40 protein-coding genes and 6 pseudogenes are annotated in these 43,407 nt (G+C 68.7%); 23 read left to right on the forward strand and 23 right to left on the reverse strand.

What is annotated here, in order from left to right:
• Positions 1-412: 412 nt before the first annotated feature.
• Positions 413-907, forward strand: coding sequence for a hypothetical protein (locus ACIRPU_RS41430; RefSeq protein ID WP_403877520.1), 495 nt, complete (start codon positions 413-415; stop codon positions 905-907).
• Between the two features lie 371 nt (positions 908-1,278).
• Here the strand turns inward: ACIRPU_RS41430 and ACIRPU_RS41435 are convergent, their stop codons facing one another.
• Both ACIRPU_RS41435 and ACIRPU_RS41440 read right to left on the reverse strand, forming a co-directional pair.
• A complete protein-coding gene (locus ACIRPU_RS41435) occupies positions 1,279-1,821 on the reverse strand; it encodes a GNAT family N-acetyltransferase (protein WP_403877523.1) in 543 nt (180 codons plus the stop codon).
• 94 nt (positions 1,822-1,915) lie between these two features.
• Positions 1,916-3,212: pseudogene (locus ACIRPU_RS41440) on the reverse strand (NF041680 family putative transposase); the annotation flags it as partial.
• A gap of 705 nt (positions 3,213-3,917) precedes the next feature.
• On the opposite strand from ACIRPU_RS41440, the gene ACIRPU_RS41445 reads away from it, so the two are divergent.
• Positions 3,918-4,268 carry a hypothetical protein gene (locus tag ACIRPU_RS41445; protein ID WP_403877526.1) on the forward strand — a complete coding sequence of 117 codons (351 nt, stop codon included), beginning with the start codon at positions 3,918-3,920 and terminating at the stop codon, positions 4,266-4,268.
• 161 nt (positions 4,269-4,429) lie between these two features.
• Here the strand turns inward: ACIRPU_RS41445 and ACIRPU_RS41450 are convergent.
• The 6 genes and pseudogenes from ACIRPU_RS41450 to ACIRPU_RS41475 all read right to left on the reverse strand — a co-directional run.
• Positions 4,430-4,571: pseudogene (locus ACIRPU_RS41450) on the reverse strand (IS5/IS1182 family transposase); the annotation flags it as partial.
• A gap of 184 nt (positions 4,572-4,755) precedes the next feature.
• Positions 4,756-6,135 carry a sensor histidine kinase gene (locus ACIRPU_RS41455; protein WP_403877529.1) on the reverse strand — a complete coding sequence of 460 codons (1,380 nt, stop codon included), beginning with the start codon at positions 6,133-6,135 and terminating at the stop codon, positions 4,756-4,758.
• Complete coding sequence (locus ACIRPU_RS41460; RefSeq protein ID WP_403877532.1) at positions 6,132-6,809, reverse strand: response regulator transcription factor; 678 nt, start codon at positions 6,807-6,809, stop codon at positions 6,132-6,134. The genes ACIRPU_RS41455 and ACIRPU_RS41460 overlap by 4 nt, the downstream gene beginning before the upstream one ends.
• Positions 6,778-7,551 carry a phosphatase PAP2 family protein gene (locus ACIRPU_RS41465; RefSeq protein WP_403877535.1) on the reverse strand — a complete coding sequence of 258 codons (774 nt, stop codon included), beginning with the start codon at positions 7,549-7,551 and terminating at the stop codon, positions 6,778-6,780. Before ACIRPU_RS41465 ends, ACIRPU_RS41460 begins: the two co-directional genes overlap by 32 nt.
• Positions 7,548-8,156, reverse strand: a complete 609-nt coding sequence (locus tag ACIRPU_RS41470; RefSeq protein WP_403877538.1) for a phosphatase PAP2 family protein — start codon at positions 8,154-8,156, stop codon at positions 7,548-7,550. The genes ACIRPU_RS41465 and ACIRPU_RS41470 overlap by 4 nt, the downstream gene beginning before the upstream one ends.
• Positions 8,153-8,827 (reverse strand): DedA family protein, encoded by a 675-nt coding sequence (locus ACIRPU_RS41475; RefSeq protein ID WP_403877540.1) that lies wholly within the window; start codon positions 8,825-8,827, stop codon positions 8,153-8,155. The genes ACIRPU_RS41470 and ACIRPU_RS41475 overlap by 4 nt, the downstream gene beginning before the upstream one ends.
• A gap of 126 nt (positions 8,828-8,953) precedes the next feature.
• Between ACIRPU_RS41475 and ACIRPU_RS41480 the strand changes: the two genes are divergently transcribed.
• The 3 genes from ACIRPU_RS41480 (at position 8,954) to ACIRPU_RS41490 (ending at position 10,592) form a co-directional block, all read left to right on the forward strand.
• On the forward strand, positions 8,954-9,325 hold the full coding sequence (locus ACIRPU_RS41480; protein ID WP_403877543.1) for a BlaI/MecI/CopY family transcriptional regulator: 372 nt from the start codon (positions 8,954-8,956) through the stop codon (positions 9,323-9,325).
• On the forward strand, positions 9,322-10,251 hold the full coding sequence (locus tag ACIRPU_RS41485; RefSeq protein ID WP_403877546.1) for a M48 family metalloprotease: 930 nt from the start codon (positions 9,322-9,324) through the stop codon (positions 10,249-10,251). The genes ACIRPU_RS41480 and ACIRPU_RS41485 overlap by 4 nt, the downstream gene beginning before the upstream one ends.
• A gap of 125 nt (positions 10,252-10,376) precedes the next feature.
• The gene (locus tag ACIRPU_RS41490) at positions 10,377-10,592 is read left to right on the forward strand and encodes a hypothetical protein (RefSeq protein WP_403877549.1); all 216 of its coding nucleotides are present in this window, start codon (positions 10,377-10,379) and stop codon (positions 10,590-10,592) included.
• A gap of 159 nt (positions 10,593-10,751) precedes the next feature.
• Here ACIRPU_RS41490 and ACIRPU_RS41495 read toward each other — a convergent pair.
• Both ACIRPU_RS41495 and ACIRPU_RS41500 read right to left on the reverse strand, forming a co-directional pair.
• Positions 10,752-10,916, reverse strand: a pseudogene (locus ACIRPU_RS41495) (sodium-dependent transporter); the annotation flags it as partial.
• 91 nt (positions 10,917-11,007) lie between these two features.
• Positions 11,008-11,304, reverse strand: a pseudogene (locus tag ACIRPU_RS41500) (hypothetical protein); the annotation flags it as partial.
• A 91-nt stretch (positions 11,305-11,395) separates the two neighbouring features.
• On the opposite strand from ACIRPU_RS41500, the gene ACIRPU_RS41505 reads away from it, so the two are divergent.
• Positions 11,396-12,235: a hypothetical protein gene (locus ACIRPU_RS41505; protein WP_403877551.1), complete on the forward strand. Its 840-nt coding sequence runs from the start codon at positions 11,396-11,398 to the stop codon at positions 12,233-12,235.
• A 164-nt stretch (positions 12,236-12,399) separates the two neighbouring features.
• Positions 12,400-13,188, forward strand: coding sequence for an SDR family oxidoreductase (locus tag ACIRPU_RS41510; RefSeq protein WP_403877554.1), 789 nt, complete (start codon positions 12,400-12,402; stop codon positions 13,186-13,188).
• 13 nt (positions 13,189-13,201) lie between these two features.
• Here the strand turns inward: ACIRPU_RS41510 and ACIRPU_RS41515 are convergent.
• From ACIRPU_RS41515 to arr, 4 genes and pseudogenes are all read right to left on the reverse strand, one after another.
• Positions 13,202-13,469, reverse strand: a pseudogene (locus ACIRPU_RS41515) (IS256 family transposase); the annotation flags it as partial.
• 79 nt (positions 13,470-13,548) lie between these two features.
• Positions 13,549-14,148, reverse strand: coding sequence for a hypothetical protein (locus tag ACIRPU_RS41520; protein ID WP_403877556.1), 600 nt, complete (start codon positions 14,146-14,148; stop codon positions 13,549-13,551).
• A gap of 81 nt (positions 14,149-14,229) precedes the next feature.
• Positions 14,230-15,042 carry an IS5 family transposase gene (locus ACIRPU_RS41525; protein ID WP_403877559.1) on the reverse strand — a complete coding sequence of 271 codons (813 nt, stop codon included), beginning with the start codon at positions 15,040-15,042 and terminating at the stop codon, positions 14,230-14,232.
• Positions 15,043-15,117: 75 nt separating this feature from the next.
• Positions 15,118-15,528 carry an NAD(+)--rifampin ADP-ribosyltransferase gene (gene arr, locus ACIRPU_RS41530; protein ID WP_403877562.1) on the reverse strand — a complete coding sequence of 137 codons (411 nt, stop codon included), beginning with the start codon at positions 15,526-15,528 and terminating at the stop codon, positions 15,118-15,120.
• A gap of 423 nt (positions 15,529-15,951) precedes the next feature.
• Between arr and ACIRPU_RS41535 the strand changes: the two genes are divergently transcribed.
• From ACIRPU_RS41535 to ACIRPU_RS41565, 7 genes are all read left to right on the forward strand, one after another.
• Positions 15,952-16,116: a hypothetical protein gene (locus ACIRPU_RS41535; protein WP_403877565.1), complete on the forward strand. Its 165-nt coding sequence runs from the start codon at positions 15,952-15,954 to the stop codon at positions 16,114-16,116.
• Complete coding sequence (locus ACIRPU_RS41540; RefSeq protein ID WP_403877568.1) at positions 16,113-16,886, forward strand: hypothetical protein; 774 nt, start codon at positions 16,113-16,115, stop codon at positions 16,884-16,886. Before ACIRPU_RS41535 ends, ACIRPU_RS41540 begins: the two co-directional genes overlap by 4 nt.
• 144 nt (positions 16,887-17,030) lie before the next feature.
• The gene (locus ACIRPU_RS41545) at positions 17,031-17,171 is read left to right on the forward strand and encodes a hypothetical protein (RefSeq protein WP_403877570.1); all 141 of its coding nucleotides are present in this window, start codon (positions 17,031-17,033) and stop codon (positions 17,169-17,171) included.
• A gap of 1,217 nt (positions 17,172-18,388) precedes the next feature.
• Positions 18,389-18,724, forward strand: coding sequence for a hypothetical protein (locus ACIRPU_RS41550; protein WP_403877573.1), 336 nt, complete (start codon positions 18,389-18,391; stop codon positions 18,722-18,724).
• Between the two features lie 9 nt (positions 18,725-18,733).
• The gene (locus ACIRPU_RS41555; RefSeq protein ID WP_403877576.1) at positions 18,734-19,549 is read left to right on the forward strand and encodes a hypothetical protein; all 816 of its coding nucleotides are present in this window, start codon (positions 18,734-18,736) and stop codon (positions 19,547-19,549) included.
• Positions 19,550-19,553: 4 nt separating this feature from the next.
• Positions 19,554-21,593 carry a hypothetical protein gene (locus tag ACIRPU_RS41560; RefSeq protein ID WP_403877579.1) on the forward strand — a complete coding sequence of 680 codons (2,040 nt, stop codon included), beginning with the start codon at positions 19,554-19,556 and terminating at the stop codon, positions 21,591-21,593.
• 225 nt (positions 21,594-21,818) lie between these two features.
• Positions 21,819-22,658 carry a hypothetical protein gene (locus ACIRPU_RS41565; protein WP_403877582.1) on the forward strand — a complete coding sequence of 280 codons (840 nt, stop codon included), beginning with the start codon at positions 21,819-21,821 and terminating at the stop codon, positions 22,656-22,658.
• Here the strand turns inward: ACIRPU_RS41565 and ACIRPU_RS41570 are convergent.
• Entirely contained in the window at positions 22,640-23,038 is a 399-nt protein-coding gene (locus tag ACIRPU_RS41570; protein ID WP_403877584.1) for a hypothetical protein, read from the reverse strand. The genes ACIRPU_RS41565 and ACIRPU_RS41570 overlap by 19 nt on opposite strands.
• A gap of 508 nt (positions 23,039-23,546) precedes the next feature.
• Here ACIRPU_RS41570 and ACIRPU_RS41575 point away from each other — a divergent pair.
• Positions 23,547-24,094: pseudogene (locus tag ACIRPU_RS41575) on the forward strand (IS5 family transposase); the annotation flags it as partial.
• Here the strand turns inward: ACIRPU_RS41575 and ACIRPU_RS41580 are convergent.
• Complete coding sequence (locus ACIRPU_RS41580) at positions 24,079-24,489, reverse strand: VOC family protein (protein WP_403877587.1); 411 nt, start codon at positions 24,487-24,489, stop codon at positions 24,079-24,081. The pseudogene ACIRPU_RS41575 and the gene ACIRPU_RS41580 sit on opposite strands and share 16 nt — an antisense overlap.
• 132 nt (positions 24,490-24,621) lie before the next feature.
• Between ACIRPU_RS41580 and ACIRPU_RS41585 the strand changes: the two genes are divergently transcribed.
• On the forward strand, positions 24,622-25,227 hold the full coding sequence (locus tag ACIRPU_RS41585) for a TetR/AcrR family transcriptional regulator (RefSeq protein ID WP_403877590.1): 606 nt from the start codon (positions 24,622-24,624) through the stop codon (positions 25,225-25,227).
• A 150-nt stretch (positions 25,228-25,377) separates the two neighbouring features.
• On the opposite strand, the gene ACIRPU_RS41590 is transcribed toward ACIRPU_RS41585, so the two are convergent.
• Positions 25,378-26,298: an MBL fold metallo-hydrolase gene (locus ACIRPU_RS41590; RefSeq protein ID WP_403877593.1), complete on the reverse strand. Its 921-nt coding sequence runs from the start codon at positions 26,296-26,298 to the stop codon at positions 25,378-25,380.
• Between the two features lie 234 nt (positions 26,299-26,532).
• Between ACIRPU_RS41590 and ACIRPU_RS41595 the strand changes: the two genes are divergently transcribed.
• On the forward strand, positions 26,533-26,664 hold the full coding sequence (locus tag ACIRPU_RS41595) for a hypothetical protein (RefSeq protein ID WP_403877596.1): 132 nt from the start codon (positions 26,533-26,535) through the stop codon (positions 26,662-26,664).
• 27 nt (positions 26,665-26,691) lie between these two features.
• Here ACIRPU_RS41595 and ACIRPU_RS41600 read toward each other — a convergent pair whose 3' ends face one another.
• Positions 26,692-27,384, reverse strand: a complete 693-nt coding sequence (locus ACIRPU_RS41600; RefSeq protein WP_403877626.1) for a hypothetical protein — start codon at positions 27,382-27,384, stop codon at positions 26,692-26,694.
• A gap of 285 nt (positions 27,385-27,669) precedes the next feature.
• Between ACIRPU_RS41600 and ACIRPU_RS41605 the strand changes: the two genes are divergently transcribed.
• The gene (locus ACIRPU_RS41605) at positions 27,670-27,855 is read left to right on the forward strand and encodes a hypothetical protein (protein WP_403877599.1); all 186 of its coding nucleotides are present in this window, start codon (positions 27,670-27,672) and stop codon (positions 27,853-27,855) included.
• Between the two features lie 176 nt (positions 27,856-28,031).
• Complete coding sequence (locus ACIRPU_RS41610; RefSeq protein ID WP_403877602.1) at positions 28,032-29,468, forward strand: serine/threonine-protein kinase; 1,437 nt, start codon at positions 28,032-28,034, stop codon at positions 29,466-29,468.
• Positions 29,469-29,589: 121 nt separating this feature from the next.
• On the opposite strand, the gene ACIRPU_RS41615 is transcribed toward ACIRPU_RS41610, so the two are convergent.
• Positions 29,590-29,898: a hypothetical protein gene (locus ACIRPU_RS41615; protein WP_403877605.1), complete on the reverse strand. Its 309-nt coding sequence runs from the start codon at positions 29,896-29,898 to the stop codon at positions 29,590-29,592.
• A gap of 288 nt (positions 29,899-30,186) precedes the next feature.
• Here ACIRPU_RS41615 and ACIRPU_RS41620 point away from each other — a divergent pair, with 288 nt between their 5' ends.
• The gene (locus tag ACIRPU_RS41620; protein ID WP_403877608.1) at positions 30,187-31,092 is read left to right on the forward strand and encodes a hypothetical protein; all 906 of its coding nucleotides are present in this window, start codon (positions 30,187-30,189) and stop codon (positions 31,090-31,092) included.
• A 423-nt stretch (positions 31,093-31,515) separates the two neighbouring features.
• On the opposite strand, the gene ACIRPU_RS41625 is transcribed toward ACIRPU_RS41620, so the two are convergent.
• Positions 31,516-32,724 carry an Ig-like domain-containing protein gene (locus tag ACIRPU_RS41625; protein ID WP_403877629.1) on the reverse strand — a complete coding sequence of 403 codons (1,209 nt, stop codon included), beginning with the start codon at positions 32,722-32,724 and terminating at the stop codon, positions 31,516-31,518.
• 1,014 nt (positions 32,725-33,738) lie between these two features.
• Between ACIRPU_RS41625 and ACIRPU_RS41630 the strand changes: the two genes are divergently transcribed.
• Together ACIRPU_RS41630 and ACIRPU_RS41635 are read left to right on the forward strand one after the other, a co-directional pair.
• Positions 33,739-35,538 carry a substrate-binding domain-containing protein gene (locus ACIRPU_RS41630; protein WP_403877611.1) on the forward strand — a complete coding sequence of 600 codons (1,800 nt, stop codon included), beginning with the start codon at positions 33,739-33,741 and terminating at the stop codon, positions 35,536-35,538.
• A gap of 25 nt (positions 35,539-35,563) precedes the next feature.
• A complete protein-coding gene (locus tag ACIRPU_RS41635; protein WP_403877614.1) occupies positions 35,564-36,418 on the forward strand; it encodes a hypothetical protein in 855 nt (284 codons plus the stop codon).
• A 420-nt stretch (positions 36,419-36,838) separates the two neighbouring features.
• On the opposite strand, the gene ACIRPU_RS41640 is transcribed toward ACIRPU_RS41635, so the two are convergent.
• From ACIRPU_RS41640 to ACIRPU_RS41650, 3 genes are all read right to left on the reverse strand, one after another.
• Positions 36,839-37,885: an FtsX-like permease family protein gene (locus ACIRPU_RS41640; RefSeq protein WP_403877617.1), complete on the reverse strand. Its 1,047-nt coding sequence runs from the start codon at positions 37,883-37,885 to the stop codon at positions 36,839-36,841.
• A 298-nt stretch (positions 37,886-38,183) separates the two neighbouring features.
• Positions 38,184-39,242, reverse strand: coding sequence for a type III polyketide synthase (locus ACIRPU_RS41645; RefSeq protein ID WP_403877632.1), 1,059 nt, complete (start codon positions 39,240-39,242; stop codon positions 38,184-38,186).
• Positions 39,243-40,051: 809 nt separating this feature from the next.
• Positions 40,052-41,257: a cytochrome P450 gene (locus ACIRPU_RS41650; RefSeq protein WP_403877620.1), complete on the reverse strand. Its 1,206-nt coding sequence runs from the start codon at positions 41,255-41,257 to the stop codon at positions 40,052-40,054.
• Positions 41,258-42,132: 875 nt separating this feature from the next.
• On the opposite strand from ACIRPU_RS41650, the gene ACIRPU_RS41655 reads away from it, so the two are divergent.
• Positions 42,133-43,005 carry a universal stress protein gene (locus tag ACIRPU_RS41655; RefSeq protein ID WP_403877623.1) on the forward strand — a complete coding sequence of 291 codons (873 nt, stop codon included), beginning with the start codon at positions 42,133-42,135 and terminating at the stop codon, positions 43,003-43,005.
• The last annotated feature ends 402 nt before the right edge of the window (positions 43,006-43,407 follow it).

Genomic DNA, 43,407 nt, shown 5'->3' on the forward strand with positions numbered 1-43,407 from the left:
CCTCAACGCGTTCCAGATCGCCTTCGAGGGACGCCTGACCCCGAGCAACAACTGACCATCAACAACCAGGATCAGCCGTTAAATTGACACACCCCAGAATGTCGACCATTCAAGTGGCTGGGCGGCGAAGGGGAGACTTCCTACGTCAACTCAACACAAGGTGCGGCATGCAGCTGCTATGCATATTACGATAATGCATAAATATGTCTGCCGTGATGAGGGCTGATCTCCCTCGGATGTCATCTCCGGGCGCACACAGGCTCGGAGGAATGCCGCATTAGGGCCGGAAGGGGAGAGGGTGAACTTTTGGGGTGCTCGGGCCGCGTCGTTTGCGATGCCACTCGGGCTTGGCTTGTTGCTTGGCCTGGTAGGACCTACCGCTGAGCATTGGGGCGGCCGTCCAGGCGCGGCCGTGGGCGCCGTTTTCACCGGTGGGTGGCCGTGGGCCTGTTACGCGTTTCTTGTGGGTTATTTCCGGCGGTCTAAAATCGAATCGGTTGTTCTCGCGCCTCTGGGGCTGGCTACCGGTGTCGTGACCTACTACCTGACTAAGGGAAGCTTGGCCTCCCTGGACGGATTGGATTCCTCAGGTGCGGGATCATCTGGAATTGCCCTCTGGGGTGTGCTGGCATTCTTCTTCGGAGCACCCCTTGGGCTCCTGGGGAACCTCGCGCAGGTGCCGGGCATCGGCGGCCTGTTATTTCGGCTGCTTGTTCCCCTGGTGGCTTTTTATGAGACTTCCATGCGTCTGGAGATGGAGTCGCGCGGGCCGAGCCAGATCGTTCTGGGCACCTGGACCACCGTTCGGTTCACGGCTGTTGCCGTTGCTGTCGCTCTGGTGGGCCACACGGTCTGGGGTTGGTGGAGGTCTCGCCGTGTTCGTTCCGCCGGGGTGGGCGTTGGCTAGTGAGGTGTTTCAGCGTGGCCACTGATCGAGCGACAAGGTAACCGTCCGCAGCAGACAGGGCTCCCGTGCCGTTGAGGGAGGTGTTCGACGGCTCAACTCGCTCGCACAGGAGCCCTGTTGGTTTTCTGTCCTGCCGCACTCGACCTGTCCCGTGCCCGGGGCGAGTGGGTCACCACGCTCATCGTCCCCCGTGAGGGTGACCGCCGCTCCAAGCTCCCACCGCTCCAGCGCGCACTGGTCGGTCTGGTGACTCTACAAGGCCCGGCACCCGGTCGAGTGCGGCATAAGTCGCCTCAAGGGACATCGCGCCGTGGCCACCAGGTACGACAAACTCGCGGTCTGCTACGAGGCTACCGTCCTCGTTGCCGACATCAACGAGTGGTTGTGACGTACTGGTCCGACGACAACTCGAACACCCGGACTCGTCGACCGCCGGTGGGATTGACGGTCTCACGGACCGGACGCATCCCCAGTTTGGTCATGATCCGTTCGGAGGCGTCGTTGCCCACTTGAGTGATGCTGACGATCCGCTCCAGCCCACGTTCTTCGAATCCGAACCGTACAGCGGCCGCAGCAGCCTCGGTGGCCAAGCCCTGCCCCCAGTAGGAACGTCCCAGCCGCCAGCCGACCTCAACCGCCGGCAGTACCTCCGGTAAGAAGTCGGGCACCGAAAGGCCGGTGAACCCGGCCAACTCACCAGTGGACCGGATCTCCACAGCGAACAGGCCGAAGCCCTGTGACTCCCACTCACTCTCCCATGCCTGGATCCCGCCACGAGTCTGCTGCTCGTCACGAACGCTGCCGTCACGGATCCACCGCATGACCTCGGGGTCGGCATTGACGGCAGCCATGGGCGCAACGTCTTCCTCGCGCCAGCGACGCAGGATCAAACGGGGAGTCTCAAGCGTGACCATCCAATCATTCTGGATCACGAAATGGGCTCTCCGCTATCCTCACCAGGCACTTTCGATACACGCCCTACAGCTCAGCTTGTTTATAACCTTTGCGCTATTTGAGGCGGTTATGTTCGGCGATGGTCTCGGGTCGTCTGGCTGTCTTGCCTACGTCGTGGCGGGCGACTGGATGACTGTTCTTCGAGCCAGGTGGCCTGCCCGGTCCGGGTGTTGAGGGTTTCGGTGCACGGACTGGGCAGTGCAGGTGCGGGCGGAGGTTCCGAAACCCCCGCCGGTCCCGCGCCGGGGTGGAGGCGGGCCGGCTCGGCCGGTTTCTCCCAGGGACGCCGGAGATCGGCGGCAGCCTCGCGAGTGAGCCTGAGCTGGGTGTGGGCCGCGATCGCGAGCCACGTCCAGCGGTCCGCAGCCTCGGGCGTGCGAAGCTTCGGGCGGGTCCAGCTGAGGGTCTGTTTGATCATGCGGAAGGCGCGTTCCAGGTCGAAGCGGCGGAGGAACGCCTGCCGGCGCAGGTCGACGGCGCTGCTGGTCATGCCGGTCTTTGAGGACCACAGCCATAGCGGCAGCGGGTCCTGGCCGCCGGGCAGGTGGGTGACCTCCAGACGGATCAACGTGCCCTCGATCAGGGGGAGTTCGCCGGGGTGGTCGATTCAGGCTGAGCGGGTGGTGAGCCGGGGGGTGGATGCGGTCCCAGGCCGTCGCATGAGCGGTGCCGTACCGGTCGGGGACCTGCATGGTCTCCGCTTCGGGGGCCCCAGGTCTCGGGCTTGGCGAAGCGGAACTGTTTGCCGTGCTTCGGAGGTCGGCGGCCCTGGGGTATGAAAAGGCGTACTCCTTGGGAGAGGTGCCGGCCGTCGCATGACACGGTCCGACCGCATCCGTCCGAGGACCTCGACGGGCAACCCGGACAAGAGGTAGGCCATGCGCGGGGAGTCGTAGCCGGCGTCGAAGACGATCAGGAGGTCCGGATCCCCTGACTCCCACTGGACGCCCCCGATCAGGTCAGTCACCACCCGGCGGACCTGGCCAGCGGTGACCTCGGCGACGTCGTCATCAGGGCCGAGGCGGACCGCGTCCAGCAATTGACACCAGGAGGTGCGGCAGGTTTGCAGTGCGGCGACGAACGAGTATGGCCAGCCGGGAATGAACTGGTCACTGGAGCGTCCACTGCGTCCGTAGACGTGGCAGAAGAGCCGCTCCGGACTGCACGGAGCGTCCGGGCGCAGCCAGTTGGTGACGTCGACCGCGAGGACGATGCGGTCGTCGGCCTCCTTGGGTTGCGGCAGCACGGCCAGGGCGCGGCGAAGCGCGTCCGCGTCGATGCGGCCGCAGTTCAGCGCGTCATGCACCGCACAGTGACCACGGCGGTGCTCGGCCAGCAGCGTCAGGTTCACTCACCGCTGCGGCCTTCGTGTGAAACTGATTCCGTGGCGGAACGAAGGATCATACGAAGGCCGTCCGCTTGCCCGGCGAATCCCCGGACGAGCGAACCCGTTCGAGTGCCGTTCGGAGTCATGTCACCATGTTCGGCATGACGACGAACCGAAAGGTCCATGCCGCGTAGACGGCCAGGACACATCCGGGCCGGTACCTCCCGCCGCCACCGGACACCAGACGCAAATCCCGTCATCGACGGCCTGTCCTCGCATGCGCTGTCAGAGATCTACCGTCTCGAGCGCACCCGGAATTATCTGCAGCCAGGCGACGTCAGCGTCGCTGTGCGCTTGTGGAAGGACTACGTCCGTCGTCCCGAGCGTGAGCTGTGGCACGACTACGAGTGGGGCAACGTGCACTGGTACTGCTGCGGCAATCCCCTCGAAGCGCGTGCTCTCCTTGACACCGTGACGCAGGCCATGTCACCTCGAACTGCCCGCGAACTCCGTCAGATCATCAGCAGGTGTGATGACGTCTGGAACCAACCGTCACCGCCGCACGACACGGACAGAGGATAAAAGGCAAGCTCAGTGCCTGTTTTCAATTCTGAGCTGCGCGTTTGCCCAGCTCAGGCTCACGTAATTCCCCCAGGGTGTCGTCCGTGAGATCGGACACCGGCCGCGTGCCGAGGGAACCTGGGCGGATGGCTGATCGTCCTCTTGGGCATGCCTCGCGTTCTCATTCTTGGAATCGACCCGCGTGCAGTGCCCGGTATGGACGGAGACGCCCTTCGGGTAGCCCTCGACCAGGAACTGGCCCGATTCGGCGAACACGCCATCGATGCGTCCATGACGCTGATCGAGCTGGATGAGTCGGCCGAGCCGACGATCGTTGCAGCACTGTCCGAGCACGACTGGGACGTCGTCGTCATCGGGGGTGGGATCCGCAAGCCGGAGCCGCTTCTGCCGCTCTTTGAGCAGGTCGTGAATCTGGTCCGGCGTCATGCGTCGACGGCTGCGATCGCGTTCAACACGAGCGGCGGCGACAGCGTCGAATCAGCCAAGCGGTGGCTGTGAGCCAGGAGTCGCTGACCGGCCTCGGCGGCGATGGGGGAGTGGTGCTCAAGGCCGCGATCCGGGCCGGTGACCTCTTGGTGGCACTGCTGACCGTCAATGCCGAGACGATCAGTCGCGTTCAGCCTCGTGGGAGGCCGGCTGTCCGCTCCCGCGGGAGCTTCGGCGGGTGATGCGCCTGGTCATCAGGGTGATCGCGGCCCACGTGATGAGCGATTCCGAGTGCGGGATGAGCCGTTCGCAGTCGCGCGCGTGTCGGCGGGCGTGCATGACCCACGCGTGTGAGCGTTCGACGACCCGGCGCCGGGCATGGGCGGCGCGCAGCTGGCGTGTTCCAGGGCCTACGGAGGTGATCGTCCGCCATGCAGGGGCCGGCGCTGCTGCCAGCCTGCCGGGCTGTGATGTTTCCTCTGCCACCAAACCCTGACCGATTGCCGCCGAAGGTCACGCGCCGGGCCCGCGTCGCCGGTGCGGGGCCGCGGTGCGGCGGTCACCCGGCGGGCAGGGTGACCACGAACCGGGCCCCGAGGGTGTGTCCGGGGTCGTACGTCACTTCGCCGCCGGCGGAGCGGGTCAGGCGTCGCGCCAGCGGCAGCCCCAGGCCCGCTCCGCCGTGTCCGTCGCCGGGATCGGCGCGTCGACCGGGCTCGAAGAGCTGTCCGGCGAACGAGGGCGGCACGCCCGGTCCGTCGTCGATGACCTCGACGCGCACGCCGTCGGGTGCGCGGTACGCAACGACGGCAACCTTGGAGTGGGCGTATCGGCAGGCGTTGGTGAGGAGGGGGCTGACGATGCGTTCGAGGAGGGCGCTTGGCACTCCGGCCTCCAGGCGCGGACCTTCAATGGTGACCGTCAAGTGGGGTGGGACGTCCGAGACTTCGGTGAGTCGCTGCAGCGTGGGCAGGATCTCGGCGGTGCCCGGAGCGGCGAGTGTGCCGTCACGGACGTCGTCCAGGAGGGTGTCGCAGATGGTGCGCATGGACTCGGCGGCGTCCGCGATGACCTTGTGGGTGGCGCGGGTCTGGTCGTCCGTGCGGGGGTGGGTCTGCCACCAGTCGAGTTCGGCGATGATCCGGCTCAGGGGCGTGCGCAGCTCGTGCGACAGTTCCCCGGTGAGCTGCCGCTCGTGGCGCAGCAGTGTGCGGATGCGGTCGAGTATGGCGTCCAACGACGTACCGAGGCGGGCGAGTTCGGCCGGGTGCCGCATTTGGCCGAAGCGTTCTTCGGAGGCGACGGCACTCCACTGGGTGGCCTGGTCGGTCATCGTGCGGACGGGGCGCAGAGCACGGCCGACCGCCAGCCGGGTCAGGGCGTAGGTGCAGGCGAGCATCACGGCGTCCAGGGCGAGTGAACCCAGGAGCAGGGTGTCGGCCGAACTCCGGTAGGGCGACAGGTCGAGTGCCGTGACCACCGTGGCCTCGCTCTTCTTTCCGGACACCGGCTGGGAGCACAGCCGGAGGGGACCGTCGACGTCGGCGGTGACGCACCGCCGCCCGCCGCGCCCGGCGAGTGCGTCGGCCACGTGGGTCAGGGGGCCGGCGGTCGGCGGCTCTTCCAGCAGGCGTCGGCCGGCGTAGATCCACACGTTCGTGTCGAGGAGTTCGTCGTTGGAGGTTTCCAGGACGCGTACCGTCGGGCCGTTGGTGTCGACGGTCGTCGCTACGGCGGTGGCGCGGGTGCGCAGTTCGTCGTCCGCCTGGTGCTGGAGGCGGTGCTGGGCCACGGCGTTGAAGGCGACGGTGAGGACCAGCATCAGCAGCGTGGCCGTGGTGAGGGCCACGAGGGAGAGCCGGCCGCGCAGCGTGCGGGGCGCCGGACGGTGGAGGAGAGCCGTCACGGCGGGCCACGGCCGGTGGCGGATACCGCTCATGACAGGCGGTGGCCGATTCCGCGGGCTGTGCCGATCGTTCGGTCGCTGCCCGCCTCGCGCAGTTTGCGGCGCAGTCGGGTCAGGTACTGGTCGAGGGTGTTCTCGTGGACTTGGGCGCCCTCGGGCCAGGCCGCCCGGACCAGCTCGCGGCGGCGCACGATGCCGCCGGAGGCCGCCATGAGCGCGGCCAGGAGACGGAACTCGGTCGGTGTGAGATCGACCTGGGTTCCTCGGACGCTTACCACGTGCCGGACGGCGTCCAGTGCCAGGTCTCCTGTGGTGGCGGCGGGTGGCGGCGCGGCCCGTTTGAGGGCTGCTCGCAGGCGGGCCGCGAGTTCGGTGAGGTGGAAGGGCTTGGGCAGGTAGTCGTCGCCGCCGGCGGAGAACCCGGACAGCCGGTCGTTCAGCCGGTGATGGGCGGTCAGGAAGATGACGGGGGAGAGGAATCCGTTCGCGCGCATCGCCTGGCACACGTCCCGCCCGTCGGCGTCGGGCAGCCCGATGTCGAGCACGGCGGCGGAGATGCCGGCGGTGGAGATGCCGGCGGTGGCCAGCCGCAGGGCGGTGGCGCCGTCCGGCGCGGGCACGGTGTCGAAGTCCTCGTCGCGCAGGCCGCGCATCAGCACGTCACGCAGGGCGTGATCATCCTCGACGACCAGGATCGTCTGGCGCATGGCCCTCCTTCTGTTCTCGTGCCGTGTCCGTTCGGCTTCCTGCCGTGCCCATCGGTCCTGCCGTCCCACGCGCTGGTTCCGTGTCCGTCATGCCGAGGGTCAACCGCTCGGGAAGCCACCAGGCCACGGCGCACAGGCATATCCCCAGCCAGCCGAGCGCGAACAGCCAGCCGCCGCCGACGTCGGTGAACCAGTGCACGCCGAGATAGACGCGGGTCAGCCCGACCAGCGCGCCCCAGCAGCCGATGGCCAGTGTGAGCACAGTCTTGCCATGAGGGCCGCGTAGGTGGACGGCGATGATCAGCAGTCCCGCGGCGAGGGCCGCCGTGGTGGTGTGGCCGGAGGGGTATGCCCATCCCGAGGCGTGGGTCTGCCAGTCCGCCTGGGGTGGCCGGGGCCGGGCGACGAGTGTCATCACGCCGTACCGCAGCGCCTGGCCCCCTCCGAGGCAGGCCAGACAGAGCGCGACGGCGAGCGCGCGCTGCCGAAGGGTGCGCCCTGCGATGATTCCGGCCAGCGCGGCCAGCGCGAACGGGACGACACCCGTCCCAGTGGAGGTCAGCCCGCGGGCGAGCGCCACCGCCACGTCGGGGCGGTGGCCGACGGACCACGAGTGGAGGTCGGCGTCCGCGAACAGCGGCACGCCGTCGTGGCCCACCACGACCATGGTCAGCACGCCGAACGCCGTCCACGCGCCGAGGCCGCAGCTGCCGGCCAGTTCGGCGACATCGCGCCGCCTCATGACGGCGCCACCAGCAGCGGACGCAGGCGGGTGGCCGTGAGCCGCAGGGCTGCGGTCTCCGCACGCCTGCGCAGTGCCGACATGACGAGCCAAGCGGTCAGAGCGCCCACCACGACCCCTGCCACCACGTCGTGGGGGTAGTGTGCGCCGACCCAGAGCCGCGAGGCCGCCATCGCCCCGGCGGCCACCGCGGCGACCGCGGCGAGCCGGCGGGAGACGAAGATCAGGGCGACGGCCGCCGCGGCGGCGACGGCCGCGTGGTTACTGGGGAAAGACCAGTCGCCGGGCGCCGGACACGCCTCCAGCGTGACCACCCGCAGGCTCTGGCAGGGCCGGTCCTCGCGCACCAGCAGCTTCAGCGCCGCGTCCACCCCGTAGGCCACGACCACGACGAACGGCACGGCGAGCGCCGTCATCGACGCAGTGGCGCCCAGCCGCCGAGCACGCCACCAGCCGACGGCCATGAGCACCGCGAACAGGGCGAGCCCGTACGTCGACCAGGCCGACACCGTGTCGTCCAGCCACGCGGGAGCGTGCCGGGCGAGGTTCACCACGTCGGCGTAGGCCGAGCCGTCGACCGACGAGCCGTCGAGGGCGAGGATCATCCGCTTGCCTCCCTGGCCTTCGCCTTCGTGTCCCGGTGCGAGCGGTACACCTCTGAGGCGACCGGGATCAGTGACAGGGCCACGATCACCGCGACGATCGGCAGCAGATAGCGATCCACGTTCGGCACGGAGGAGCCCAGCGCGTATCCCGCCAGCGTCAGACCCAGACTCCACACGAGCCCGCCGGCCACCTGCCAGACGGTGAACGTCCGCACCGGCACCCGCAGGGCGCCCGCCATCGGGTTCAGGACCGTGCGCACCACCGGAACGAAGCGGGCCAGCACGATCGCCTTCGCGTATCCGTAACGCTCCAGCAGCTCCTCCGCGCGCTTCGCCCCTTCGCGCAGGCGGGCCGAGCGGCTGCGCGCGAGCAGGGCGCCACCCGCTCTGCGGCCCAGGAGATATCCGCACTGCGCGCCAGCCAGCGCTCCCACCGCAGCGGCGACCAGGAGCGGGCCGAGCGACAGTTTCAGGCCGCTGTCGGCGGTGGTGGTGCACAGCAGGCCGGCCGTGAACAGCAGCGAGTCGCCCGGGAGGAAGAAGCCGATCAACAGCCCGGTCTCGGCGAACAACACCACACCCACGCCCAGCACGCCGAAGGCGGACAGCAGAGACCGCGCATCCAGCACGTTGACGGCGAGCTGCGACGATAGGTACATGGTGGTGGTCATCGTCGAGAGCCCCTTCATCCTTCTTCCGGACCGTCGGGTGCGGCGGAACGGTGCACCCGACAACTGACTACAATCCTGTAGACGGTCTACTGAACTGTAGACGATGGCGGAGTGAGGAACGTTCCCATGACCGACGCGAGCGACGAGAGGCGGCCGGCCGGTGAGCTCGAAGCCGCCGTCATGGCCGCACTGTGGGCCGCCGGGGTCCCGCTGACGCCCGGACGGCTGCAGACCGAGCTCGGCTTCGGCCTGGCCCGCACGACGGTGGCGACGATACTGACCCGGCTGCACGAGAAGGGCGTCGTCAGCCGCGAACGGCAGGGCCGCGGCTACGCCTACTTCCCCGTGCAGGACGCTCCCGGGCTGACCGCCCGGCGCATGCACACCGAACTCGACCGGGACACCGACCGGGAGACGGTCCTGGCCCGCTTCGTCGCCCAGCTCAGCCCCGGCGACGAACAGCACCTGCGCCGGCTCCTGGAGGGTGACGAGCAATGACCGCTCTGCTGCTCGTACCGCTGATCCTGCCCTTCCTCGCGCCGATGCTGGCCCGCCGGACCCTCGACCACCTCGCACCCGCCACCGCGCTGTGGGTCCTCACCGCCTCAGCCCTGGCACTGGCCGGAGCCTGCGTCGCCACCCTCGGCGCCCTGGTCCTGACCGGACTGCTCAAGTTCCCCGCCTTCGCCGCCCTCGGCGAACTCGTCCACCCCCTGCGCGCCCCCTCGGACTACGTCGTCCTCCCCGCGGCCATGGCGGCCACCGGAGTGCTCACCCTCAGTGCCTGGACCCTCGCCCGTTCGGCCCTGCGGCAGACCCGCGCCTTCCGCACCGCCCGCACGCAGGCCGACCGCCGCCCCGCCGCCGGTGACCTGTGCGTCATCGACTCGCCCCACGCGGACGCGTACGCCCTGCCCGGACGGCCCCACCGCATCGTCGTCACCACCGCCATGCTGCGCAGTCTCGGCCCTGCCGAGCGTGAGGCACTCTTCGCCCATGAGCGCGCCCACAACCGGGCCTGCCACCACTACTTCCTGGCCGCCGCCGAACTCGCCGCCCACTGCCACCCCGCCCTGCGCACCGCCCGCGAGACCATCCGGCTCGCTGCCGAGCGGGCCGCCGACGAGGCCGCCGCCGAGGTCACCGGCGACCGGCGCCTGATCGCCACAGCCATCGCCCGCGCCGCCCTCGCCGGCCACGCCTCGCCGACCACCCGCCCGGACTTCGCACCCGCGGTGACGACCGGCCCCGTGCCCCGCCGCGTCGCCGCCCTCCTCCAACCCGTCGAGACGCGCACGCACCTCAAACGCTTCACGGCGTTCCTCCTCGTGGCCTGCACCGTCCTGTCCGTCGCCGCCGGAACGGTCGGCGTCGTCGACTTCCATCGCGAGGTCGAGATAGCCCAGGGCGAGCAAGGGCCTTGACCGGTTCGGGTCCTGCGGCCGACCACACGGGGGCTTCCGTGCCGGCCGTGTGGCGCACGATCCTCTGCAGCAGCCCGTAGGCGAGGACCGGCAGCAACAAGTGAGGTTCATCCGGCAGGGATGCCATGATCAGCACCGCGCTCGCGCTGCTGTTGTTCATGCCGCAGGCGAGCGTCAGCGACGAGGCGGTACCCGCCTCCAGCCGCAGGACGCGGGCGGCGACCCGGCCGAGGACGAAGGAGAGCAGGCAGACCAGGGCGGCCGCGGCCAGGGCGGCGGCGAACAGCAGCGGGCGGGGCCGGGTGAGGACGGAGCCGCGGGCTCCGCGGGCGTTGACGTAGGTCAGGACCAGCGAACCGCCCATGGCAGCCGGTGCCACCGTCGAGACGACACGGCCCAGCCACCGCGCCGGCAGGACGAGCGCACTCAGCAGCCCCCCCGCAGGGAAGGACCACGGTGGCGAGGGTGAATCCGCCTTGGGCCAGTCGGCCGGTGGCGGCGAGGGTGTGCGCGTAGCCGCCGCTGAGCAGCGGCGACAGCGTCGCCAGCAGCAACGCGGTGGTGAGCGGGCTGAGGAGGGTGGAGGCCGGCACGAGGCCCACCATCGTCGGTTGGTGGCCGTCGCCCTTGTCGGTCCATACGGTGGCCCCGGCGGCGACGGGCATCGCCACGTCCGCTGCCGCCGTCGGTGTCGGGGGTGCGCCGCAGCAGGAACGCGACGAGCGGCACCACCGCCAGCGGGATCGCGAGGTGCAGCACGAGCCCGGCGAGCAACGCCTTCGGATGCCTCAGCAGGCCACCCAGCGCGCGGACGAGTACCTGGAGCCCCGCTGAGAACAGCACCAGGGACAGCAGGAACGGTGCGGTGCGCAGCATCAGGTGCGTCGGTGGCAAGGGATGGGGGTGGCAAGGGAGATGGGGGTGGCGCAGCCACAGACCGGGGCCGGGCAGGATCAGGGCGTAGGCGTAGGCGTAGGCGTAGGCGTAGGCGTAGGCGAGGACGATGACGCGGCCGAGCCGGTGCCGCAGCCAGGACGCGGCGCGCGTGTGCATGGCCCCATCGTGATCAGGCCGGACCCGGCGGGCGGGGAAAGCCGCGCGGCAGTCAGGATGCGTTCAGGTAACCGCTGGCCACGTCCTGCCCATGACCTACGAACTCTCCGAGACTCCCGAGGCCGAACCGGGCCCGAGTGCCTCCGCTCGCCCCTCCCACCGTCTGCGCTGGAACAAGGTCCCCGAGGTCACCGCCTACTTCTGGATCATCAAGGTGCCGTGCACGACGGTCGGCGAGACCGCGGCCGACCTGCTCAACGAGAAGGCCGGACTGGGCCTGACCGGCGTGTCCGTGCTCATGAGCGTGCTGCTCGCGGTGGTCCTCGTCGTCCAGTTCCGCACCACGGCGTACCGTGCGGGCGGGTACTGGCTCGCCGTCGCCCTCATCAGCGTCGTCGGCACCCTGATCAGCGACAACCTCACCGACAACATGGGCGTGCCGCTGGAGACGAGCACCGCGGCGTTCGCACTCCTCCTCGCGGTCGTCTTCGTCGTCTGGTACCGGCGCGAGCGGACCCTCTCCATCCACAGCATCGACACCACCAGCCGTGAGTCGTTCTACTGGCTGGCGGTGCTGTTCACCTTCGCCCTCGGCACGGCCGCCGGCGACCTGGTCTCCGAGCGCATGGACCTCGGCTACTGGCCTGCGGCGGTCCTGTTCGCCCTGGCCATCGCCGCCGTGGCGGTCGCGCACCTCGCGCTGGGCCTGGACGCGGTGTGGAGCTTCTGGATCGCCTACATCCTCACCCGCCCGCTCGGCGCCTCGATCGGCGACTACCTGTCCCAGCCGACCGGCGACGGCGGCCTCGGGTTCGGCACCGTCGTCACGAGCGGGCTCTTCCTGGCCGTCATCCTCGGCCTGGTGGTGTACCTGGCAGTGACCCGCAAGGACGTCGCGGACCCCGCGACACCCGCTCCAACCGTTCGCTGAACAACGAATGGGTGGAACTCACCAACGCCACCCGCAACGCGGTCAACCTCGACGGCCGGACCCCGTCAACCTCGACGGCTGGGCCCTCAAGGGCGAGACTTGTGGATCAGCTGAAGGAAAATCGAGTTGCCGTTCCCGCGCAGCAGGCCGAACGATGGCACCTTGTGACGACCGCTGATGAGAAGCCACTGTTCGATGCCGCCAGGCCGGTCGCGTTGGTGACCGGCGTCGGCCGGTCCATAGGGATCGGTGCGGGGATCGCTCGCCGACTCGCCGAGGCGGGCTGGAACGTCGCCTTCACCTACTGGACGCCGTACGACGCGCGCATGGCCTGGGGCATCGAGACCGACGCCGCGACCACCATCGCCACGGCCCTGGAGGAACGGGGCGCCAACACGGTGGCGGTCGAGGCGGACCTCGCCGATCCTGAGGCCCCAGGGCGAGTCTTCGACCAGGCTCAAGGCCGTCTAGGCAACATCACCGCGTTGGTCATGTGCCACTGCGAGTCGGTGGACTCGGGCCTGCTCGACACCACCCTGGAGAGCTTCGACCGCCACTTCGCGGTCAATGCGCGTGCCTCCTGGCTGCTTATCCGTGAGTTCGGCCGTCGCTTCCAGGGGACTCCAGGAACCGGACGCGTGATCGCTCTCACGAGCGACCACACCGTCGGCAACCTGCCATACGGGGCGAGCAAGGGCGCACTCGACCGCATCACCCTGGCCGCTGCCTACGAACTAGCCCACCTCGGGATCACTGCCAACGTGATCAACCCGGGCCCGGTGGACACCGGCTGGATGTCCGACGACATCCGTGACCACGTGCTGCGTCAGACACCCCTGGGGCGTCTGGGCAGCCCGCAGGACACCGCTCACCTGGTGGAGTTCCTGTGCTCACCGCAGGGCCAGTGGATCAACGGCCAGCTGCTGAAGAGCAACGGTGGTCTCGCCGACTGACGAGCCGGCACGACTACGCGCCCTCCGGCCGCTTATTAACGAGGACACCGTTCTCAAAGGTTGGCCCCCGCCCGCACGAGAGGGACCAGGCGGGCGCCGGTGATCGCACGCCAACTGGCCTGGGCGGATTCGACGAGCTTGAACACCATCGCGAGGGCGGCGGCCGGGCTGCCGGCACCACGCGTGACCTTCGTGCGGAGCTTGACCATGGAGAACGTCGACTCGGTGGGGTTGGTGGTCCGTAGGTGGACCCAGTGCTCCGCCGGGAAGTCGTAGAACGCGCCGAGTTTATTCAGCTGACACGCCCACCCTAAGAGCTCGTAACACGATCTTGTGGCCTCGGAGAGGGAGCACCGATGCTCACTTCTCGGAGTCGGACCAAGCCGCCACAAGTGCTCGCCGATCCGGAAAGCGGAGACCGGAGACTGTCTCCCGGGTGGGCTCACCATTGAGCCAGCACACCTGCTCAGGGGCGCCGTCGCCAGTGTCGAACAGGCAGCACACTCCTCCGCTGTCGGCGGTGAGATCGGTGAACGCCTTCCTGATGTTGGCCGACCGCGCAAACAAGCGACTCATCCCCGACGTCGCTGCCCAGCACTCCACCGACGCGTAGTCGGGGTGCAGAAGGGACTCGAACCGGATCTTCGCGTAGATGTATCCGATCTGGATGCGCCCGTCCGCCTCGGGTTCGCGGCCGATCATCTGCGCGTACTCACGCAGTGCATCATCGACGTCGAACATGAGGGACGTGTCGAGCTCGAGCGTGCTGCTCGTTGAACAGTCGACCGGCTCGCCCTCGAAATGGGACGTGAACGGGAGGACGAGCCGGTCCCCGCCGGGCAAGGTGATCTCAAGCGGCGGCACGGCACGTGCCCGTGGCGCCAGATCGGCCAGATTGGCCAACACCCGGGCGACATTCCGAGGACGCACATAGATGTCGTAGCCGTAGACCAGCCCCACTTTTCCCCCTGCCCCAGAACGAACCGCAGCCTCTCACGACCCGCCCCTTGGGCGCTTGTCGAGTTAGAGCCCGCGACACATTCATGAGTGGTTCCTCTTGATGCGCCGCCAGCAGATCCGACTGCAGGCCAACGAGAGGAAGGCGTCGGGGAGTTCGAGGCGTCGTTCCCATCGGACGGCGAGGCGTTTGAACTGGTGGAGCAGAGCGAAGGTCTGCTCGACGACGTAGCGGAGCTTGCCCAGCCCTTGGATGTTCGGGGCGCCCTTGCGGGAGATCACCGGCACGATCCTGCGTTTGCGTAGTTCGCAACGCACGGTCCGGGAGTCGTACGCCTTGTCGCCCAGCAGGGCGTCGGGGCGACGGCGGGGACGGCCCGGACGCCCGGCGACGGGCGGAATGCCGTCGATGAGTGCGAGGGTCTGGGTGATGTCATTGACGTTCGCTGCGGTGGTGAACACCTTGACCGGGGTGCCCTTCCCGTCGCAGATCAGGTGGGGTTTACTACCCGTCTTGCGCCGGTCGACCGGCGACGGACCGGTCGCGGCTCCTTCCTTTTTTGCGCGGACGTGCGTGCCATCATCCACACACGTTCGTGAGCAGTCGAGCTCGCCGGCCGCGTTCAGTTTCGCGAGCAGAATGGGGTGCAAATGTTCGAAGATCCCTGCCTGCTGCCAGCAGTCCAGACGCCGCCAGCAGGTCCGCCCGGAGCCGAATCCGAGCTCCAGGGACAGGAGTTGCCAGGCGAGGTCCTGGTGCAGGACGTACAGGATGCCCTGCAGGCACAACCGGTCCGGCACCGGTCTCGGTCCCGGCGACCGCTCGGGCCGGGGCGGCAGCAATGGTTCGATCAGCGCCCGCAAGTCGTCGTCCACGATCCACGGCCGAGTCGTCACACCCGCCGAATGGTCAGATCGTTCGCAACGGTCACGCCCGAGCAGGGCACTTCGACAAGGTCCTGTTACGAGCTCTTAGTTGATGATTTCGGCGCGGTCATCCAGACGGATTGCGGCCAGCCGGTCTCGCCACATCCGGAGAGCTTCGGGTGTCTGTCGCGTCCAGTCCGTGACCTCGCCAACGATCCGGAGCGGTTCCCTGCTGCGATAGGAGCGGGTGGGATTGCCAGGGAACTTCTTGTCGGTGACGTTCGGGTCGTTCTCGAACTCCCCGGTCGGTTCGACGACATACACTCGCGGGGCGCCGTCGCCGGCGGCGAGTTCGGCGGCGAGCCCCGCACCATCGCGCAACGCGGTGAAGTAGATATGGTTCATCACGATTTCGGGCCGGTAGTTGGAACGGAAACCAGCGGTGAGGTGATCTCCGACCCGCAGCTCGACCTTTGTGCCGTGAAAGAACGGCCCCTTGTCCAACACCTCGTCCATCGCCGCAGGTTATCAAACCAAGCCGCCGTAACGGCGAGCTGTCCAGGGCGGCTCGGACGCCGACTGAGCACGCAAGACCGTAGTCGAGCTTCCCTCGCAGACGCAGGTACGACCACGTCCCGTCCGTCAGCGACGGCGATCCTGATCCGCAGACGCGAGTGATGTACCCGACGTCCAGGAGGAGGGCTTAATAACGGCTAGCACAATGAGCCGAGTTGTCGGTGGGTGATGAGGCAGCAGGCGAGTTTGGCACCAGCCGTCTCGGCGAAGTGGGATCATGGACTCGGGCGCGGGGGCGCACCCGAGCTGTGAAGGACTCCCGCCGTGGGACGCCCCGACAAAGCCGCGCGTGCGACCATCGCGCGCCGCCGCTCGGACCGCTCGCCAGGCGCACTCACAGCGGTCCTCAAAGGCGGGCGCGAGATGCGGGCCCCACACTTGGATCTCATCGACCAGGCGTTCATCGACATGGCCGCGGGCCGCTGCGACCGCGTCATGCCGACCATGCCCCCGCGACACGGCAAAAGCCGACGCGCCTCCCGCTGGGCACCCCTCTGGTACCTGCGGCGCAACCCGGCCACCGCATGATGATCGCCAGCTACTCCGCCGACCTAGCTGACGACCACGGCCGGTGGATCAGGGACGCCATCAACACTTGGGGCGACGACCTAGGCATCCAGCTCAAGGCAGGCAGCCAAGCCGCCAACAGGTTCGACATCGTCGGCGGCGAAGGCGGCCTCCTTGCGGCCGGTATCGGCGGCGGCCTCACCGGACGCGGCGCACACATCGCCATCGTCACGACCCGGTCGAGGACATGGCCGATGCCGACAGCCCCACCATGCGCAAGCGCGCCTGGGACGGGTGGACCTCCGTACTGCAGACCAGACTCGAACCAGTCGGCGCCATCTGCCTCATCCAGACTCGCTGGCACGAAGACGACCTCGCCGGACGCATCCTCGCCACCGAGCGCGATGCTTGGCGGGTCATCGACCTGCCCGCCATCGCGGACAGCCTCGACAACCCGCTCGGCCGCACTTCTGGCCAAGCGCTATGGCCAGAACGCTTCGACGCCACCCACCACGGCAAAACCCGCAAGAGACGTCTGGGCTGCCCTCTACTTGCCGAAGCCCCGGCCGCCGGAGGGAGGAGTCTGGAAGCGGGAGTGGATTGAGACCGCCCGCATCAACGCCGTCCAGTTCTCCGGCGTCGACATGGCGCGCATCGTGGTTGCCGTTGAGCCCGCCGGCGGAGAGACCACAGTCGGCGACGAGACTGGCGCTATCGGCGTCGGCCGCGACTTCGACCGGCAGCTGTACGTCCTGGCCGACCGATCCGGCTCGATGGGCGCCAACGATTGAAGCCTGGCCGCATGCCGTCTCACCCTCGAGCTCAAGGCCGACGCGAACGTGGTCGGGAAGAACTACGGCGGAGACATGGCGCGGCAGATCGTCACCCAGGCATGGGAGCAGCTGCGTCGCGAAGGGATTACCAAGGGGCTCCTCATGCCCATGATCCTGGAAGTCACCGCCAAGGTCGGCAAACGGCTCCGAGCCGCTCCCGTGGCCCAGCTCTACGAACAGCAGCTCGTACACCACGTCGGCGAATACCCCGAGTTGAAAGGGCAGATGGTCACCTGGGTCTAAGGAATGGACGGCCCGGACCGTATGGACGCAGCCGTGCACGGACTCACAGAGCTCGCCGATCCGGATCAACTCGGCACGCTACCAACGGACATCGGCGACGCCCGCTTCGACGGTCGCCGCTGAGCCGCACCCAGCGCAGGCACCAAAAACGGCCCCAGGAGGAAACTGCCCGGTCAGCGAGCCATCTCGTCATGTGATGACGCGGAAAACTTGCCGCACAGCGAGACCTGCATCAAGTTTTACGTGTCATACGTAGTCCTGCGTGGCTATGCTCGTGAGCGTTGAACACCCCATACGGGTGTGCATAGTTTGCAGGCGAATGCGGGTACCGGCCGCCAAAGATGGCCGTCCTGAACGGCCGGTACCCACGGGGCTACTGGTCGCCGAAGTGGCTGCTCAGCCAGAAAACGATCTGGACGAGTAACCAGACTCGGCGGCCAGTGAGCCGTCGTCGCCTCGGCTTGGCGTGATCTCCCATCTCACTCTCCCTTCACCGTGAGGTGCCCGAACGCACCGGACGTGTGAGCGGGCGAGCGAGACGGGTGAGCAACAGCCGTGGCAGTGCGACCCTATGCATCAGCTCCTGCGCCGGGGGCGGCTTTCCCCAACTCTGTTGATGGCGCTCGCACTTGCATGGATGAACAGCCTCGGACCGGCTCCTTGGATACCCTCCCGATCATGAGAACTCGGGGGAGGGCGAGCATCGGCGCGTTGGGTGCTCTGGCTGTCGTCATATGCCTCGCCGGTTGCTCAGCCGGCACAGCCAAGCCGACCGCAGAGGAGCAGCGAGCCGCTCACCTCGACCGCGTACGCGAGATGTACCGGCTCGGGCGCAGCGAGGGGCTGGCCTTGCAGCGGCAGAAGATCGCCGACGGCGTGGCACCCAGCTATTCCAGCCCGAGCGAGAAGGAGTGCGCCGACCGATGGGACCAGCTCGGCGAGCACGAGCAGAGCGCAGCGATGGTGGACCGCCTCCGCCCCCCTGAGTACCCACCCGGCGATGGCCGAGCTGCTGCTCCACCGCTATGACCGGGCGCTCGGCGCCCAGGCTGTCCCGGAACTCGCCAAAGTGTCGGCATAGAACTGCCGGGTCGCGGGAAGATTCCCGTAACTCCTGAACGGACATGTGCCGTTGTGGCATGTTTCTCATGGTCCGTCAGGAGAGTGACGGCGGGGGAGGCAAGGTTTCCATGGGCGGTTTCACCAACACCTAACTGGTGGTCATCGGCATCATCGTGATCATCGTGCTGGGTCTGGTCGTCTTCGGCCTGCGGCGCGGCACGCTGAAGAGCGCCAGCGTGCGGGGCATGGGCGTGACGGCCGGTGTTGAGGGCCACGAGGAGTCCAAGCCCCTGAAGGGGCAGACGATGCAGACCGACGGCCTCAGGACCAAGAAGTCCTCCATACGGATGGTGAAGTCGGCGAGGACGTCGTTCAAGAGGACCCGTTTGGACGAGAGCCTCATCGAGATCCTGCCGGACGACGGCTCCCCGCTGCGCCGCCCCACGGATCCGCCCCCGCCCGCGCGGCCGGCCGGTGAGGACGGCCGCTAGGACCATCCGGTGGAGCGAGACGAACATCGGCACATCGACCGTGCCGAACAGCTTCGGAGTGCGCGGAGCGTCACCGAGCGGGACCCCCGGGCGGACGGCGAACGCCAGGCGATGTTCTTCGAGGGGCCGGAGTACATCGGGAAGTCGTCCCTGCTGTTCGAGATCTACCAGCGGCACCGGGCAGACGGCGCGTACTACGTCGACCTGGCGGACATCCCTGAGGAGGAGGGCGTCCTGGAGCTACTGGCCACGCTGGCCCAGTGGCAGGGCGTCGAAGCGCCGAGCTACCGGACCGCACGGGACCGGTTCGCGGAGCAGTCCAGGTCGACACAGGCCGACTTCCGCAACGTATGGGCACGGCACACCACCATCCAGCTGCTCTCCGAGAGCAAGGACCGCGCGAGGGAGACCGCTTCGCTGAGCGACGCCCTGCTCGACAACCTGATCGAGGGCGCGCGCCGACCGGTGATCTGTCTCGACAGCTTCGACGTCTGCGCCCAGCCGATGCGCAACTGGCTCGGCCGGTCGCTGCTACCCGCTCTGCTCTCCCGGCGGCAGGTCAGCGTGTTCGTGGCCGGCCGGCAACTTCCCCGGCTGCCAAGGGCTTTCACCGCCGATGCCGTGCACACGCTGGTACTGCCGCCGTTCGACGTGACGGCCGTTCAGGAGTGGATCGAGGAACTCGGGCTGGCCTACCTCCGGGACCAGGCCGTGGCGATCCACCGGCGTCATGGCGGTGTGCCCGGGCTGCTCGACGAGTTCTTCAGGCAGCACATCGAGAAGCGCGGGCCCGCCCGCGACGACCAGGACAGCAGGGACGGCTGACGCCATGACCCAGGAACCCGTCGCCCAGGAGGCCCTGGCTCGCTTCGACCGGCTGCCGGCCGACGAGGCGCGACTGATCGAGGCGCTGGTCGTGCACCGGTGGTTCGACCCGGACGTCGTGGCGTACACCGCGGCCGATCTGGGAGTGGAGGTGGCGCCGGAGCGGGTGACCGGATCCCCGTTCGTCGCCCTCGACCGGGTACGGTTCGGCCTGCCCGGCGGCGAGTCCCGCCATCGGGTCAGGCCCGTCCTGGCGACGGCGCTGCATGCGCGCATGCGGGACGAGCGGCCGACGGTGTACCGCCAGGCGCACCGGATCGCGGCGGACTACTTCCACCAGCGGCTCGACCCACTGCGCACCGACCGGCTCACCTGGTACGTCCACGAGATACGGCACCTGACGGCCTGCCGTCCGGAACAGGCGACGGAACGGCTCGCGGCCTTCGCGCACGACGCCCTGATCGCCGGGTACGCCGAGGCCGCGGGCCGTGCCGCCGCCGAACTGGAGGCCGCGTCCGCAGAGCCCGACGGCCGGCGGCTGGCCGGGATAGTCCAGGTCGTCGCGGAGATCCTGTGCGGGCCCTCACGTGTCGAGCACTCCACCATCGCTGTGCTGGACGACCACCTCGCCCGCTACACCACGCCCTCCGACCCGGCGGCCGTCCGTCTCGTCCTGCTCGCCCGTGACCTGGTCGTCCACTACACGGAGCGGCCGGCTCCGGTCACCCCGCTGACCGCGCTGGTGGTTCCCGACGCCACGGCGGTGGTCGATCCGCGCGGTGTGCCGGTACTGGGCGGCGAGCTGCGGCTGCTGGAGGACGTCACCCGGCCGTCCAGGATCATCACGTCCCGCACCCAGCGTGTCTCGCTGGAGTCCAGCACCCTCGCCCATCACCAGGTCATGACCAAACTGGCCACCGAGGACCGGCCCGGGCGGACGATGGTCCTCGCGGACCTGCTGCCGCCCGGCCGCGGGGACCGACTTGACGCGCTGCGGCTGAGTGAGAGCGGCGGCCGGCCGGTGGGCGTGCTCGGAGCGAACGCGACGACGCGCGCGCTCGCTCAGGGAGTCCACCGGCTGCTGGGCCCGGGCGAGGACCCGGCCGGGAACTCCTCGCGCGCCGAGGTGTCCCGGCGGCTGGGCGCCCTCGGCTGGCACAGCGGCACCGACGAGCTCAACGACCTGCTGCTGCGCGCCCGGCAGTCGGACGACGTCGACGACTTCCTGCAACGGCGCATCGCCGACGTGATGCGTTACACGCCGGTCGTGGCCGTACTCGACGTCTACCCGGGGCTGCCCTCCGAGGTGACCTACGACTACCCGGAGGGCTGCACCACCCGGCGAATCAGCTGGGGACGGGTCGTGGTCTCGCTCACCCTCACCCTGCCCTGGGAGGTGCGCAACCGGCTGGAGTTCGTCACTCCGTCCGGGCTGGTGGCCGCCGGAGCGGAGGGCCGGTCGGAGTCGGAACTCGTCCCGGTGCACCGCGAAGGGGAGTCCTCCGCCGTGCAGCGGTTCGACGTCCGTGCGGCCCGTCCGGAGGACGGCGGCGAGGACGACGGCGAGGACGACGGCATGGTGCGTATCGAGGTCGACCTGGGCTACCGGCTGACGGACCGTGAGTTCCGGGACGTACGCATCACCGCGGCCCTCGGTATCCTCGCCGCCGCGTTCGCCCTGTTCCTGACGCTCGCCAGCACCCAGCTGCTGTCCGTGATCGGCACCATCCTCGCCTCGCTCGGCGTGCTGGTGGACGTCACCCGGGACCGCACCCACCCCGACGACCACGAGCCCCTGCACGTCCACGCCGGTAAACGGCTTCGCCGGGTCCGGCAGGTCAACGCGGCCCTGGCCATCACCGCTGTCACCGTGCCCAACGCCCAGAACCTCCTCGGAGGCCTGATCGCCTCCGGGGTGGCGCTCCTGTTCTCCCTGTTCACCCTCGTCGCCGTGATGGCCACGGCGAGAGCCGCCCGCCGCCCCCTCCCCCCGCCCGGACGCGCCGCCCTGTCGGGCCGCCGGCCCGTCGGCCCGATGGCCTGATGGCCCGGGTGCGGGCACCCGATTGTCACGCTCGCCGTGGTGGCTTCCTGTCCGCGTGCTCCTCCTTCCCGGCACCGGGACTCCCGGGGTACGACGAGGCCGTGGCCGAAGCGAGCGGGAGCACGTCGAGACCGTAACGCGGCTGGACTGTGGCCCTAGTCGCCGAGCATCAGATGCGCGGGGAAGTAGCAGTCTCCTGTGTCGTTTGCATGCCTCTGCTTGCGCATGAGCAGCAAGCAGCACCCGGTCATCGAGGACGTAGAACAGGTCGGTGCCGTCGACCGTGAGGAAGGCGGTCCCCTCCTTGAAGGCGGACCGGGCACCCGAGCTGAAGCCGTTGGCTTCGGTGGGCAGGTCGGCGAGGCTCTGGGCGGTGTTCTCCAGGAGTTCGACGAAGTCCTCGCCTCGCCGATTGGCCTGTCGGCGCGGTCCGGCGCGAGGGTGGTGGCGGGGCCGGTTGTCCAGTCGGCGGCCAGCGCTGACAGGGCGGCGCCGGAGATCGTCAGGAAGGTGCGGCGTTCCATCACTGTTCGCAGGGCCTCTCTGAGGGCGGGCACGAAGGTGTGGGGGCCGAGTGGGACGACGCCGTCGGCGCTGAGGGGCAGCCAGTTCGGCCAGTCGTCGGCACGGACGATGTCCGCGGGCCGGCCGAGGGCTGCAGCTCCGGCGCGCCTACGGGGACCTGGTGCGGCCTTTGAGTCTGTGACCTGCCGTTTCAGTGAGCCGGGCAGCGTCATCGCCGAGTGGGACATGTACTTCCAGGAGCCTTCGGCCGAAGCCCCACCGGTCGATCAGCTACTTGGGTGGGCGTGGCCAGAGTGGGTCACCGCCCCCTTGAACGATGGGGCTGAAGTGTTCGCTGTGCCGAAGCGACCGACCCAAGCACTGGCCAACGCGAACTCCGCCGAACTGGAAGAACTCGCAGGCCACTGGACCACGCGCCTCCGATCCGAGGACGCAGACGACATGACCGACGATGCCCTGCTGGCAGTCCTGCAAGGCGTTGCCCGCCTCGCAGCGTCTGCGGTGAATACGGGTGGCGGCCGCTACAGCTGGACCCGCTGACCGTCCCTCCGCGGGGGACGCTCGTTCTTGACGCCGCTGCACGCCAGGAGCTCGGTCCCGGTGGAGTCGAAGTACAGGGTGAAGAACCAAGATCGGTTTGCTGCGACGATGTTGCCGGTACGCAGTTGCTCGTCGCGGTGCCGAGCGCGGAGGATCTCAACGGTCTCGTCGAGGCCGAGGGTCGTCAGGCCGATCTTCAACGACCGCTTCAGCCTTGTCGCAGCAATGCCAAGGACCATCCACTGTGGCGGCTGTCCGTCGTAGAGCATGACCTCGCCGCCGGCGGCGATTGCGTCGCGTGCTGCCTTGCAGGCACTGGTTTGCTCTTTGAGCATCACGGTGATGTCGGGCGGACTAGGGCTCTCGTCCTCTGTGGCCATGTGGCGACTGTAGAGACCGAATGCAGGCGTTGCTACAGGATTCGGCGTGACCTGCGTAGGGCTCAGGGATAGAGGCGGTCGTGGCAGGTAGAACTGCGGACCGGCAACATGGTGGCCAATCGGTCAACACCAAACCCTGGCTGCAAGACGCCCTCGATGCCCGCGGCGCCCAAGTGAACGGGTTCGTGGTCTCTGCAGGTCGAACGGCGGCGAACTGGGCGTAGCAAGGTGCGCCGGAGGGCTCAAGTGTGACGGGTTGTGGCACTGGTGGTCTCGCCGGGCTCACGGGGATGACCTCCCGCTGCAAGGTGAGGGTGGCCGAGCGCGGTGACAGCGTCACGCGTTTTGGCTGGCTTCTGGGTTCGGCGAGTGCCTCCGTTGCTGCGGGCGGCGGTCGGATCGCCGCGACATCCATCAACTACGTTTAGTGTCTATATGATTACTTGTAGTGACTGGAGTGGTGATGGTCAGTGCCGAAGCGACCTTCCGTCGGTTGCACGAAGGGGTGCTCCGGCTGAAGGCTGCCCTCATGGGACGCTCGCGAGGCGGGCAGACCAGGAAGGTTCACCTCGCCGCTGACCGCAAGTTCCGCCCGCTGGCGTTCGTCCTGACCGCTGGACAGGCGGCCGACAGCCCACAGTTCATCCCTGTGCTGAAGAAGATCCGGGTCCGTGGGCCCGTCGGCCGCCCTCGCACCAGACCCGACGCCGTCGCTGGCGAGAAGGCCTGCTCTTCCCACGGCAACCGCGTCCACCTGCGCAAACGCGGCATCACCGCGGTCATCCCGGAGAAGAAGGACCAAGCCGCCAGCGGAGGAAGAAGGGCTCCGGGGGCGGTCGGCCTGTCGGCCACGACGTCGACCTCTACAAGGAGAGGAACACCGTCGAGCGCCTGATCAACAAGCTCAAGGCCTGGCGAGGCACCGCGACCAGGTACGACAAGACCCCGGACAGCTACCTCGCCGGCCTCCACCTACGCGCCTCGATGATCTGGGATCAAAGACCTCACCCGAGGCGCCCCTTGATCACAGCTGTCCTGCTCTATGGGCGGGCGTAAGGCCGAGTCATGACCTCCATATTGTGACCGTCCGGGTCGTCGAAGTACGCGCCGCGACCACCGAACAGATCGTTTACCCGGCCGGGGTCGGTGTGGCCGGGGTCCGCATAGTAGGTGACCCCGAGCACCTTCAGACGGGCGATCGCGGCGTCGAACTGCTCGTCAGGCACGAGGAAGGCGTAGTGCTGCGACTGGATCGGCTCGTCCCGCTTCTCGCAGTAGTCGAGCGTCACGCCGTTGCCGAGGTCAACTGGCAGGAACGGCCCAAACGGTGCGCCGACTTTCAGGCCCAGGATCGCGGCGATGAACTCGGCGGACAGATAGCGGTCGCTCGCATGGACAGCTGTGTGGTTCAGCTGGACGCCGGCATGTGGGTACGGCTGGTCGTTGGACATCAGTGGTGTGTCTCCGGTCTTGGGATCCGTTGGAAAGGCGCCGTACGCAGGCGCCGGAGCAAAGACGCGGAGAGGGGGGCGGGCCTCTGGCCCGCCTCGGGCTCACGCCGAGGCCGGGAAACCCACTCGTGCATGGCCCAAGGCCGACCCGGCAGTCACCCGACCGACCTTAGTGATCACCGCAGGCGAGGGCAACACCGTTCCTCGGCCGTGCTCCGGCCACAGTTCGAACCGCTGTCTCTGGTGATCACGACTCGATACGCGCCCTGGCTGTTTCCTGCCTGCGACCGGGTGAGTTCTGGAGGGCCCGTCAGCGCGTTGCGAGTTCGGTGCGGACCTGGGGCAGGACCTCGGTTCCGAGGAACTCGATGGCGTGGAGGAAGTCGCGCTGGGGCATATGGCACCCACGACGAGCAGCCCGGCGCCGGACTGCGCATCGATGCCGAACGCAACCGCGACCACATCCTGGCCGCCGCCCGACGCCTCTTCGCCACCGAGGGGCTCAGCGTGTCCATGGCCGCCGTCGTCCGCGAAGCAGGAGTCGGCAAAGCCACCCTCTCCCGCCGCTTCACCACCCGCGACGAACTCGTCGACGCCGTCTTCGCCGACCGCATGGACGGCTACGCAGCCGCGGTCTCCACCGCGCTGGCCGACCCCGACCCCTGGCACGGCTTCACCGGATACGTGCACACCGTGTGCGCCATGCAGGTGAGCCTGTCCGCCTCGTCCGCCACGTAGTTCAGCTGGCCGGTGTTGTCGTAGCGTCCGGGCAGGCGTGACGACGGTGTGCTGAGCCGTCCGGCGACGGCGACGGCGCCGACGATGGCGTCGTGCGTGGCGCGGACTTTCCCGACCGGACCGTGGGACGGGCCCGACTGCGCACACGGTTCACGCGAGGCCGGCGAGAGGGGCGCTCGGGTGCCAGGTGACGGGTAGGACGACGTCCACACCATGGCGGCGGGCCAGGGGCAGCAGCCGACTCATCGTGGCGTCGAGGTCGTCCAGAAAGTAGGGCATGGGCCGCAGGGGCCGGTGGAGGCCGACAAAGAAGTCGTCCCAGTGCACGAGGATGACGCGGCGGGCCCCGGTCGCGACGACCACCTCGTCCCAGTAGGTGTGCAGGAACTCGGGCGGCTGCCGGCCCAGGCTGCCGATACCCAGATAGATGACGTCGGCGTGCCGCCCTCGCAGGGCGCCGGGCCGGAAGTTCGCACTGGCGTGCAGCAGGATGCGGCCTGCCGGATGGGCGATCAGCACACTGTAGGCGGTGCCGGTCTTCCAGGCGCCGGCGCGGGCCGGGGGAACGAGGGGCTCGTCGACGGTGCCGGGACAGTGGTCCCCGGGGCTGTGCACGGAGTTCAGGAAGGTCAGGTCGAAACGGCCGTAGGAGACCGTGGACCGGTCTGCGACCACGCGCAGGGACGACTCCGGAACGCCCAGGCCGCGGCCGATGTTCGCGGTGGAGTGCGAGCCGACCAGCTCCGCGCCGGTCTCCACGGCCCACACCGGCGCATCCAGGGCGTGATCGTAGTGGGAGTGAGCGCAGACCACGGCGGCCAGATCCTCCACCTGCAGTCGGGCGATGGCGGACCGTACGAGGGAGCGGTCAGGTGCGATCTTGCCCATGGCGACGCGGAGCATCCCGGGGCGGGTGACGAACCCGTCACTGAGCACGGAGGTCTTGCCGTCCGACAGAAGCACGGAACTCGTGCCCAGGAAGTGGGCGACCAGACCGTCCTGGCCCGCTGTAACGGTCTGCTTGTAGGGCAGATAGGGGCGCAGGCTGGGACGACCGAGGGGCATTCTCATGGCGGCATCGTGACCTGTCGCCTGTGGCTGCGCACGACCGCCCCTGGTGGCCGGCCCAACCACGGCCGCTCTGCTCCGCCGCGCAGGGGGCAGCGCGACCAGGCCGACGGCTCCCGTCCGTCGCAGGTAAGGGGCGGTCCGCTCGCGTGTGGACGTCAACGTCGCAGCCCCGGCGGGCACTACGGACACGGAGACGACGAGCACCACCACGACAGTCACCGCTCTGGCCCCGGCATGGGCACCGCCATCGCGGCGGGCGAGGCCGGGCTCGCGGTCGGGGTCGTCGGCGGCATGGTCGCCGCCGAAGTCGTCGAGGAGGTCGGTGACTTCTTCGTAGGCGACGAAGAAGACGAAGACGAGAGCTGATGAGCGGGGCGAGCCGACGGCGGCCGATCAGGCGCTGACCGTGCGCAGGAAGTGATCGGCGTCTTCCGGCTCGCCCAGCCGGCCGACCTGGAGCCAGGACCCGTCGGCGAAGCGGATCCTGAAGGTGGCGAACCCGCGCGGCTGGCCCGCCTCGCCTTCGGTCCGGGCCGCATCGAGGGGGAACTCCGCGACAGACCGGAAGTCGTCGGCTCTGGTCGGCGACAACCTGCGGCGCGGGGAGGCGGCCACACAGATGCGGTCGTGCGCCAGCATGACCAGTCGCTTGGGGTTGGGCGAGTGGCCGTACCAGCGCAACAGAAGCTGGCCGGCGGTGAGGTGCCAGTCGCCGTCGAAGACGCCGTCGGCCGGATGGGCCGCGCGACCGCCCGCCGAACCTCGGTCACGGGTGGAACGCTGCGGGCCGGCGTTGTTCCGCGTCCCTGGCGTCTGCCGGTGCGGTTCCTGCCTCGCCCCCAGCATTCGGTCGATTTTCTTGCCGAGTTTGTCAATCAGGATCATCGGCACGACGACGAAGAAGAACACCGTGGCGCCCACGTACAGCAGCCAGTGATGCCCCGGCTTCAGCCGCCCCTTGCCCGCGGCACGGTGAACCTCCTTGGGCGGTACGGGAATGGGCTTGTGGATCTCGCACCAGACCAGGGCCACAGGCTCCTCGCCGAGGATCTTCCGCGCCCGTCGGTGCACCTTGCGCTTCGCCATGCCCGAAATCCTAGACAGGCAGGGCTGCGCGGCGCGCGCCGCCCACCTGGCGAGATCACCGGCATGATGCGCCGTCGTTGCAGCTCGCGCCGCACGGCTCGGGAGCCACACGCCTTGTCGCCCAGGACGCATCCGCACCCCCGTACAGCCCACCACCTCATCGGCGAGATCATCGGCGACGCCGAACGCCGCCTGGAGGTCCCCCGCGGTCAGCGCCGACTCCATCCGCACCGCCCTCGGCCTCGGCCTCGCAAGCGGCACCTGGTCGCGGACACGCTCGGTCTGGTGCTGGTCGTCCTGGTCACCGTCGCGACCGTGCACAACACCGCCGGCGGCAAACGCCTGCTCGACGACCAGAGATCGAGGGCGGTGATCCACTGGGCGATGGCCAACAAAATGTCCCGCGAACTGACCGGAGAATCCATACCAACCTGGCGAATCGAAACGGACATCCCGCGCACATCGGCGTGAACCTTGATCAGATGCTCTCCCATACCTCCCCCTCGCTCCTTGACCCGGCCCCCGCCTGGGCATGTCCGGCTGCCAAGCGCTTCGGGGGTAGCGCGGCGACTCGCGGGTACTTGCGTCCAGCGTGCCTCGGCAACGGGTGCCCGCAGGAATGGTGCTTCGACGCATGAGGAGATCGAATGAGGCTTCGCGAATCGGCTCTGGCGCTGGCCTCCCGGTGTTCCGCCGAGATCCTGGCCGGCCGCTACCGTCTGGACGCTCGCATCGGTTCGGGCGGCGCGGCAGATGTCTACCGCGGCTTCGACCTACGTCTGAGACGAGCAGTGGCGGTGAAAGTCTTCCGGCCCGGCACCGGCGTCGAATCGGAGGAGGGCTTCCGAAGCGAGGCGGTGATCCTTGCCCGATTGCAGCATCCCGGGCTGGTCACCGCCTACGACGCCGGACGGCATGACGGCCGTGCTTTCCTGGTCATGCAACTGATCGAAGGCTCCACGCTGAAAGCCCGCATCGCCGAAGGCACTCTGCCCTGCGAAGACACCGCGGCACTGGGCGCCGGCCTCGCCCAGGCCCTGGCTCACGCCCATGAAGCAGGGATCGTTCACCGTGACGTCAAACCCTCCAACATCCTTCTCGACGCGTCGGGCCGTCCCTATCTGACCGACTTCGGCATCTCCCGGCTGGTCGACGCCACCACCCGCACCGCCACAGGCACACTCGTCGGCACAGCTGCGTACCTCGCCCCCGAACAAGTACGCGGCCAATCCGTTGGTCGGCCTGCCGACATCTACGCCCTCGGACTCGTGCTTCTCGAATGCCTCACGGGCCGGCTCGAGTACGGCGGCGGCCCTCTCGAGGCCGCGATCGCCCGACTCCACCGCCAACCTGAAGTGCCCAGCACCCTGCCGAACGAACTCCTCGTCCTGCTGCGGGATATGACCGCCCTGGACGAGCAGAACCGTCCGTCGGCGCTCGACTGCGCCCGCAAACTGGCGCCCCTGGCCGACACGACCCTCTCCGCACCTGCCGCGCCCACAACGCCCGCGCCCACGGCCAATCGCACAGCCTTCGCAGCGAGTCGGGAACTGGCGCACGATGACGACGCGACGCACCTGCACGCGTTGCCCACCCCAGACCGAGCCGCTCCCAAAGCGGCTCCTGCACGCAGCAGGGTTCTGGTGGCCAGCGGAACCGTCGCGCTCGCCACCGTCATGGCCGCCGCTCTCGCCGTCACCGACGGCCTTCCGCACCGGGGAAGCGACGGGAACACGACACGGGCCGTCGTCAGCCGCCCTACCGAGAATGCCGGCCCCGAAGGCAGCTCCGCAGAAGGGAACGACGCTTCCGCAACACCCGAGGATCCACCGACCTCGGCACACGACACCTCCGACGGGCTACTCGGTGATGCCCCCTCCGTGCGAGGTGCCCGGTCCACTTCTGGCAGCGCGCGTCCGAACTCAGTCAGCGCGACAGGCACCCTTCCCAACAGCACGTCCGAGAGCGGGGTACAGGCCGGAACGAAGCCGGCGACACCCAACAAAAAATCCAGTAAGCCGGACAAGGCAGAAAAAGCCGAGTCCGGAAAAGAGAAGCAGAATAAGCCCGGCAAAACCGACTGACGGATCGTTCAGCGAGGGTCCTTTGCGTAGAAAGCGCGCCGAGAGCGCGCACCGTCGTTGGGCGGGGCGCTCACTCGAAGTGGGCCAGGGCGTACGGCGTCGCACTGCTCGAACTGGCCGGTCAGGCAGGTTCCAGGAGGTCGACGACGGAAAGCCTGGTCTCGCCGTTGACGAGGGTGAGGGCGACTTCGGCACGGGCCGCGAGGTCGAGGGGGCCGAGGTCTTCGGCATACGCGGCGTGCACGATGCGGTCCAGGCCCGCGCCGACCAGCGGTGCGGCGGTGCGCAGCGAGGCCTCTAGGACCACGCCCTGGGTGGCGCCGCCGTGCAGGACGACGTTCCGCGTGCGGTACAGCCTGCGCAGCGCGATCCGGAAGGCGTCAGCGACGTCCCCCAGCACCGGGCGGGGGTTCTGGAGCAGGTCGGCCATGCGCTGGGCAGCCGGCTGGTCGCTGTACTTCGTGGACGCGCCAGTGAAGTCAAGAGCGGAGGCACCGCTCGTGTGCAGAGCCTCGGCGACCAGGCGCTCGCGCAGGCGAGTTGGGTGCGCAGTGCGTGGTCGGCGTGAACGGGTGCGGAGAACCGGTTGTAGGGCAGTGGTCGCCGGAGCCGCATTCGGATAACGTACCAACCGGACGGTACGCCTGGATATGCTCCACGGGCCGTCGCGTGCTCGATCAACACAACGTTTCATCCGCCACTGGATGGAGAGCCGCACATGACACAGAACGTGAACCGCGACAGCCTGGCCCTTGCGCGCAAGACCTGGAGAACTCTCGAGCCTTATCACGGGGGTGTCTATTTCTCGCCCGAAGCCGCAGATGAGTACGCCGCGTTGGGCGTGGACGCCAGGACGGGATACTTCGCGTCCCGCTCCGCCGCGCTCGGCGCCGCTCCGGCGGATCTGGTCATCGCCACGTTCTACAACTTCAACCCCCAGCTGGTGCGCCGGGCCATACCCGCGGCATGGGAAGCCGCCACGCCGCAGCGGTTCGCCGCCGCCAGGCTCTCCGGGATCGATACCACGCTCCGCCGCATCCTCGGCGCGGACATCTCCTCACCGGCGCTGGCTCGAGCGGCGGAATTGGCCCGCAGCGCGGCTGAAGCGGCCGTGTGCCACCCACAAGGCCGCCCCCTGTTCGCCGCGCACGCGGCACTGCCGTGGCCGAGCACGCCCCACCTTGTGCTCTGGCACGCACAGACGCTGCTGCGGGAGTTCCGCGGCGACGGCCACGTGGCAGCACTGCTGACTGCCGGACTGAGCGGGCTCGAAGCTCTCGTCACGCACGCCGCCACAGGGGAGATCGACGCGGGGGTGCTGCGCGACTCGCGGGGTTGGACGCCGGAGCATTGGGAACAGGCCGTGCGGAACCTGCGTGAGCGTGGATGGCTCGATGACGGACCCCGCCTGGCTCTGACCGAGCACGGTGCGCGGCGCCGGGCGGAGATCGAGCAGACCACCGACAGGCTGGCCGCCCTGCCCTATGTCCATCTCGGCTCTGCCGCGGCCGCCGAACTCCGTTCGTTGATGCGGCCGTTCAGCCTCGCGGTTGCCAAGGAGCTCCTGCCGTGGGCGGTTGACCGCCTCAGCGAAGAGAGCGGACGACAGGGGAGTGGCAGGTGAGGAAGCCCAGGCGGCGGGCCCGTCGTGACGGCCTCGACGGCTTCGTTCACGTGAAGTGGCGCCGAGACTCAGCTCGCGGAGCGTGCGGACCGGCTCGACGCGGGCCACGGACTTCGGCGTCGTACAGCCGGAAGCGGCTTGAGAAGCGGGCCACAGGCGGCAATGCTCCCTCGTGCGACCACTCGCGCACCGCACCGCGCGTATGCCGGATGGGCGAGATCTCGGCCCCCAGCCGCTGGAGTCTCCAGCGCGAGGTGAGGGAACCCGGCAGAGCTCTGGAGAACCCGCGGGATGTCGCACCGAGGCCCTGCCGATCTTGCCCCGACCGATGTGCGACGAGCCGTGGGTTCCCGTGGTCCTTGCACTTGTGTCGCCGCCGTCTGGCGGAAGGCATGCCGGTTCGGCTGGTGGAGTGGCGTGAGGTCAGGTGGTCGGACCGCCCGCGACCCACTCGCTCCACGGCATGTTCCAGTCGCTGAATCCGTTGTCCGGCGCCAACGTCGTCTTGTCCGTGGAGTTCTTGACGATCACGACGTCACCGGTCATCGAGTGGTCGAAGAACCACGCGGCGGGTCGGCTGCCATCGCCGCCGCCCCTGACATCCTCCAGGCCTACGCAGCCGTGGCTGGTGTTGACCTTGCCGAAGACCGAGTCGGTACCCCAGTAGTTGCCGTGGATGAACGTGCCCGAGTCGGTCAGGCGCATGGCGTGCGGCACGGCCTTGATGTCGTACGAGGGCTTGCCGTCCTTCTCCGTGAGGCCGACGCTCGCACCGTTCATGTGGATGTGCTTGAACTTCTCGGAGATCACCATCTGGCCGTTGTACGTGGGGTGCTCGAGGCTGCCTGACGAGATCGGAATGGTCTTGATCGTCTTGCCGTCCCGGACGACGGTCATCTGTTTCGTCTTCGCGTCCACGGTGCTGATCTGGCTTCGGCCGATCTTGAACGTGACCGTCCTCTGGAGGCCGTGGCGGTTGAGCGAAACGGTGACGGTGGAGCCGGACTTCCAGTACTTCTCGGGGCGGAAGTCCAGGCGGTGGTCGTTGAACCAGTGACCGACGACCCTCTGGCCGCTGCTGGAGCTGACCTGGATCTCCGACTCCACGGCGGCCTTGTCGCTGATCGCCGTGTTGAAGTTGACCGACACCGGCATGCCCACGCCGACGGTCGAGCCGTTCATGGGGGAGAGGTGCCCGATGAAGTCGTTTGCCGGGGAGACCGTGGTGATCGTGGCGTTACCGGTGGCGGAGCGGCCCTTGGCGTCCGCGGCCTCTGCGGCGATCTGGTACTTGGTGGCACGCTCCAGTCGGCCGTTCGGCTTCCAGTCGGTGCCGTCCGCGGACAAGGTGCCCGGGATCTCGGCGCCGGTCGCGACAGCGGTCATGGTCACCTTGGTGAGCTTGCCGTTACTGACGGCTACACCGACTGGGCCGTTGATCCCGACGTTGTAGGCGCCTTGTCCGGGCGTGATCTCTATTCGGGCGTCGGAGGCTTCCTGAGTGCCCGCCCTTTTTGCCGGCACCTGCGAGGTCGGTTGGTTCCCGGCATCGTTGCCGCCGGTGGCAGCGCTACTTGTGCCGCCCAGAGCCGTGACTGCGAGTACACCCCCGAGCACTCCGGCCGTAACCATCTTCCCGGTGCGTCGTCTGTCGAGCGTGATCAAGCGCTTCTCCCTGTCGCTGGTCTGGGCATCCCTGTGTTGATCGCCGAAAGAGCGCAACTATGAGTAAACCTACTTATAGGCAGATCCCTGCCCGTAAAAGGGTGAAATGTGATGAAAGCCATGAAGTGTCGAGCGTCGCTTCATCGATGCGAAGGCCGCGCCTGGGCCCGCGGGGCCGCGCCTGCGGGGATGCTCCGACCTTAGCTGCCGAGCAGCGCCGGGCCCAGAAGTCGGCCCCGCGCCCGCGGGGCCGCTCCGACGGTCGTCTCTCGCCGATTGCGCCTGACGGAAGGTGGTCTCGGACTGCTCTTGGTCGAGGAGTCGGCGGCCGGATGGGCTGTCCGGCCGACCGCGACCGGCAAGGAAGTGATCCCGGGGTGTGATGATCGCCTGACGGCAGCTCGAGCGCAGGGGCGAGGTGGTGGTCCTTGAGGCCACCTCGGACTACGGCCGGCACCTCTGCTACACGCAGCAGGTCCCCAGCCGGGATGCGGCCGGGGTGCGCACGCGGGCCAGCAGGAACCGCTTGCCCAGGTCCCCGCAGCCCCCAGATAGATGACTTTGTCCTTCACGTCCTGCCTGGCCACCGCCGCGTCCCCTCCCACACAAACCGAGCGGACGGGGCTGCGCGCCGCGCAGGAACAGGCGGACGCCGTGGTCATCGACTCCGCGGGCGGCGTGCGCGGGGTGCGCCTGCCGGGCGATCTGGACGTCACCTTGGTCATTCCGTCGGAGAAGACCGTGTGGGGTGCTCGGCCGTGGACCGAGCACCGTACGGTGGACCACCGGCCACACCCCACCCCCAACCGCGCACCCACAGAGCGCAAGGGTCAACAGGTGCAACCGGCATGGCAGTTCGTGCGTCAGTCATCGGCAGGACGGGTAAACCGGCGCCTACGACAGGTGTTCGTGGGGCGGACAGTTCGCCTGTCCGCCTCAGCCGTCCCACCTGACGGGTCGTGAGTGATTCAGGGGGGAAGCATGAACAGACGCACGGGTGAACAAGGGCCGCGCAGGCTGCCGTTACTGGTGGCCACCGCCATGGGACTGGTGGCGATACTCGCCACGTTTCTGGTGACCAGGGAGGTCTCCGGCGGCTCCGGACCGGACTGCGGCGTTCGTCTGGAGGTGAATTCCTCCACGGAGAAAGGCGATCTGCTCGGAGAACTGGCGCAGAAGTACAACGCCTCGGGGCGCGAGCTGGCGGACGGCAAGTGTGCCCGGGTGACGGTGTCAGAGACGAGCTCGGGCGTCGCCATGGACGCGCTTGCGCAGGGCTGGGACGAGAAGCGCGACGGCGCGCCCGAGCCGCAGGCGTGGACGCCGACCTCCTCGCTGTGGCTGACGCTGCTCACCGAGAAGGGCACCACGTCGGACCGTACCGTCCTCACCGGCGACAAGCCTGTCTCCCTCGCCACCAGCCCGCTGGCCATCGCAATGCCCCGGCCCATGGCCGAGGCGGTGGGCTGGCCGGAGAAGAAGATCGGCTGGCGGGACATCCTGTCGCTGACCGAGAAGGGCTGGGGCTCGCTCGGCCACCCCGAGTGGGGCCGCTTCTCCCTGGGCAAGGACAACCCGCACACCTCCACCTCGGGCCTCGCGGCGACCGTGGCCGCGTTCTACGCCGCCACCGGCCGATCGAGCGATCTCACCCTGGACCAGGTCACGGACCCGAAGTCCCGGGCCTTCGTGTCGGGAGTCGAAGCCGGTGTGCTCCACTACGCCTCCGACGCGACCGCGTACATGGCCAATCTTGCGGAGGCGGACGCGAAGGGCCAGGCACTTTCGTATGCCAGCGCCGTCACCGTCCAGGAGCAGCTGATCCACCTGTACAACCAAGGCAGCCCCACCGGCGACGTGAAACTCCTCGGCAAGGGCAAGAAGCCGAAGGTGCCGCTGGTGGCCGTGCACCCGGACGACGGCACTCTCATGCTCGACCACCCCTTCGTCGTACTGCCCTCGGCGAGCAGGGAACAGCGTGCGGCAGCCGCGGACTTCAGCGCCTTCCTCCTTGAAGCCGCCCAGCAGCGCCGCTTCCAGCAGCTCGGCTTCCGCGACCACGAGGGCAACGCGGGGCGCGAACTGGCGGCCTCGGTGGGCCTGCCCGACGAGGGGAAGCGGAAGCTGTCCCTCATCGACCCGCCCTCCGCGCAGGTACTCGGCGCGATCCTCGACAGCTGGGACGAACTGCGCAAGAAGGCGAGGGTTCTGCTGGTGATGGATGTCTCCGGCTCCATGAACCAGTCCGCCGGAGGCGGGCAGAGCCGGATGGAGGCCGCCAAGAAGGCCGCCGTGGCCGCGCTCGGCCTGTATCACCCGGACGACGAGGTCGGCCTGTGGGCCTTCTCCACCGAGACCGCCGACCACCGCGAGCCCTACCGGGAGATCCTGCCACCCCGACCCATCAAGGCTGGCAAGAGCCAACTCGTCACGTCCATCAACGGCTTGAGCGCCGAAGGCGGCACCGCCCTGTACACCACGGTGCGCGCCGCCCAACAGGCCGCCCTTTCCGGACTCGACGCCGATCGGATCAACGCCGTGGTCGTCCTGACCGACGGCAAGAACGAATACCCGGCCGACAACGATCTCGACGCCCTGTTGCGCGATATCGACGCCACCCAACTGGAGCGCTCGGTACGCGTGTTCACCGTCGCGTTCAGCGACCAGGCCGACTTCGACACCCTCAGTGAGATCTCCGCAGCCACCAAGGCCACCTCGTACGACGCCCGTGATCCCGCCGTCATCGACAAGGTGATGGTCTCCGTCATCAGCAACTTCTAGCCATCCAAAAGGAGTTGAGCACCCGATGAACGGCAGGTATCTCCCACCCGCCGCGGCCACGCTCCTGGGCGCGGCGGGCGCCGCGGCAGCCGGCCTGGCGGGAGCCGGGCTCGCGGCGGCCCTGCCCGCGGGCGCCGCCATCGGTCTTCTGGTCTGGACGGCCCACACCGTCACCGACCGGCTGACCCGCCGGCCCGGCACCGAGGCCGGGCGATCGACCGCGTCCGCGGGGCCCGGCCCCGCACGGCCCGCGTGGCGTGGTTCCGGCTCCGAGCGGCCTGAGCCCCCTCCCGACGCCAGGCTGTGGCTGGAGCGCGCCTCGGCCGCCGTCGGCAGGCTCGACCGCCACCGGAGCGACAGCACCACCGCCACCCTGACCGAGGCGCTGACCGCGGCCGTCGCCTTCGTAGGGTCCGCGGCCGACCAACTCCATGCCCGTGCCGAGGCCGTCCGCGTCATCGACGCCACCACCGCGGGCACCGACCACCAGGCGCTACGTGACGAGCAGGGCAGGCTGGAGAAGGAGGCTCGGGCCTCGCAGGGAGCGATGCGAGAGGCCAAGGAGGCGTCCGCCCACGCGATCGGTGAACGCGCCGCCTCCCTGCAACGCCTGGCGGAGCTGCGTGAACTCCTCATGGCTACGCTGGAATCGACCGTGCTGCGCCTGGAGGCCGCCGCCGAACGCGGTTCCCTGCTGGTCTCGCTCCATGCGGTCGGTGACGTCACCACGGACGCCCCGGACCTCACCTCCCTCGAACACGAACTGGAGGCCGTGCAGGCCGGGCTCGACAGACTCGACGAGATCAGCCGCTCACTCCACGACCCCGGACGGTCCGACCCCGGCCCGGCCGTCGGGGAGCCGCATGACCTGCAAGAGTAGGACTGGCCTTCTGTCGGCGGTGACGATCTGGTATCTGATCGTCACAACCGCCGCGCTGTTCGTCGGGGGAGGGGGGCGTGGCGTGGCGCCATACTGGGGCTGGTCTCCGTCCTCACCGGACTCGCTTCGCTGGTCATGGCGCTCACGATTCCCGCCGACTGGGACTTCGGATCGCGCACTGCGAGCTTCAAGGAGCGGCTGACCGCGGCGCCCCTGTCCACGGCCGCTGCTCCGCTCGTCGCGGGTCCCTCTACGACGACGCATCCTCCTGTCGCCATGATCAACCGGCCGACGCCCGCAGATCAGCGCCAGAGCCGTTCCTCGTACCTTCCGTGCCTGACAATCGCGGGCCGGAACAAGCGCGACCGCCCACTGCCCTCGCCGCAGCAGGGGAATCGCCGCCGCGGGCGGTCGCGCCCTTCATTCCCCGGCCAGCAGGTGGGCCGGTGAGGTGCGGTGCAGCGTCCGGACACCGAGCGCGAGGACCCCGCAGACCAGGCCGATGCCCGCCAGCGTGGACAGCAGCGCTGCTCCGGTCATCGTCAGGAACCTTCCGTCCCAGAGCCCTCGGCCCACCGCGAGGACGGTGGTCAGGCCCACGACAGAGCCCGTAAGGCCGCCCAGCAGGGCCAGCCCAATCCCCTCGTACAGCGCGAAGCGGCCGAGTTCGCGCCTCGACCAGCCGGAAGCGCTCAGCACGGCGAGATCGGCGGCCCGTTCGCGCAGGGAGAGGAGCAGGACATCCACGGCGCCGGCGGCACCGAGCAGCAAGGTCAGGGCCACGCTGACGTAGTCGGCCGTACGGGCCTGCGCGACGACCGCGTTGCCCAGCAACGAGCCCGCGACCTCGCCCTGGAAAGCGAGCGTCAGGGTGAGCAGCACGGTGAACGCGGCGACGCCGAGGGCGAGTCCGGCCGCGCCCAATACCGTCCGGCCGGGCACGCGCAGCAGGTTGTTCAGCGCGAGGCCGGCGAGGGAACGGGCGGTGGCTGCGCGGCGGGCGCCGGTGACCGGGGGAGTGACGGCGTCGAGCGGCTGGACGCGGGTGGCCCGCCAGGCAGGCGGCAGTCCGGCGCTCAGCGCGAGCAGCAGAGCGATCGGCAGCACGGCAGCCGCCTTGGCCGCGGAGACGGGCAGTTCGAGCGAGGCTCCCAGGCCGTAGGCGAGAAGGGCGCCCAGCGTGCCGGCACCGAATCCGATCAACGCCAGCTCACCGAGGATGAGCCGGAGGATCTCCGGAGCACTCCAACCGACGCAGCGCAGGGTTCCGATCTCGGTGCGACGGGACCGTACGGACGCCAGGGCGGCCTGTCCGATGAACAGTGCGCAGACCACCAGGACGAGTGCGAACAGGACGGCGCTCTTGCCGTCCACGGCTTTGAGGATCCGCAGGGCGACGCCCTTGGCGACCCAGTACTCGGTGACCTTCACGCCGTTCGGCAGCGCGACCACCCCTGGCTGCCTCAACCAGCTTCGGTGGCATCGGTGTTCAGCTGGTCAAGTCCAACGCCTGCAGCCTCGGCCACAGCGACAGCAAGCCTGCCTATGTGGCAACTTGCGAATGTCGTACGCACGCGGCACGCCGCCCGCCCCTTCGAAGCCCACGAGCAAGGCAAAGGAGCAGCAACTGTGCGACATCTCTGCCCGAGGCCCCGGGCGAGGTCTGCTTCCGCGACAGCGGCCGCCGCGCCCAGGGCCTGGGAACCGAGTTCACCGACCTGGAACAGTGACCCGGTCCCCATCGTCGAGACAGCATGGCGGTGCGTCAGGATTCGGACTCCACGGTCCAGGTGCCCAGGGCGATCTCGGCAGTGATGCCGGGCCCGAAGCCGGCCATCAGGCCGCGGTGGCCATCAAGGGCTGATGCTTCGTCGAACATACGGGCCAAGGCGTCGAGTACCACCGCGCTGGCTATGTTTCCGTACTCGGTGAGCGTGGCGCGGCTGAAGCGGAACGCCTCGGGTGGCACGTCGAGGAAGAGGCTCAGGTCGTCCAGGATGCGCGGACCGCCCGCGTGGATGATGTAGAAGTCCATCTTGCTGGCGTTCCATTGGTGCTGTTCCGCGACAGCCTGCAGCGCCGGGGCGAGTGGCTCCATGGTCCCGGGCACGCGCTTGTCGAGCTGGAAGTGGAAACCTGTGGACCTGACCGCGTAGGAGATCCAGTCCTCGGTGCTCGGGATGATGTACGAGCCGTTGCGTTCCAGGCGGACTCCGGTGCCACCGTTGCCCCGGACCACGGCCGCGGCGATTCCGTCGCCGAACAGGCCGTTGGACAGCAGCGATCCCACGCCGAGATCGGTGGGCTGGTAACACAGCGAGCAGAACTCGCAGGCGACGACGAGCACGTTGGCGTCGGGGTACGCCGTGCAGAAGTCGTGTGCCCGGTTGATGGCCGCGCCGCCTGCTGCGCAGCCGAGTTGCGCGATCGGCATCTGCCGTGTCTGCGGCCGGAACCCCATCTCGCCGATGAGCCATGCGGTCGGCGGGGGCATCATGAAGCCGGTGCAGGAGACGTAGATGATCATGTCGATCTGCTGCGGCTCCAGTTCCGCCTGGTCGAGCGCCCGGCGCACCACGTCCGGAACGCGGGCCTTGGTGTGCGCCTCGTAGGTGGTGCTGCGGGCGTCGAAGCCCGGGTGCTGCAGCACCTTCTCGATCGGCTGGATCAGATGCCGCTTCTGCACGCCGGTGTGCTCGATCAGGCTGAGGATCAGATCGAGCTGCGGATGGTCGCCGTGCAACCGTTGCGCCAGCTCGAGGGTTTCTTCGTTGGTGATGACGTACTCGGGTACCTGGATCGCAGGCTTGCAGAGAACCGCCATGGAATGCCTCCCGCGGATGTGGTCCACATAGTCGGGCCCTGGCCGGATGCGGGCTATTCGTCTTCCGGCGGCAGTCACCCGGGATCCGTCGCGCGGAAACGGTGCGAACAGACCTGTTGGGTTCCGGCGCCGGTTTCGATGCCCCTGGCACGGGCGCGGTCGGGGCAGATGTCGAAGAATTAACTTCTCCCCGTTTGGGCGGAAATCGACCGCCACGGCTTGATCAGCCGTCCGACTCACGCTACGACGGGAGGGTGAGCGTCGCACGTCGAGCGAGAAGCACAACGGGACGCTCCGGATCATTGCAGGCCGTCTCCTGACCGGCGCCTCGGTGACAGCCGTGTTCTCGGCCGTGGCGAGGCGGTGAGGACGCTCGCGTATTTCGGGTCGGCGCCACGTCGCTGTTTTGCCTGATTTTTCCCAGGGGTGACTTCACGTAATTCCCCAAGGCTCTGGTTCGGTGGAGGAGCGGCTCCGTCCTTCGTCCGGCGGGGGCTGGTGGCCGAAGACCACACAGAAGCGGCCGCCGGGGGCCGACCCGGGCCGCGGGCCGGCCCGGGCCGAGGGTCGGCCCGGGCCGAGGGTCGGCCGCCGCGAGGCCCGCGATGACCAGGTCCCCCGATCCCGAATTCCGCCGTGCCCGTCACGAATCAGGAGGATCAGGGATCAGGTTCTATGTGACCGTTGAACCACCCTTGATCGCCGGCAGGCGGGCGATTCACACCCGGAGCCGAGCACTGCGCCCCGCCGCGGGGCCCGGCGGTGCGGGGCGCAGTGCCGCTGGCGCTGGCGCCAGCCGGGCGCCGCGGTCACCAGATGACAGGCAACGCGAGCGGATAGCGCCAGATCGACGTTCTGTTCCAGCGCACGTCCTCGGCCGGCTTCGCGAGCTGCAGGTCGGGGAAGCGCTCCAGAAGGGTTCCGAGTGCGACTTGCAGTTCTGTGGTGGCGAGCGGAGCGCCGAGACAGTGATGCCCACCCCAGCCGAAGGTCATGTGAGACGGACCAGTGCGTTCCAGATCCAGCTCATCAGGACGGTCGAACTTCCGTCCGTCACGGTTGGCCGTCAAATAGGAGACGTGCACGATGTCCCCCGCGCGGATCGTCACCCCACTCAGTTCCACGTCTTCGGTGGCGACGCGGGGGATGCCGACGCCTTTGCGGAAGGGGATGAAGCGCAACAGTTCCTCGATGGCCTGCGGGAGCATCCCAGGGTCGGAGCGCAGCATGGCGAGCTCCTTGGGACGGGTGAGCAGGGCGTAGGCGATGTTCCCGATCTGGTAGGTGGTGGTGTCCTGGCCGGTGATGAGCAGGACCATGGCCATAACTGCCAGTTCCTGGTCGTTGAGAATCTCATCTCCGTCACGAGCCGCGGCCAGAGCGCTGATCAGGTCCTCGCCGGGGTTCTCACGCCGGTGTGCCGTCAACCTCTCGAAGTAGGCACGCAGGTCGGCTTTGGCCTGTACGGCGTTGTCCCGGTTGTCGACGGCGGTGTCCATCATGGTCCGGGCGTGGGACCGCAGTTGGGCGCGATCGGCCTCGGGGATGTCGAGGACCTCGCAGATGGTGGCCAGGGGCAGGGGGTCCGCCAGGTGCTCGGTGAGGTCTGCGGGAGAACCGTGCTCCTCCATCCGGTCCAGCAGCTCGTCCACGACATGCTGGGTGCGGACCCGCATGCGTTCCATGTGGCGGGGCGCGAAGCCTTTGGAGACCAGGCTGCGCAGGCGGCTGCTGCCCGGTGGGTCCATCACGTTGATCGCCTCGTCCTGAACGATGGGTTCAGGGGTCATGCGCGGAAAATTCCGGCCGATGACGGCGCTGCGGCTGAAACGCCGATCGGTCGTCACCGTGCGCACGTCGTCGTAGCCTGTGACGAGCCAGGCTTCGCCGTCGCCGTGGGGCAGCCGGATGCGGGAGACGGGCTCTTCGGTCATCAAGTGCTTGAGCACGGGGTCGAACTCGAGCGCCTCGGCGTAGTCGAACGGACAGTTTCTGGGGACGGCGACTGGTTCCATGCGAGGCTCCGATGGGGGTCTGGGGAGTAGCTCGAAGATGCCCGGGGGCCCGGACGGGACATGGGTGCCCGATCACCCGCAGAGGCACTCCCTCCACCGGCCAATCGGCCTAAAGGTGTGAGAAGCCGTGTCGCAACCGAACGTGATCCCTTGAATTCTGCTGGTCAGGCAGGGCGCAGCGCGCCTACGTCTGGAGCGCGGAGCGCTGGAGGTGACCGTGCCGCCGTCCGACCGCTCACCGATCGACATCCGACTGCCGGACCGGGCGGTCAGCGTGCAACCGGGCGACACCTGTCGCCTCGTTCTTCCGGAGCGGGGGCGGGCGTCAGAGAGAAGGGCCTGACGGCCCCGGAGGGGACCGGGCAGCCTCTGCCCCCGCCCGGGCCGTAGCGCGAGGCTAACCGGACCAACCACAGGCTGCACCTGGTACACGCCTGGGAACGGCACCCCCGCCAGCGGGAGCGCCAGATCGCGGGTGTCGCCCGACGGCATCTGGCTCGGCGTTCGCCGCGCCGGACGTACGTCTCAGTGAGTTCGCGCCCTTGGGCGCATCAGCGCCGCGCCTCGACGGCGGACCGGATGTGTACGGCGAACCTTCTGCGTCCATGAGTCGGCCTCCAGCCACTCGCCGGCCGACCCCCACCACCTTCCACCACCGTCGACCGACGAGGGGTTCGGTGCAGGGGCCGAAGGCCCCCGGGGCTCGGTATCCGGCCCCGGTTCCACATGCGGTGCGGAGGCGATTGGGGTACTTCTCGAAGGAGGGAAGCACCTTGTTCGGCATATCGGCGGTTGCCGGAGCGTGTCCGCCGTCGGGCTCGTTCACCGTGATCGACCGTCGTGTCCCGCGTCGTAACGAGAGAGAGGCCGCCGCCATGGAATCGGTCGTCACCGTGGGCCTCGATGGCTCACCCGCAAGTCTCGCCGCCGCCCGCTGGGCCGCCGACGAGGCCGACAAGCGCAGGCTCACGCTGCGTCTGCTGCATGCGTGGCCCCTGCTGACGCCGGAGCCCGCGCACGCCTCGTCCGAGGTCGATCAGAACTACTGGGCGAAGCGTCTTGTACACACGGCGCGGGCCGAGGCGCAGGCCCGTCACCCGGGCCTGACCGTTGTGGGGAGTCTTGTGGCCCGTGACGCGCAGGAGGCTTTGCTCGAGGCGGCGTCGGAGTCGGAGATGACGGTGCTCGGCTCCCACGGGCTGGGGACCGTGGAGAGCTACTTCCTGGGCGACGTCAGTATGCCGGTCGTGGCACGGGCGGAGCGGCCGGTGGTACTCGTGCGCGCCGAGGCACGGGATGTGGGAGCGGATCCGGCGCCCGCCGGCCGTGTGGTCGTGGCGCTGAAGTTGAACGGATCCAGTGACCGACTGCTTGATTTCGCGTTCCGTTCAGCAGCGGCCCGGGAGGTTGCGCTGATGGCTGTGCACGGCCGAAGCGTGCCGTTCCACGCGCGTCTTCCCTGGGGAGTGGATCACGACGTGGCCGAGGAGCTGACGCGGGACGCACAGCAGGAGCTGAGCAAGGTGCTGCGGCCCTGGAGCGAGAAGTACCCGCAGGTGGAAGTGGCCGACAGCATCCGTCTCGTGAACCCCGCCAAGGCCGGCGTCCAGGCCTCCGAGGGGGCCGGGCTGCTGGTCGTGGGCCGACGACGCGCGCACCGGCAGGGTGGGACACCCCACCTCGGTCCGGTCGCCCATGCCGCCATCCACCACGGACGCTGTCCTGTTGCCGTCGTCTCCCATGACTGAGCCAGGCCACCAGGGGAGACAGTCGCCGCGCGCGGAGGTGTGCGAGACCCATACCGCGGTCCTGTTCTTTGCCGGGGAACACGCCTACAGGGTCAAGAAGCCCGTGGACCTGGGATTCCTGATCCGAGCCGGAGCACCACCTGGATGAATCCCATCGCCGGCTGCGGGTCGCACAGGTTCAATCGGAGTTCGGGTCATTCGAGGGCCTGGAAGGTGAGGGGTGGCGGCCTCGGCCCAGGCGTGGACCGGGGTGCGAGCGCCCCCGGCTGTCACGTGGTGGGTTGTGGTTGTGGCTCGTTCTCGGTTTGTGTTCCGTTTGTTGGGGGTTGGTTGTCGGGTGGGGTTTTGACGGATTTGAGGAGGAGTTGGGAGACGTCGAGGACTTGGATGGTGTCTTTGGCT

This window comes from Streptomyces sp. NPDC102259, assembly GCF_044766465.1.
In the GTDB taxonomy this organism is placed as follows: Bacteria; Actinomycetota; Actinomycetes; order Streptomycetales; family Streptomycetaceae; genus Streptomyces.

What these genes read in the sequence shown, in the direction of transcription:
- ACIRPU_RS41480 (WP_403877543.1), top strand. Translation starts at nt 8,954, where the DNA reads ATGACCGACGCGAGCGACGAGAGGCGGCCGGCCGGTGAGCTCGAAGCC.
- ACIRPU_RS41635 (WP_403877614.1), top strand. Translation starts at nt 35,564, where the DNA reads ATGAACGGCAGGTATCTCCCACCCGCCGCGGCCACGCTCCTGGGCGCG.
- ACIRPU_RS41435 (WP_403877523.1), bottom strand. Translation starts at nt 1,821, where the DNA reads ATGGTCACGCTTGAGACTCCCCGTTTGATCCTGCGTCGCTGGCGCGAG.
- ACIRPU_RS41475 (WP_403877540.1), bottom strand. Translation starts at nt 8,827, where the DNA reads ATGACCACCACCATGTACCTATCGTCGCAGCTCGCCGTCAACGTGCTG.
- ACIRPU_RS41445 (WP_403877526.1), top strand. Translation starts at nt 3,918, where the DNA reads ATGCCTCGCGTTCTCATTCTTGGAATCGACCCGCGTGCAGTGCCCGGT.
- ACIRPU_RS41600 (WP_403877626.1), bottom strand. Translation starts at nt 27,384, where the DNA reads ATGGCGAAGCGCAAGGTGCACCGACGGGCGCGGAAGATCCTCGGCGAG.
- ACIRPU_RS41625 (WP_403877629.1), bottom strand. Translation starts at nt 32,724, where the DNA reads ATGGTTACGGCCGGAGTGCTCGGGGGTGTACTCGCAGTCACGGCTCTG.
- ACIRPU_RS41580 (WP_403877587.1), bottom strand. Translation starts at nt 24,489, where the DNA reads ATGTCCAACGACCAGCCGTACCCACATGCCGGCGTCCAGCTGAACCAC.
- ACIRPU_RS41470 (WP_403877538.1), bottom strand. Translation starts at nt 8,156, where the DNA reads ATGATCCTCGCCCTCGACGGCTCGTCGGTCGACGGCTCGGCCTACGCC.
- ACIRPU_RS41485 (WP_403877546.1), top strand. Translation starts at nt 9,322, where the DNA reads ATGACCGCTCTGCTGCTCGTACCGCTGATCCTGCCCTTCCTCGCGCCG.
- ACIRPU_RS41505 (WP_403877551.1), top strand. Translation starts at nt 11,396, where the DNA reads ATGACCTACGAACTCTCCGAGACTCCCGAGGCCGAACCGGGCCCGAGT.
- ACIRPU_RS41535 (WP_403877565.1), top strand. Translation starts at nt 15,952, where the DNA reads ATGCGGGCCCCACACTTGGATCTCATCGACCAGGCGTTCATCGACATG.
- ACIRPU_RS41465 (WP_403877535.1), bottom strand. Translation starts at nt 7,551, where the DNA reads ATGAGGCGGCGCGATGTCGCCGAACTGGCCGGCAGCTGCGGCCTCGGC.
- ACIRPU_RS41645 (WP_403877632.1), bottom strand. Translation starts at nt 39,242, where the DNA reads ATGGCGGTTCTCTGCAAGCCTGCGATCCAGGTACCCGAGTACGTCATC.
- ACIRPU_RS41610 (WP_403877602.1), top strand. Translation starts at nt 28,032, where the DNA reads ATGAGGCTTCGCGAATCGGCTCTGGCGCTGGCCTCCCGGTGTTCCGCC.
- ACIRPU_RS41655 (WP_403877623.1), top strand. Translation starts at nt 42,133, where the DNA reads ATGGAATCGGTCGTCACCGTGGGCCTCGATGGCTCACCCGCAAGTCTC.
- ACIRPU_RS41455 (WP_403877529.1), bottom strand. Translation starts at nt 6,135, where the DNA reads ATGAGCGGTATCCGCCACCGGCCGTGGCCCGCCGTGACGGCTCTCCTC.
- ACIRPU_RS41630 (WP_403877611.1), top strand. Translation starts at nt 33,739, where the DNA reads ATGAACAGACGCACGGGTGAACAAGGGCCGCGCAGGCTGCCGTTACTG.
- ACIRPU_RS41570 (WP_403877584.1), bottom strand. Translation starts at nt 23,038, where the DNA reads ATGGCCACAGAGGACGAGAGCCCTAGTCCGCCCGACATCACCGTGATG.
- ACIRPU_RS41545 (WP_403877570.1), top strand. Translation starts at nt 17,031, where the DNA reads ATGCCCATGATCCTGGAAGTCACCGCCAAGGTCGGCAAACGGCTCCGA.
- ACIRPU_RS41490 (WP_403877549.1), top strand. Translation starts at nt 10,377, where the DNA reads ATGATCAGCACCGCGCTCGCGCTGCTGTTGTTCATGCCGCAGGCGAGC.
- ACIRPU_RS41585 (WP_403877590.1), top strand. Translation starts at nt 24,622, where the DNA reads ATGGCCCAAGGCCGACCCGGCAGTCACCCGACCGACCTTAGTGATCAC.
- arr (WP_403877562.1), bottom strand. Translation starts at nt 15,528, where the DNA reads ATGGACGAGGTGTTGGACAAGGGGCCGTTCTTTCACGGCACAAAGGTC.
- ACIRPU_RS41650 (WP_403877620.1), bottom strand. Translation starts at nt 41,257, where the DNA reads ATGGAACCAGTCGCCGTCCCCAGAAACTGTCCGTTCGACTACGCCGAG.
- ACIRPU_RS41460 (WP_403877532.1), bottom strand. Translation starts at nt 6,809, where the DNA reads ATGCGCCAGACGATCCTGGTCGTCGAGGATGATCACGCCCTGCGTGAC.
- ACIRPU_RS41595 (WP_403877596.1), top strand. Translation starts at nt 26,533, where the DNA reads ATGGGCACCGCCATCGCGGCGGGCGAGGCCGGGCTCGCGGTCGGGGTC.
- ACIRPU_RS41540 (WP_403877568.1), top strand. Translation starts at nt 16,113, where the DNA reads ATGATGATCGCCAGCTACTCCGCCGACCTAGCTGACGACCACGGCCGG.
- ACIRPU_RS41620 (WP_403877608.1), top strand. Translation starts at nt 30,187, where the DNA reads ATGACACAGAACGTGAACCGCGACAGCCTGGCCCTTGCGCGCAAGACC.
- ACIRPU_RS41590 (WP_403877593.1), bottom strand. Translation starts at nt 26,298, where the DNA reads ATGAGAATGCCCCTCGGTCGTCCCAGCCTGCGCCCCTATCTGCCCTAC.
- ACIRPU_RS41615 (WP_403877605.1), bottom strand. Translation starts at nt 29,898, where the DNA reads ATGGCCGACCTGCTCCAGAACCCCCGCCCGGTGCTGGGGGACGTCGCT.
- ACIRPU_RS41560 (WP_403877579.1), top strand. Translation starts at nt 19,554, where the DNA reads ATGACCCAGGAACCCGTCGCCCAGGAGGCCCTGGCTCGCTTCGACCGG.
- ACIRPU_RS41565 (WP_403877582.1), top strand. Translation starts at nt 21,819, where the DNA reads ATGAGCAGCAAGCAGCACCCGGTCATCGAGGACGTAGAACAGGTCGGT.